This is a genomic window from Mesorhizobium sp. WSM4840 (assembly GCF_055811755.1).
The window spans coordinates 1-57,671 of sequence record NZ_JBVVQD010000038.1 but is presented as its reverse complement, the minus strand read 5'-3'; the positions used below and the strand labels follow the sequence as shown (position 1 = coordinate 57,671).

The 57,671-nt window shown below is 60.1% G+C and carries 50 protein-coding genes and 4 pseudogenes (1 of these 54 running past the window's edge); 40 read left to right on the top strand and 14 right to left on the bottom strand.

Annotated features, from left to right (window positions below):
- Together AC0L3I_RS32150 and AC0L3I_RS32145 are read left to right on the top strand one after the other, a co-directional pair.
- A protein-coding gene (locus AC0L3I_RS32150) for a Ulp1 family isopeptidase (RefSeq protein WP_473529592.1) crosses the window boundary here: on the top strand, positions 1-3,004 show its 3' portion. It extends 1,052 nt beyond the left edge of the window; only the last 3,004 of its 4,056 coding nucleotides appear in the window; the start codon falls outside the window, past its left edge; its stop codon occupies positions 3,002-3,004.
- A gap of 121 nt (positions 3,005-3,125) precedes the next feature.
- Positions 3,126-3,585: pseudogene (locus AC0L3I_RS32145) on the top strand (IS66 family transposase); the annotation flags it as partial.
- Between the two features lie 92 nt (positions 3,586-3,677).
- On the opposite strand, the gene virG reads toward AC0L3I_RS32145, so the two are convergent.
- Positions 3,678-4,403 (bottom strand): two-component system response regulator VirG, encoded by a 726-nt coding sequence (gene virG, locus AC0L3I_RS32140; protein WP_027033428.1) that lies wholly within the window; start codon positions 4,401-4,403, stop codon positions 3,678-3,680.
- Between the two features lie 981 nt (positions 4,404-5,384).
- Here virG and AC0L3I_RS32135 point away from each other — a divergent pair.
- The 12 genes from AC0L3I_RS32135 to virB11 all read left to right on the top strand — a co-directional run bounded on the left by AC0L3I_RS32135 (position 5,385) and on the right by virB11 (position 15,123).
- Positions 5,385-5,600, top strand: a complete 216-nt coding sequence (locus AC0L3I_RS32135; protein WP_473529591.1) for a hypothetical protein — start codon at positions 5,385-5,387, stop codon at positions 5,598-5,600.
- A 107-nt stretch (positions 5,601-5,707) separates the two neighbouring features.
- Positions 5,708-6,490: a type IV secretion system lytic transglycosylase VirB1 gene (locus AC0L3I_RS32130; protein ID WP_473529590.1), complete on the top strand. Its 783-nt coding sequence runs from the start codon at positions 5,708-5,710 to the stop codon at positions 6,488-6,490.
- Between the two features lie 74 nt (positions 6,491-6,564).
- A complete protein-coding gene (gene virB2, locus AC0L3I_RS32125; RefSeq protein WP_473529595.1) occupies positions 6,565-6,870 on the top strand; it encodes a pilin major subunit VirB2 in 306 nt (101 codons plus the stop codon).
- On the top strand, positions 6,870-7,196 hold the full coding sequence (locus AC0L3I_RS32120) for a type IV secretion system protein VirB3 (protein WP_019856520.1): 327 nt from the start codon (positions 6,870-6,872) through the stop codon (positions 7,194-7,196). The genes virB2 and AC0L3I_RS32120 overlap by 1 nt, the downstream gene beginning before the upstream one ends.
- On the top strand, positions 7,196-9,565 hold the full coding sequence (gene virB4 / locus AC0L3I_RS32115) for a type IV secretion/conjugal transfer ATPase VirB4 (RefSeq protein ID WP_473529589.1): 2,370 nt from the start codon (positions 7,196-7,198) through the stop codon (positions 9,563-9,565). Before AC0L3I_RS32120 ends, virB4 begins: the two co-directional genes overlap by 1 nt.
- Before the next feature lie 13 nt (positions 9,566-9,578).
- The gene (locus AC0L3I_RS32110; RefSeq protein WP_473529588.1) at positions 9,579-10,253 is read left to right on the top strand and encodes a TrbJ/VirB5 family protein; all 675 of its coding nucleotides are present in this window, start codon (positions 9,579-9,581) and stop codon (positions 10,251-10,253) included.
- A 51-nt stretch (positions 10,254-10,304) separates the two neighbouring features.
- A complete protein-coding gene (locus AC0L3I_RS32105) occupies positions 10,305-11,192 on the top strand; it encodes a type IV secretion system protein (protein ID WP_473529587.1) in 888 nt (295 codons plus the stop codon).
- 24 nt (positions 11,193-11,216) lie between these two features.
- A complete protein-coding gene (locus AC0L3I_RS32100) occupies positions 11,217-11,375 on the top strand; it encodes a type IV secretion system lipoprotein VirB7 (protein ID WP_436251093.1) in 159 nt (52 codons plus the stop codon).
- Complete coding sequence (locus AC0L3I_RS32095) at positions 11,372-12,085, top strand: type IV secretion system protein VirB8 (RefSeq protein ID WP_473529586.1); 714 nt, start codon at positions 11,372-11,374, stop codon at positions 12,083-12,085. The genes AC0L3I_RS32100 and AC0L3I_RS32095 overlap by 4 nt, the downstream gene beginning before the upstream one ends.
- Positions 12,082-12,963: a TrbG/VirB9 family P-type conjugative transfer protein gene (locus tag AC0L3I_RS32090; RefSeq protein WP_473529585.1), complete on the top strand. Its 882-nt coding sequence runs from the start codon at positions 12,082-12,084 to the stop codon at positions 12,961-12,963. The genes AC0L3I_RS32095 and AC0L3I_RS32090 overlap by 4 nt, the downstream gene beginning before the upstream one ends.
- Positions 12,960-14,099, top strand: a complete 1,140-nt coding sequence (virB10, locus tag AC0L3I_RS32085) for a type IV secretion system protein VirB10 (protein WP_473529584.1) — start codon at positions 12,960-12,962, stop codon at positions 14,097-14,099. The genes AC0L3I_RS32090 and virB10 overlap by 4 nt, the downstream gene beginning before the upstream one ends.
- Complete coding sequence (virB11, locus tag AC0L3I_RS32080) at positions 14,083-15,123, top strand: P-type DNA transfer ATPase VirB11 (protein WP_027056317.1); 1,041 nt, start codon at positions 14,083-14,085, stop codon at positions 15,121-15,123. Before virB10 ends, virB11 begins: the two co-directional genes overlap by 17 nt.
- 122 nt (positions 15,124-15,245) lie before the next feature.
- Here the strand turns inward: virB11 and AC0L3I_RS32075 are convergent, their stop codons facing one another.
- From AC0L3I_RS32075 to AC0L3I_RS32045, 7 genes and pseudogenes are all read right to left on the bottom strand, one after another.
- Complete coding sequence (locus tag AC0L3I_RS32075) at positions 15,246-17,786, bottom strand: two-component system VirA-like sensor kinase (protein ID WP_473529583.1); 2,541 nt, start codon at positions 17,784-17,786, stop codon at positions 15,246-15,248.
- Positions 17,787-18,772: 986 nt separating this feature from the next.
- A pseudogene (locus AC0L3I_RS32070) lies at positions 18,773-19,390 on the bottom strand (ISKra4 family transposase); the annotation flags it as partial.
- Between the two features lie 14 nt (positions 19,391-19,404).
- Positions 19,405-19,532, bottom strand: a pseudogene (locus AC0L3I_RS32065) (IS630 family transposase); the annotation flags it as partial.
- A 111-nt stretch (positions 19,533-19,643) separates the two neighbouring features.
- Complete coding sequence (locus AC0L3I_RS32060; protein WP_473529582.1) at positions 19,644-20,531, bottom strand: dihydrodipicolinate synthase family protein; 888 nt, start codon at positions 20,529-20,531, stop codon at positions 19,644-19,646.
- A gap of 18 nt (positions 20,532-20,549) precedes the next feature.
- The gene (locus AC0L3I_RS32055; protein WP_010914002.1) at positions 20,550-21,188 is read right to left on the bottom strand and encodes a LysE family translocator; all 639 of its coding nucleotides are present in this window, start codon (positions 21,186-21,188) and stop codon (positions 20,550-20,552) included.
- 84 nt (positions 21,189-21,272) lie between these two features.
- The gene (locus tag AC0L3I_RS32050; protein ID WP_097572440.1) at positions 21,273-21,962 is read right to left on the bottom strand and encodes a B3/B4 domain-containing protein; all 690 of its coding nucleotides are present in this window, start codon (positions 21,960-21,962) and stop codon (positions 21,273-21,275) included.
- A gap of 399 nt (positions 21,963-22,361) precedes the next feature.
- Complete coding sequence (locus AC0L3I_RS32045) at positions 22,362-23,114, bottom strand: carbonic anhydrase (RefSeq protein ID WP_027056310.1); 753 nt, start codon at positions 23,112-23,114, stop codon at positions 22,362-22,364.
- 680 nt (positions 23,115-23,794) lie between these two features.
- On the opposite strand from AC0L3I_RS32045, the gene AC0L3I_RS32040 reads away from it, so the two are divergent.
- Positions 23,795-24,439 (top strand): acyl-homoserine-lactone synthase, encoded by a 645-nt coding sequence (locus AC0L3I_RS32040; RefSeq protein WP_473529581.1) that lies wholly within the window; start codon positions 23,795-23,797, stop codon positions 24,437-24,439.
- Positions 24,440-24,865: 426 nt separating this feature from the next.
- Positions 24,866-26,689: a glutamine--fructose-6-phosphate transaminase (isomerizing) gene (gene glmS, locus AC0L3I_RS32035; RefSeq protein ID WP_473529580.1), complete on the top strand. Its 1,824-nt coding sequence runs from the start codon at positions 24,866-24,868 to the stop codon at positions 26,687-26,689.
- A 396-nt stretch (positions 26,690-27,085) separates the two neighbouring features.
- Here glmS and AC0L3I_RS32030 read toward each other — a convergent pair whose 3' ends face one another.
- Positions 27,086-27,349 carry a hypothetical protein gene (locus AC0L3I_RS32030; RefSeq protein ID WP_006329192.1) on the bottom strand — a complete coding sequence of 88 codons (264 nt, stop codon included), beginning with the start codon at positions 27,347-27,349 and terminating at the stop codon, positions 27,086-27,088.
- A 332-nt stretch (positions 27,350-27,681) separates the two neighbouring features.
- Positions 27,682-28,845, bottom strand: coding sequence for a porin (locus AC0L3I_RS32025; RefSeq protein ID WP_473529579.1), 1,164 nt, complete (start codon positions 28,843-28,845; stop codon positions 27,682-27,684).
- 1,294 nt (positions 28,846-30,139) lie between these two features.
- On the opposite strand from AC0L3I_RS32025, the gene hemN reads away from it, so the two are divergent.
- Positions 30,140-31,465 (top strand): oxygen-independent coproporphyrinogen III oxidase, encoded by a 1,326-nt coding sequence (gene hemN / locus AC0L3I_RS32020; RefSeq protein ID WP_473529594.1) that lies wholly within the window; start codon positions 30,140-30,142, stop codon positions 31,463-31,465.
- A gap of 77 nt (positions 31,466-31,542) precedes the next feature.
- Here hemN and AC0L3I_RS32015 read toward each other — a convergent pair whose 3' ends face one another.
- Complete coding sequence (locus tag AC0L3I_RS32015; RefSeq protein ID WP_473529593.1) at positions 31,543-31,623, bottom strand: hypothetical protein; 81 nt, start codon at positions 31,621-31,623, stop codon at positions 31,543-31,545.
- A gap of 955 nt (positions 31,624-32,578) precedes the next feature.
- Here AC0L3I_RS32015 and AC0L3I_RS32010 point away from each other — a divergent pair.
- The 13 genes from AC0L3I_RS32010 (at position 32,579) to AC0L3I_RS31950 (ending at position 45,461) form a co-directional block, all read left to right on the top strand.
- Complete coding sequence (locus AC0L3I_RS32010) at positions 32,579-32,968, top strand: hypothetical protein (RefSeq protein WP_473529578.1); 390 nt, start codon at positions 32,579-32,581, stop codon at positions 32,966-32,968.
- A 588-nt stretch (positions 32,969-33,556) separates the two neighbouring features.
- Positions 33,557-35,587, top strand: coding sequence for a conjugal transfer protein TraG (locus AC0L3I_RS32005; protein ID WP_473529577.1), 2,031 nt, complete (start codon positions 33,557-33,559; stop codon positions 35,585-35,587).
- A 118-nt stretch (positions 35,588-35,705) separates the two neighbouring features.
- Positions 35,706-36,119, top strand: a complete 414-nt coding sequence (locus AC0L3I_RS32000; RefSeq protein WP_473529576.1) for a CopG family transcriptional regulator — start codon at positions 35,706-35,708, stop codon at positions 36,117-36,119.
- Positions 36,116-37,084, top strand: coding sequence for a P-type conjugative transfer ATPase TrbB (trbB, locus tag AC0L3I_RS31995; RefSeq protein WP_473529575.1), 969 nt, complete (start codon positions 36,116-36,118; stop codon positions 37,082-37,084). Before AC0L3I_RS32000 ends, trbB begins: the two co-directional genes overlap by 4 nt.
- 11 nt (positions 37,085-37,095) lie before the next feature.
- Entirely contained in the window at positions 37,096-37,404 is a 309-nt protein-coding gene (locus AC0L3I_RS31990; RefSeq protein ID WP_010914020.1) for a TrbC/VirB2 family type IV secretion system protein, read from the top strand.
- The gene (locus AC0L3I_RS31985) at positions 37,404-37,676 is read left to right on the top strand and encodes a VirB3 family type IV secretion system protein (RefSeq protein WP_006329217.1); all 273 of its coding nucleotides are present in this window, start codon (positions 37,404-37,406) and stop codon (positions 37,674-37,676) included. The genes AC0L3I_RS31990 and AC0L3I_RS31985 overlap by 1 nt, the downstream gene beginning before the upstream one ends.
- On the top strand, positions 37,670-40,120 hold the full coding sequence (gene trbE, locus AC0L3I_RS31980; protein WP_473529574.1) for a conjugal transfer protein TrbE: 2,451 nt from the start codon (positions 37,670-37,672) through the stop codon (positions 40,118-40,120). Before AC0L3I_RS31985 ends, trbE begins: the two co-directional genes overlap by 7 nt.
- Positions 40,117-40,842 carry a P-type conjugative transfer protein TrbJ gene (gene trbJ / locus AC0L3I_RS31975; protein ID WP_473529573.1) on the top strand — a complete coding sequence of 242 codons (726 nt, stop codon included), beginning with the start codon at positions 40,117-40,119 and terminating at the stop codon, positions 40,840-40,842. Before trbE ends, trbJ begins: the two co-directional genes overlap by 4 nt.
- A gap of 33 nt (positions 40,843-40,875) precedes the next feature.
- Positions 40,876-42,198, top strand: a complete 1,323-nt coding sequence (gene trbL, locus AC0L3I_RS31970; RefSeq protein WP_473529572.1) for a P-type conjugative transfer protein TrbL — start codon at positions 40,876-40,878, stop codon at positions 42,196-42,198.
- Complete coding sequence (gene trbF / locus AC0L3I_RS31965) at positions 42,199-42,924, top strand: conjugal transfer protein TrbF (protein ID WP_473529571.1); 726 nt, start codon at positions 42,199-42,201, stop codon at positions 42,922-42,924.
- Entirely contained in the window at positions 42,921-43,949 is a 1,029-nt protein-coding gene (trbG, locus tag AC0L3I_RS31960) for a P-type conjugative transfer protein TrbG (protein WP_473529570.1), read from the top strand. Before trbF ends, trbG begins: the two co-directional genes overlap by 4 nt.
- A gap of 11 nt (positions 43,950-43,960) precedes the next feature.
- The gene (locus AC0L3I_RS31955; RefSeq protein WP_473529569.1) at positions 43,961-45,253 is read left to right on the top strand and encodes a TraB/TrbI/VirB10 family type IV secretion system protein; all 1,293 of its coding nucleotides are present in this window, start codon (positions 43,961-43,963) and stop codon (positions 45,251-45,253) included.
- Positions 45,189-45,461: a DUF2274 domain-containing protein gene (locus AC0L3I_RS31950; RefSeq protein WP_473529568.1), complete on the top strand. Its 273-nt coding sequence runs from the start codon at positions 45,189-45,191 to the stop codon at positions 45,459-45,461. Before AC0L3I_RS31955 ends, AC0L3I_RS31950 begins: the two co-directional genes overlap by 65 nt.
- Positions 45,462-45,735: 274 nt before the next feature.
- Here AC0L3I_RS31950 and AC0L3I_RS31945 read toward each other — a convergent pair.
- Positions 45,736-46,450, bottom strand: a pseudogene (locus tag AC0L3I_RS31945) (radical SAM protein); the annotation flags it as partial.
- Positions 46,451-46,606: 156 nt separating this feature from the next.
- Between AC0L3I_RS31945 and AC0L3I_RS31940 the strand changes: the two are divergent.
- The gene (locus AC0L3I_RS31940) at positions 46,607-47,362 is read left to right on the top strand and encodes a Crp/Fnr family transcriptional regulator (protein WP_473529567.1); all 756 of its coding nucleotides are present in this window, start codon (positions 46,607-46,609) and stop codon (positions 47,360-47,362) included.
- Between the two features lie 3 nt (positions 47,363-47,365).
- On the opposite strand, the gene AC0L3I_RS31935 is transcribed toward AC0L3I_RS31940, so the two are convergent.
- Complete coding sequence (locus AC0L3I_RS31935; RefSeq protein ID WP_473529566.1) at positions 47,366-47,884, bottom strand: hemerythrin domain-containing protein; 519 nt, start codon at positions 47,882-47,884, stop codon at positions 47,366-47,368.
- A gap of 150 nt (positions 47,885-48,034) precedes the next feature.
- Here AC0L3I_RS31935 and ccoN point away from each other — a divergent pair, with 150 nt between their 5' ends.
- From ccoN to AC0L3I_RS31890, 9 genes are all read left to right on the top strand, one after another.
- Entirely contained in the window at positions 48,035-49,645 is a 1,611-nt protein-coding gene (gene ccoN, locus AC0L3I_RS31930) for a cytochrome-c oxidase, cbb3-type subunit I (RefSeq protein WP_473529565.1), read from the top strand.
- A gap of 11 nt (positions 49,646-49,656) precedes the next feature.
- The gene (ccoO, locus tag AC0L3I_RS31925) at positions 49,657-50,388 is read left to right on the top strand and encodes a cytochrome-c oxidase, cbb3-type subunit II (protein ID WP_473529564.1); all 732 of its coding nucleotides are present in this window, start codon (positions 49,657-49,659) and stop codon (positions 50,386-50,388) included.
- An 11-nt stretch (positions 50,389-50,399) separates the two neighbouring features.
- Positions 50,400-50,555: a cbb3-type cytochrome oxidase subunit 3 gene (locus tag AC0L3I_RS31920; protein WP_473529563.1), complete on the top strand. Its 156-nt coding sequence runs from the start codon at positions 50,400-50,402 to the stop codon at positions 50,553-50,555.
- Entirely contained in the window at positions 50,552-51,415 is an 864-nt protein-coding gene (ccoP, locus tag AC0L3I_RS31915) for a cytochrome-c oxidase, cbb3-type subunit III (RefSeq protein WP_473529562.1), read from the top strand. Before AC0L3I_RS31920 ends, ccoP begins: the two co-directional genes overlap by 4 nt.
- Before the next feature lie 203 nt (positions 51,416-51,618).
- Complete coding sequence (gene ccoG, locus AC0L3I_RS31910; RefSeq protein WP_473529561.1) at positions 51,619-53,184, top strand: cytochrome c oxidase accessory protein CcoG; 1,566 nt, start codon at positions 51,619-51,621, stop codon at positions 53,182-53,184.
- Positions 53,181-53,678, top strand: a complete 498-nt coding sequence (locus tag AC0L3I_RS31905) for a FixH family protein (protein WP_473529560.1) — start codon at positions 53,181-53,183, stop codon at positions 53,676-53,678. The genes ccoG and AC0L3I_RS31905 overlap by 4 nt, the downstream gene beginning before the upstream one ends.
- Complete coding sequence (locus AC0L3I_RS31900; protein ID WP_473529559.1) at positions 53,675-55,954, top strand: cation-translocating P-type ATPase; 2,280 nt, start codon at positions 53,675-53,677, stop codon at positions 55,952-55,954. The genes AC0L3I_RS31905 and AC0L3I_RS31900 overlap by 4 nt, the downstream gene beginning before the upstream one ends.
- Positions 55,951-56,106 carry a cbb3-type cytochrome oxidase assembly protein CcoS gene (ccoS, locus tag AC0L3I_RS31895; RefSeq protein ID WP_473529558.1) on the top strand — a complete coding sequence of 52 codons (156 nt, stop codon included), beginning with the start codon at positions 55,951-55,953 and terminating at the stop codon, positions 56,104-56,106. Before AC0L3I_RS31900 ends, ccoS begins: the two co-directional genes overlap by 4 nt.
- A 214-nt stretch (positions 56,107-56,320) precedes the next feature.
- Positions 56,321-56,497, top strand: coding sequence for a DUF3363 domain-containing protein (locus AC0L3I_RS31890; protein ID WP_473529557.1), 177 nt, complete (start codon positions 56,321-56,323; stop codon positions 56,495-56,497).
- A gap of 149 nt (positions 56,498-56,646) precedes the next feature.
- Here AC0L3I_RS31890 and AC0L3I_RS31885 read toward each other — a convergent pair whose 3' ends face one another.
- The gene (locus AC0L3I_RS31885) at positions 56,647-57,423 is read right to left on the bottom strand and encodes a sulfite exporter TauE/SafE family protein (protein ID WP_473529556.1); all 777 of its coding nucleotides are present in this window, start codon (positions 57,421-57,423) and stop codon (positions 56,647-56,649) included.
- Between the last annotated feature and the right edge of the window lie 248 nt (positions 57,424-57,671).

The window sequence follows — 57,671 nt, the reverse complement described above, 5'->3', positions numbered from 1 at the left end:
ATATAGCGAGACCACGGCCCGAAAATACACGTTTGCACTTCGCCGGTTGGCGAATGATCTCAGCGCTCGTGGCCAAGCGACCGATCTAAGAAATCACAAATTCCTGGTCGATCACGTCGGTGCTTTCTTTCCGAAAGACGTGGATATGAAGAGCGCGTTGAAGGCCCTTCGTGCGTATCATGAGCCGGGCTATTCAGCGACTGCTGGCGGCCCTGCTGCCAGCTATCCCCATCTGTCCGCCGAACACCGGGACGTTATTGATAAGGCGATCGACCGCGCTGCGGCTCAGCAAAACCAGAGCGCGGAGACGCTGCGAATATACTCGAATGCGCTTCGCCGATTGGCGAATGATCTCGGCGCTCGTGGCCAAGCGACTGATCTAAAAAATCACCAATCCCTGGTCGATCACCTCGATACTTTCTTTCCGAATGACCAGAACATTAAAACGGCGTTGAACGTCCTACGTGCGTATCATGATCCGGGCTATGCAGCGACTGGCTGGTGGCCAGCGGCGGTGCCGGCAAAGGCAGATGCGCGTATCTTGGAAAAATTAAGCAGTGACAGCGGGTTGGCCTTAAGCACCCGTGTCGTCTATGGTCGTCTTCTTCGCAGATTTTCTGAGGAGCTTGAGAGTCGGGGCCAGACGATCTCTGGGCTGGATCACAATTCGCGGACCGAACTCGCCGAGGCGTTGTTTCCAGGCAACAAGAAACTCCGCTTGGCGCTGCAGCGGGTTCACAATGCGGAGGTTCCCGAGGCCTTGCGGCCGCTGTTCGATAATCGAGCTCACAAGCCGCCAACCAATCCAGAGGAGCTTCTGCGACTGGAACAGGGGTTCCGCGAAGTGCTTCAGCAGCGGCAGGATGATCAAGCCACCTCGTCTTCTTTCAGCGCGGAGGTTCCCGAGGCGCTCCGACCGCTGCTCGATGATCGAGCTCACCAGCCGCCAACCAACCCAGAGGAGCTTCTGCGACTGGAACAGGGGCTCCGCGAAGTGCTTGAGCAGCGGCAGGGTGATCAAGCCACCTCGCCTTCTTTCAGCGCGGAGGTTCCCGAGGCGCTCCGGCCGCTGTTCGATGATCGAGCTCACCAGCCGCCAACCAATGCAGAGGAGCTTCTGCGACTGGAACAGGGGTTCCGCGAAGTGCTTCAGCAGCGGCAGGATGATCAAGCCGCCTCGTCTTCGCTCAGCAACCCAGGGATGCGTGCTGGACCGGAGGACCCCAATAGAAGCGTGTCGGACGCTTTCGCCGCGGCCGGCTCTGGGCACGCCGGAGTTCAGGCCGCCGCCCCGCCAGTCTTGGCTGCCAGCCAACAGCAGATCCGGCCCTCGCCGGATGCGCTTGACCAGGGCAACCACCTGCCACCCCAGGGGGGCATCATCAACAACGAACATTCCACAGCGCTGTTCCGGCCAGCGAAGAGGCAGAGGGCCCTGAATACGCCGCAAGCCGCCGCCATTCAGCAGCAGCCGAGCGAAATCGGCAATTCAGGCGGCCGCGTGCCGATGCAGCCCCCCATCCGGCAATTGGGTGAATTGCCATTGCAAGGGGTACCGGTTCAAGGGACAGGGTCCGAACACATCGGAAGGCTGCATGCGGGGGCCGCGCCCTCAGCAAGGTCCGAGGCGCCCCCGGCTGCGATCGAGGACTCCATAAATGTTTCGTTCGCCGTCCCCAAAGACTTCTCCCATGGGACTCAACGCGTCCCAGAGGCGATGCTCTCTTCCTTGTACCATTATGGCCTCTTGCCGGACGCGGACAAGCCGGAATGGAACTACGAGATTAAAGGCCACGGCTACACCGCCCGGAGGCCAGAGGAGGGCAACGACGTTTGGCTCCTCCATCGCGGAGCGATAAGGGAAGCTGGAGCGGCAGCAGTACCGGCAAGGGCTCCGGGACCCGCCTTGCCAGCGACCGCCAGGCTCTCAGACACCCATCTCGGGGTTCCGTTGGTCGATCTGACCACCTCCTCCGATGCACACATCGAAGCCCTTCCGTCAGGCTCGTCCAATCTCCCCCGGGGGGCGGTGCTCGGGGCCACCCAACTGCTGGGCGACGAACATATCCAGAGGGATTACGAATTCCTCGAGCAGCAGCTGCAGCAGGCCGATCCAGCGCTCGCCGCCCGGACGCGGCTGGTCGATCCGTCGGTCTCCCATCTGCTGCGCCACATGGAGCAGCAAGACGCGCGAGGCACATTGCAGTCGATTTATAATCGAAACGCCGGCCCATCCGACTTCCTGTTCGTGCCAGTGAACGATGGGGTGGGTATTGACCGCGGCACCCATTGGTCGCTGCTCCTCGTAGATCGCCGCGATCCGGAAAGAGCCGTCGCCTATCACTACGACTCCATCCAGCAAAATGAACAGCGATACAACGACGCGCCTGCACGAAAGCTCGCTACAAGACTGGACGCGACCCTGGTAACACCCGACATGGCGCAGCAGAAAAACGCTGTTGACTGCGGCGTCTTCGTGGTGGACGGCACGCGCGAGCTGGTTCGTCGATTGGCGAACGAAGAGCGGCCAGACCAGCAGCTGCCGCTGCACCTCAACTACCTCGTCGCCGATCGGCAGGCGCTGCAAAACCGACTGAGAGAGGGCCGCTTGCCGCACGAGCTTGCCGCAAGCCCCGCGGAAGCTTTTGCAGCAGCCGGGTCGCAGGTGCAACACGCCGCGTTGCAAGAGCAGCAAGCCAGACAGGTCGCGCCAGCGCCGTTTGAACGGCACTTGGGCAAGACGCGCGAGGCCGAGGACAAGCTGACGAGTACACTGGACAGGAGCAACCGCGTGAACAGCGGGGGCGTCATCATCAACACTGAACGTTACACAGCGCCGTTGAGACCGGCGAAAAGGCAGAGGACTGACAATTCGCAAAGCCTCGCCATCGGGCGGCAGCCGAGCGACGCAAACACAACGTCCATCGGCCAAGCCTCCGATCAAGCCCGAGCGGACCTCATGGCTTCCTTCAGGAGCAGAGAGCGCTCCGACTCTGGGCGTTGAGCTCGATGGCTAATCAGAACAGCTCTTTTGGCGAGGGAGAGGCTGATGCGATCTCCGGACCGGTAGCTCTCGCCGCAATTGATCAGGCTGGCACTGTTGGAAGGCGATGTAGGCCTGGAACTCGCCGATCGCCAGCGAGGCGCTGAGACGATCGCCCACCTCAATAAGATCGAGGACGATATCCGCGGCCGATCGGCCGATGAACGCCGTGCGACGCGTCGGGAAAATAGCCGCGCTATTGTCGCCATCTTGAACCTTGGCTGCGTGAAAGCTCGGCCTGATCGGTCAGAAGACCAAGGTCGCCGAGGCAATCCGCTACACGCTCTCACGCTGCGAAGGCCTCTCGCGCTTCGTTGACGACGGTCGCACCGAGATCGACAACAACACCGTCGAGCGCTCAATCCGTCCGCAAGAACGCGCTCTTCGCCGGCTCGAACGACGGTGCCGAACACTGGGCAGTCATTGCGTCGCTGATCGAAAGCTGCAGGCTCGATGGTGTCGGGTCACTCGGTTATCTCGCCGACGTCCTCACCACCAGGATCGTCAACAGCCATCCCAGCCAGATCGACGAGATGCTGCCTCGGGTCCGACATCCAGGCGCCGAGCTAAGGGCCGCCAGAAAACACCGCCACGCTTCATCAGCCTCGTCAGCCAATCTCCAGAATAGCTCCTGTCACGCGGCCAAGGTGCCTCCGTAGCTAACGTCTACGTCAGCGTTGAAGAAATACCCTGCACCACGGCATGTCTTGACTAGCCTTGGATTGGCCGCATCAGCCTCCAGCTTTCGGCGCAAGCGCAAGATTAGGACATCGATACTTCGATCGTAGACCTCTTCTCCACGCACACGGCTCGCGAGCAAAAGCCGTTCTCTGGATAGGACATTGCGGGGGTTCTCCAGGAACGCGATCAGCAGGTTGAACTCACATGCGGTAAGCTTGACTTCGCCACGCTCCGCACAGATCAGTCGCCGCTGCTTGACGCTGAGCTTCCAGGCTCCGAACCGAAATGAGCGATGATCTTTCGTCCGCGGACTGGAAATGCGCTGGCGTAGCCCTACTCGAATGCGGGCCAAGAACTCGCGCAGCCCGAAAGGCTTGGGGATGAAATCGGTTGCGCCGAGCTCCAGCGCAACGACTTTTTCCGCCTCATCAAGCCGGTCGCCGCTGATCACTATGATGGGTAGATCCGATTTTGTCGCCAGGTTGCGGACGATGGCAAGCCCATCCTCCCGGCCTAGGTTGAGGTCAACAACCACGAGATCAACTGGCTCATGCGATAGAACGTAGTTAAACTGCTTGCTATCGTTGACTGCGGTCACCTTCAAGGCATGCATCATGAGATACTGGGAGATGAGGCGTCGCATTGCGGCATCATCGTCAATGACAAGAACATGTTTCAACGGCTCACCTTCAATCTTGAATCCCCTTGTCTAAAGCTGTTGCCGAGCAACCCTTGGGCACCGGCGCAGGACAGCTGCCCCTTGCTACCACTCGCCGGTGCGTGCGGCCAATGTGAGGCCGTTGCTCGGCCTGGTCTTTTCATCCACAGCGAATTGATCGCATCCAGGCAGCCGGTGGCCACCACAGCTGCAAGCGCCGGTATGACCCTGCCGAGTGGTCCTTCGCTTATTCGCGAGCTCCGCCGTTGGTGTAGGCCTGCCAACACCACTTGATTACGACGGCACGGACGCCCGGTCGCTTGCCATGTCCTTGCATCTTCTTCGCGTTTCTGGCGCTTGCGGACCTGGATCACCTCGAAATCCTCCCGCTCGTGCGTGCGGCTCCGACGCGGTGGAGCACCGCGGCGGTTGACTGATCGCAGAGGCGGTTGGCCGAAGAACGGCCGTGATTCGCTATAGTGGCCTTGTGCCAACGGTATGTCTCCTGCCCAAGGCAGGTCATTGGGAGGTGGCCGGCGGCGCCAATCCTGTTCCCGGCGATCGGCAGGTCCGGTTACGGTTACGGTTACCTTGCGAGCTAACATTTCTCAGTTGATGCAATACCTTCCTTTTGAGCCTGTCACTGTACTTGTCGAGAGCGCTGTCGGACTGCGTCAATCCGCCTGCGGTTTCTGCCGATGGGACTGTGCGTGACCCACCAGTTCGCGGCGCGGCCGAACAGCTGAACCAGGTCTCGCACCAGGCCGGCTGCGCCGCCACGTCTTCCCAGTTGACCCTCGTCCCCGCGTATTTTGCGCCTCCGACGAGCTTCGCGGACGAACTCGCGGTTTCAACCAATGCCTGAGTATGCAGGGCGCATGGCTGTCTCTTGCAACAACGGCAGCATGCCGCAACATTGGGCAGCTCGGCGCCCTAGTCGGTTCTCGCGTTCGATCGACCCAAGCTTCCGCAGCCTGAGATGAACCCGCCAAGCTCCCCATTTTGTCCTTCGGCCAGGCGCTGACACAAGATTCCATCACCGCCCATGCCAAGTCGCGGTTGACGCTGCAGGAGCAACGGACGGCCGGGGCGGGCAATCCCGCGCAGGAATGGTCCACCACGATGGTCGAGATGTGCCGGCTGATCGCGCCCGCGCAACCCGTGCATGCGCAAGGTGCCCATGCACCCGGACATGAACAAGCTCTTTGCTTCAGTTGAAACCGAAAAGCTGAACTTGAACATCACGCAGTAACAAACCTGCCCGATAAGCGCGTGCCGGACAGGGCCAGAACCGGTCCGGACGCTTGGAAAGGTAGGGGATAGGAATGTTTATTGCAGCTTGGCCGCTGGCCATCGCCCTGTTGACATCCATGTCATTCCCAGCCGAGCCCGCGCCACTTTCGCCCCGTGAATTCCACCGCCTATCGCGCAAATGCGCTCCCTGGGTTGCGCCGTCCACGCTCGCCGCGATTGCCAAAATTGAAAGTGGCTTTGAAACGCTGGTGGCTCATGACAACACCACAGGTGAGCAGCTTCGCTGGACAGACCACCTGAAAGCGATGCGGGGCATCAAGAACCGCCTCGAAGCACAACATTCTGTCGATGTCGGATTGATGCAGATAAACAGCAAGAACTTTTCCTTCCTCAATCTCACGCCGGAAAAGGCTTTCGAGCCCTGCGCCTCGCTATCGGCCGCCGCCCACTTGCTTGAAAGCCGGTATGCCGGCGGCACGACTGCTCCGGCGCAGCAACTGGCGCTTCGCCGTGCCATCTCGGCCTACAACACGGGCGACGTCACGCGTGGCTTCACCAACGGTTATGTACGCAAGGTCGAGTCGGCCGCAAAGGACATCGCGAGTCATCTCGAGCGAACGCTGGAGCCGACCGCTCCAGATGCGCCACGCCTTGAGGCATCCGGTCGGAAAGCCGTGCCGCCTCTGCTCCAACAGAGCCAACAGGCCAATGGAAAGCAGCCCAACCAAAATTCTTGGGACATCTGGGGCTCGTATGAGTCAAACCGCTCCGGGGCCGATCCCTCCGGTCCGACAGGCAGCCAGGCTGCGGAAGAGCGGGAACCCTCGAACCCGAACAAACTCGTATTCGATTGAACCATGGAGATACAATGATGAAGCCACTCAAAATACTTCGTGCGCTTAAAACGCGTGTTCCTTCGCCTTTTTCCATGCTGCGCACGGCGGCTGAATATGTACCGGCCGCTGCTGCAGGCGCCGCGTGGACGGTCTTCTCCATCGCGCCAGCCTCGGCTCAGGTGACCGGAGGGACGGATCCCGCCAAGATGGTCCAGAATATCTGCACCTTCATACTTGGCCCCTTCGGACAATCACTGGCCGTGCTCGGACTCGTGGCCATCGGCATCTCTTGGATGTTCGGTCGTGCTTCACTTGGCTTGGTTGCGGGTGTCGTTGGAGGGATCGTCATCATGTTCGGCGCCAGCTTCCTGGGCAAGGCGCTCATAGGCGGTGGCTGATGAGCGACCGGTTGGAAGTGAGCACCCTCTATGTGGCGGCGACACGCCCCGCACTGTTTCTGGGGGTGCCGCTGACGCTGGCCGGATTGCTGATGATGTTGGCTGGTCTCGTCATCATTGTCCTTCAAAACCCACTTTATGAAATCGTGCTCGTGCCACTCTGGTTCGGGGCACGGCTGGTGGTTGAGCGTGACTATAACGCCGCAAGCGTCGCGCTCCTCTATTTGCAGACTGCCGGCAGAAGCGTGGACGGGCCGGTCTGGGGTGGCGCGAGCGTCAGCGCCAATCCGATCAGAGTGCCGAAACGCGGAAGAGGAATGGTGTAATGTTTGGCGCCAGTGGCCGGACCGAGAGATCTGGCGAGATCTATCTTCCGTATGTCGGTCATCTCAGCGATCAGGTTGTCCTGCTGGAAGACGGATCGATCATGGCCATGGCACACGTGAACGGCCTGCCCTTTGATTTGGAAGACGCAGAGATGCGCAATTCGCGCTGCCGCGCGTTCAACACTCTCTTGCGCAACATCGCGGATGACAATGTCACGCTATACGCTCATCTTGTGCGCAATAACGATGTGCCGGAGCCGGCATCGCGCCAGTTTCAAAGTGCATTTGCTGGCAGTCTGAGCGAGGCCTATGAGCGCCATGTGCTGTCGGGCAAGCTCTTTCGCAACGATCACTTCCTCACTATCGTCGTGTCCCCCCGCACCGCAATCGGCAAGATAGGCTGGCGCATTGCCAAATCCCCCAGACGGAATGACAACGATCTGGCCACACAAATGCGAAGCCTGGAGGACCTCTGGCAGATCATTGCTGGCTCACTCGGCGGTTACGGTCTGCGCCGGTTGGGTATTCGCGAGAAAGGCAACGTGCTCTTCACGGAAATTGGTGAGGCGCTTCGGTTGATAATGACTTGCCGGTTTCTTCCGGTTCCGATGGTTACCGGCTCGCTTGGCGCCTCGATCTACACTGATCGGGTCATCTGCGGGAAGCGGGCGCTTGAGATTCGAAGACCCGGGGATAGCTCCGTGGGATCATTGTTTTCGTTCCGTGAATATCCGGCGACGACGCGGCCAGGCATGTTAAATCCCTTACTGTCCGCCAACTTCCCGCTTGTCCTGAGCCAGAGCTTTTCCTTCCTCACTCGGCCACAAGCTCATGCGAAGCTTAGCCTTAAATCCAGCCAGATGACGAGCGCCGGCGACAAGGCTCTCACCCAGATCAATGAACTTGCCGAGGCAGAGGACGCACTGGCAAGCAACGAGTTCGTCATGGGTTCGCATCATCTGAGCCTGTGCGTCTATGGCGACAGCCTCAATAGCCTTGCAGATCGCGCAGCAAATGCGCGCGCAAGGCTGGCCGACACAGGCGCCGTTATCGTCCAAGAGGGTATCGGCATGGAGGCCGCGTACTGGTCCCAACTCCCGGGGAACAACAGGTGGCGCACGCGCCCCGGCGCGATCACCTCGTACAATTTTGCCGGGCTTGTCTCATTTGAGAACTTCCCCAGCGGTTCCAGCTCCGGCCACTGGGGCAAAGCTGTTGCGCGCTTTCGCACAAACGGTGGAACGTCTTTCGACTACATCCCCCATGAGAATGACGTCGGCATGACGGCGATATTCGGACCCGTCGGCAAAGGCAAGACGACGCTGATGACCTTTATCCTCGCGATGCTTGAGCAAAGCGTGGTCGATCGCAATGGTGCCATCGTCTTTTTCGATAAAGACCGGGGTGGTGAACTGCTGGTGCGAGCCACGGGAGGGACATACCTTGCGTTGCGCAGAGGCGCTCCGAGCGGCTTGGCCCCTCTGCGCGGACTGGACAACACCTCCGCCTCGTTGGACTTTCTGCGCGAATGGCTGATGGCCCTCATCGAGAGTGACGGCCGTGGTCCGATCTCGCCGGAGGAAAGCCGTCGACTGGAACGTGGCATTCTTCGTCAACTTTCGTTCGAACCCGCCATGCGCTCACTTGCGGGCCTGCGCGAATTCCTGCTGCACAGCCCCTCGGAGGGCGCGGGAGCACGGCTGCAGCGGTGGTGTAGAGGGAATGCGCTTGGATGGGCCTTTGACGGCGATGAGGACGAAGTCAGGCTGGATGCCTCCATTACCGGCTTCGACATGACGCAGCTCCTGGAATTTGAGGAGGTCTGTGCGCCGGCCGCCGCATATCTTCTGCACCGCGTGGGCGCTGTTGTCGATGGCCGTCGGTTCGTCATGAGCTGCGACGAATTTCGCTTCTATCTGCTCAACCCGCAGTTCTCGGCTGTTATCGACAAGTTCCTGCTCACCGTCCGCAAGAACAACGGCATGTTGATACTCGCAACGCAGCAGCCTGAACACGTGCTTGAATCGCCCCTCGGAGCCAGTCTCGTTGCACAATGCATGACCAAGATCTTCTACCCATCACCGACGGCCGACCGGGCCGCGTATGTCGATGGCTTGAAGTGCACCACGCAGGAGTTCGAGGCAATCCGCCAGGGAATGGCAATTGGCAGCCGCAAGTTTTTGCTCAAGCGCGAGAGCGGGAGTGTTGTTTGCGAATTCGATCTTGGCCAGATGCGCGAGTATGTAGCCGTACTCTCGGGGCGGGCCAACACCGTGCGCTTTGTCGACCAGCTTCGTGACCAGCACGGAGATGCCCCAAGTGCGTGGCTCGACAAGTTCATGGCTCGTTACCACGAAATTCAAGACTGACGGAGGAATATTCATGAGATTTCCCACGCTTGCAGCAACGACGCTTGCCGCTTCCTTTCTGCTTAGCGGACAGGCCCGGTCGCAATTTGTCGTCATCGACCCGGCGGTAGTAACACAAGCGGGCTTAACAGCGGTTTCCACTGCGCAGATCCTGATAAAGTCAGCCCAGACGCTCGCTTCCACGATGGAAATGGTGGAGATACTAGGGTCGTCATTCGGTGTCACGGGGCTGCTAAGTTCACTGAACCAAGGAAATCACTACCCGTCGGGCAATCAGCTTGAGAGGCAGATGTTTGAGGGTCAGGCGCCAACTTCGATTAAAGCGCGTGCAATTGCGGACAACCCAAACCGGAAAGTCGACGGCACGGATTCAGAAGCGAAACTGTTACAGGGACAAATCGCTGGTGCCATCAATGCCGCAGCTCTTGCAGCCGACACTCTGGGCGTAATGGACAAGCGCCTTAAGGCCAACGACAACACGCTTGGTCAGCTTTCCCGCTCGGGAAATATTGTGCAGGCCACCGTCACCAACGGTCTGGTCCTCAAGCAGATTCATGATGCGATTATCCAAAATGTCCAGGCCACGAGTCTGCTGACGATGGCCACTGCACAAGCGAGCCTTCACACCGCAGAGGAAGCCGCGATGCAGCGCCGCGAACGCCAGGAGACCGCCAGAATTTTTGAGTAGCGAGCTGAGTTCATCCGACTGCGCTGATCAGGGGCAAATAAGGCTCACGCAATGGTTTTCAAAATTCCTGCGCCATTCACGGCCATACACGCGATCTTTCATGGGGCCTTTACGTTGGGGCTGCACAAAGTGATTGATAGGATCCAAGAGGCGGTCAGTGCGCCTCTGGTTGCGTGTGTCACGCTTTGGATCATAATCCAAGGCTTTCTGGTCATGCGTGGTCAAGTCGACGCGCGCGGAGGTATCTCGCGCGTAATCATGGTATCGATTGTCGTCGCGCTCATCTTAGGGCAGGCCAACTATCAGCAGTACATTGAAGCGGTCTTCGACGACACGATTCCAAAGCTTGCTCACCAGATCAGCGGAAGCAACTTGCCCTTCATCGGTATCCCCCAGAAGCTCGACGTAATGTTTGCTGCAAGTCAGGTTGCCTTTCAGCGGATTGCTTCCGAAATTGGGCCAATGAATCAGCAGGACATACTTGCCTTCCAGGGAGCGCAATGGATTTTGTACGGCGCGCTCTGGACAGCGTTCGAGATCTATGATGCCGTTGGAATTCTGACGAAGGTGCTCCTGGCGATCGGCCCCCTCGTTCTTGTAGGCTATCTTTTTGATCACACTCGAGACATGGCTACCAGATGGATCGGCCAACTGCTCTCGTACGGGCTGCTGCTTCTCCTCCTCAACATCGTTGCAACGATAGTTATCGCGGCCGAAGCAGTCTCGCTGGGAGTCATGCTTGCGGTGATCAGATACACGGGTACGACAGCAGCCAAGATCATCGGGCTTTACGAGCTCGATATGCTTTTCCTAGCTGGTGACGCTCTGATCGTCGCGCTTCCGACGATCGCCAGCAGCATCGCCGGCGGTTCTTGGGCCGGTGCGAACCAATCTCTTAGCAGCTTAAATCGCCGCATTGCCAAAACGGCAGGTGGTTAATCAATCTACAACGCGGTGCCACACATGAAATACTGTCTACTTCTGTCAATACTTGCTTTGGCGGCCTGCAAGACAACCGACAGGCTTGCGACCTGCACCGGTTCGCCATTCCAACTGAACGTGGGACAATGGGAAACCACCCCTGAAGATCTTGAAGTCGAATGTGCGGAAGAGCCCAAGTGAAATTTCCTGAACATGCCCTTCTGGTGGAGAAAGAAACGCTAGCCGCCCACTACAAGAAGGTGGAAGCGTTTCAAACTTCACGAGCAAAGTCTGCGCGGCGCCTGTCAAAGGCCCTTGTGGCCTTTGCGGCAGCGGCAGTCCTAGGAAATGTTGCGCAGGCATTTACCATCGCTACCATGGTCCCGTTGGCCAAGCTCGTACCTGTGTTCCTCTGGGTACGCCCGGATGGAACAGTTGACAGCGAAGTGTCAGTCTCTCGACTGCCGGCAACCCAAGAGCGAGCCGTCATAAATGCTTCGCTGTGGGAATATGTACGCCTGCGCGAGAGCTACACAGCCGATTCCGCCCAATACGGCTATGACATCGTATCCAGTTTCAGCGCACCGGCTGTGCGGCAGCAATATCAAGATTTCTTCAATTATCCGAATCCCACCTCGCCGCAAGTCACAGTCGGCAAGCTCGGCAAGCTCGAAGTCGGGCATATTTCCTCAAACGACATCAGTCCGGACGTTCAACAGATCCGATACAAACGCACCCTTTCCATCGATGGGCAGATGCCGTTGGTGACCACCTGGACAGCAACCATCCGCTACGAGCGCCTGACAGATCTGCCTGCCCAATCAAGGCTCACCAATCCGGGAGGTCTACTCGTCACTTCCTATCAAACCTCGGAAGATAGCGTATCGAACCTGGGTTACGTGCAGCCATGACAAAAAGAGCGTTTCTCGCACTGGCCTGTTCACTACTTTTAACGCTGGAGGCTTCCGCGGAAGACACCCCGCTTGCCGGCAAGCATGATGCGCGGATGCGCTACTTGGCTTACCGTCCCGACGAAGTGGTGCGCCTGTCGACCGCGGTGGGGGCAACGCTGGTCGTCACATTCGCGGCCAACGAGACCGTCGCAGCCGTGGCCGTTTCCAATAGCAAAGACCTGGCTGCGCTCCCTCGCGCCAACTACTTGTTCTTTAAGGCCAGCCGGATCCTCCCGCCGCAGCCGGTCGTCGTTCTGGCCGACAGTGAGTCCGGTACCCGGAGATACGTCTTCAGCATTTCAACGAGAGCGATGCCAAAATTAGATGAGCAGCAACCTGACTTATACTACAGTGTGCAGTTCACCTATCCCGGTGATAAGGCTGCTGCTCTGAGACAGGAAGCAGAAAGGCGCTCGATTCTTGGTCAGGCCCGGGCAAAAGTGCTGCAGGAACAGAGGGTTCAGGATTTGTTGAATCGGCCCGCTGCAACTGCCAGTCCCGACGAAAGCAATTTTCACTACGTCGCAAAGGGCGATCGATCGCTGGCGCCGCTGGAAGTTTTCGACGATGGCTTTACCACCGTATTTGGCTTCGCAAGCAATTCCCGCATACCCTCCCTCTACATTATCAATCCCGACGGCAAGGAAGCCGCTGCCAACTACACAGTCAAAGGGGACTATGTTGAAGTATCCTCAGTCGCCCGGGAATGGCGTCTGAGAGATGGCAATACGGTATTGTCGATTTTCAACAGGGCATATGATCCTGTTGGACGAGCGCCGGGGACCGGTACAGTGAGACCCGACGTGTGGCGCGTTTTGAAAGGCTCGGGCCGATGAATGAAACCGGCCCACAGTCGGGACATGATGTAAATGCATCCGGATCGTTGGTCTCGGAGCCGGCCCGCCGGCATGTTTCGGGATCACAGAAATTGGTCGTCGCCGGTCTTGTTCTCATCTCATCTCTATCGCTCATCTGGCTCGGAGGTCGTCCCAGCACACAAGACGAACCATCTCAGCCAAACCCGCCAATTTCCCCGAACGCCGAGCCGTTCCGCCCCGTGCCTATTGAGCTTGCTCCCGAACCTCCAGCACCTGCAAAGGCGGCGCAGGCGGCAGATCCTGCGCCATCCACGCCGCAACCCGCGGCAGCTGAACCGCCGCCCGAGGAATCACCAATTTTCGCCTACAGCAGCAGCAGTCAAAAGCCCGACGTGGCTCAGCGGAGCGAAGACGACCACAAGGATGCTCCCGCGACCGCGGATGAGATTTCGATCGGTGGCGATCTGTCGGGCCGATTGAAGCCAGACATACAGGAGCCGAGCCGGGCCACACTTTTGCCGCACCCTGATCTCGTGATTACTCAAGGAACGATCATTCCTTGCCTTTTGCAAACGGCAGTCGACACAAATTTACCCGGTTATGTGAAGTGCGTCTTACCTAAAGACGTCCGCGGCGCCACCAACAATGTCGTGCTCTTGGATCGTGGGACGACCGTGATTGGCGAGATCCAGCATGGTCTCGAACAGGGGGATGCGCGTGTCTTCGTGCTGTGGACGCGCATCGAAACACCTGACCATGCCCTCGTTTCGATAGCATCGCCGGGCGCTGACGAGCTCGGCCGCTCCGGAGTGCCTGGCACGGTGGATAATCACTTCCGGGAACGCTTTGGCGGAGCAATGCTGATGAGCGTCCTTCAAGGCGCGTTCCAGGCGGCCGGTCAATACGCGGCGAGCTCTGGCGGAGGAAGCGGCATCAACAGCTTCCAGAGCAATGGCGGACAAGCCGTCGAGACGACACTGAGAGCGACGGTCAACATCCCGCCAACCCTGAAGAAAAACCAGGGAGATGCTGTATCCATCTTTGTGGCTCGCGACCTCGATTTCTCGGATGTATACGGTCTCACGGCAACCGTCGTGGCGCCAGCCCCCCAACATCGCCAACGCCGGAGAGACAACAATGCGATCGGAGGCTGACCCTCAATTGCGTTTGCTTCTCGACCCCGTTCTGAAATGGCTTGAGGAGCCGAGGACCGAAGAGGTCGCTATCAACCGGCCTGGGGAAGCGTTTGTGCGACAAGCCGGCGTCTTCACGAAACATCCGCTACCACTAGGTTATAACGATCTGGAGGACATCGCGATTCTCGCTGGAGCGCTGCGCAAGCAAGATGTCGGACCGCAAAGCCCCCTCTGTGCGACTGAGCTGCCGAACGGAGAGCGGCTGCAGATCTGTTTGCCGCCCGCTGTTCCCTCAGGAACAGTAAGCCTGACGATACGGCGTCCTTCAAGTCGTGTGACCGAACTGAAGGAAGTTTCTTCTCGCTACGAATACTCACGCTGGAATCAATGGCGGTCACGAAAACAGCGCCAAGAGCGGCAGGACCAAACTATTCTTCAGCAATACGACGATGGTGACTTGGAGAAGTTTTTGCAAGCGTGTGTTTCGGGACGGCTCACGATGCTGCTTTGCGGACCTACTGGAAGCGGCAAAACGACAATGAGCAAGACTTTGATCAACGCTATACCCCCGCAAGAGAGACTGATAAGTATCGAGGACACGCTGGAGCTTGTAATCCCGCACGAGAACCATGTCCGGTTACTCTATCCGAAGGACCGAGCCGGCGTAGGTGCGGTGACAGCCGAGCAACTGCTGCAAGCGAGCTTGCGCATGCGCCCTGACCGAATATTGCTCGGCGAGATGCGCGATGATGCTGCATGGGCCTACCTTAGCGAAGTCGTCTCCGGCCATGCGGGATCAATATCAACGATCCATGGGGCTGATCCGGTCCAGGGCTTCAAAAAGCTCTTTTCCCTCGTCAAGAGCAGCCCGCAAGGAGCCGCTGTGGAAGATCGAACGCTTCTTGACATGCTGTCGGCTGCCGTTGACGTCATTGTGCCGTTCCACACCCAAGGTGACCTGTACGAGGTGGGAGAGGTATGGCTCGCCGCCGATGCCCGGCGACGGGGAGAGACAGTAGCCGACCTCCTTAACAAGCACTAAGGCTAGAACAACGTCTCGGGATCGATAAGTCCATTGTGATGCGACGCGTCGTTTTGTTCTGCTTCGATGTCTTTTGCCAGGCCTTCTCACATTACTTGCATAGAATGAGCGAGTCGGCGGCATCACGCCATCATCATTATACGAATCGCATGCTCTATTGTCCTGGACGAGACCGGTCTCGCTAGCCGAAGGACGAAGGCCTGATTGTCAGATGTGACCGGCATGGGGTCGATGTCACCGATGACTATGAAAGGCACCGTCATGATGGCCGGGCATACGGACTCTGCCCGTCCTCGCTCGAGGAAAGCCGTCTTCGCCAAAATCAGCAGGTCAGCTGCCTTCCCGCTCTCGATCCAGCCGCAAAGACTTTCGAAGGTCGCGAAGCCGATCGGCTCATGACCCAGCGCGGCGATATTGTCCTTGTGAATCTCCAACTCTGCTGGATCGGGCTCCACGACTGCAATGATTCCGCCGTTGGCCGGTGATCCGTTGTATGGGCCGAAAGTGACGTCAGCGCTGACTGGCTCCTCCTCGGAGGCTGGCAAGTAGATATCAAAGCGCGTACCTCGGCCAACAACCGAGGTGACGTCTAGGCATCCTGCGAGCGCGCTCACGTGCCTGTCAACCGCAGCAAGACCCAGCCCGGTCCCGCCGACGAGAGAGCGCGTGGTAAAAAAGGGCTCAAAGACATGCGGAAGTATCGAACTTGCGATTCCTGGGCCATCGTCGCTGATGGAGAGGAGAACGTAATCTCCAGGTCTCAAGGTGCCCTGAGCCAGCGGCTTGGTTTGGCACACCTGGGCGCGAGAAACGCTAACCTCGACGCGGCCCTCGTTCAAGACAGCCTCCGACGCGTTCTTGCACAGATTCATGAGGATCTGCTGCATCTCGGTTGGGCTGCCCTCGACCACCGTTTGCCACTCGTTGATCTTGAAGTTCAACTGAACACCCGCACGAACTGTAACCCGCAGCAATGGCGCAAGATCCATGACAATTTCGGAGACGTTGAAAGGCACTGCAACGCGCTTGCGGTTTCGGCTGAGTGACAAGATCTGGTCAACGATCAGCTTGGCGCGGTGTCCAGCTAAGATGATTTGGTCGATGTGGTTCCGTATTCTGGAGGGGCGACGCACCAGACCTTGGGCAATTTCTGAATATCCGATTATTGCGCCTAAAATATTGTTGAACTCATGTGTGGCGCCGCTTGCGATCGTGCCGACGGTCCTCAGCCTTTCCGCCTGCTCCCATCGACTCACCAGAAGGTCGCGTTCGGCATTTACACGTTGCATTTCAAGATGGTTGCTCAAACGCACAATGGCACTGGCAAGAACCCACAGGTCGCCTGCTGAGGGGAGTGAGCGATCTCGTTCAAAAACAAGGATGCAAACCACAGCCTGCTGATCGGAGGCCCTGCAAGCAACAATTTGACAAACACCGGAAGTGTCTAGGGCGGTGCGAACCATTTCCGCCGCCGGAACGACGCGAAACACTGGCCGTCCGGCGCGGACAAGTGAAACGACTTCATCAAGAAGCGCGACGTTCCAGACACGCATGCACGTGTTCGTCACAAAGCACTCGGTATGCCTGCTGAGACTCGGATCCACCTGAGCAAGCGCGCATTGATCCGCGTCGAAAGCGCGTTGAACAAGTCTAAGCGCTGCTTCGGTTGAAAAGCGCGGCGACGCGTTCTTTGCTTTACTTTCGTTGAAGCGAGCTTCGATCTCACGCATTGCCTCTTCAAGCTCCAGCCGCCTTTCCAACCGGTTCGTCCGCACATGCAGCCTGAAGGCCCGAATGATCGCAAACAAGCAGAGGCATATGGACACCGAGCCAAAGAAAAGTCGTGTGCGCTGCGCTTGCGCGCTGGCCAAGCTGTAGTCTTTCAGATATTCGCGCTCCAGTTCGGCGGCCTTGGCGAACGTGTTAAAGGATGCGATCCGATCGGCTGCGCGGTCCACTCTCGACAACGCGGACAGGATAGCGCGGCCGTTGCGGACAACATCGTGGGTGGCTTGGTCCTGGCTCGGAGGAAGTCGGCTGAGAGACTGATCGATCTGTGATGCGAGGCTGAATCCCGGTCTGGCCGAAAACTGAAGGATCAAATTGGAGAGTTCAAGCCTGTTGGACGGCGCCCCCTCAAGGCGATTAACCGAGCGAGCAAACCGTACGAGAGAGCTTTGCAGAAGCTCATTTTGCGCAGCCGCTGCCGAGATGGCAGCCTCTGTGTTCTCGACGGACTTTTTGAGCTGTGCAAGCAACCTGGAGTGCGCTCCGGAGCTCTCATCGGGCGAAATCTCGGCAAGGCGTTGCAAGTTTGTAACGTTCCTTTGCAATGCTTGGAGGGTAGAATCAACGGGGCGGAAGTCCAATACCATGTCGGTTCGAGCGCGGGCGACATCGCGCTGGAGCAATGCGTAGTTGATCTGAATCGTTCGCAGTTCACTTAGGACCGCCTCGTCGACCTGTGGGTCCTGCCTCTGTATCCCGACCAAGAGCGCAAACGAGGCCGCCAGGGCGATTACAAAAACGTTGTCGGTACTGAGCCTTTTTTCACAACGAAACGGCGTTTGATGCGCGGTGCGCGCCTTGCGAAAGTCCGATCTGAATTCTAGCTCCTCATTGCTTCGGTGTGCGGCCGGATGCTGCTGGAACAGGAAAACCATGTGTACCTCTCCCCTCATAAAGACGGCTTAGACACCGTCGCACTTTGCCCCCTTGGCCCCGCTGACCCTCCGTTGGATTTCGCGGCGATTAGACTTCGACCGTTCTGTTCCGAACTCTGGCCACTCGCGAGCTCGACGCGAACGTGGAAACTGAAGGCACGGCGTTACGGCACGTGAGAACGATAACTGGGCTATCCGTGAATGCTGATTTGATAGTTGTTGAGAAGGGAAGGCACCAATGCCAGGCTGACACCGCGTGACGGATTCAATCGAGATTTGCCTGTTTTCGCGCGGCGAGTCGAACCACGCCGATGTTGAAGGTACCGTTGAGTCTCATCATAATGACGGCAGGAACCGAATACTCGTGAGCCTTCGTTGCGTCAGTCCGCTCAAGCCATCACGCACGCGGCAGAGCTAACTTCCGGCAAGAGTTTCATAGCTGGGCCAACAAATTGCGCTCTATGCCTGACCAGAGTAAGCAGGACGTACGTACGATCGGCATGATCCCCGAGGAGCGTTCGCACTTCATCTCTTATCCGGCGAAGGATAGCCCATTGAGCAGCTCACCATCGGTTATGAGATCGAGGCGACACACAAGGCGGGCAACCGGTCGCAGTATTCGGAACTGTCTTCCGAGAGATCATGGAGGGACAGACAAGCCGCACGCTGCAGCAGCCTGGGGATGACACCGGTCGGCCAGCCATTATGCCGCTAACCCGCTTGCGATCTCTGTGCATTGTATCTCCTGCGTGCAGCCCCTGCATTAAGCCAGCGTCGACGACCAGAGCCCATGTTCCACCAAACAAGGGTTAGCTTTCAAGAAGCTGATTGAACAAATTGATTGTTTGGATCGCACGCATCCGAACAATGGATGCAGCTAAATGCAGCGGCGGTTTTCGTTAGATGCGAGCGAGCGTCTCTTGGCAAGAACCACCGCGGGGCGCGGGCGAGGTGAGGTGCTGCACGCCAAGCGCGTCGGGACGGTCATCGAGGATCTGCGCGCGGGTTTGCAGCAGAAGATGTGCGCCGATCCTGCTCCACTGCATCTGCCGTTTGTTGGCGACCCGCTTGGAACGGCGTTGACGGTGGCCTTGACGAGGGCCGAAGAGATGCGATCTCCGGATCGCTAACGCTCGCCGTAATTAATCAGGCTGGCACTGTTGGAGGCGATGTAGGCCTGGTGAACTCGCCGATGGCGGTCAGGAACTTGCGCATGTTCGGCTATCTAGCCTGTTTCGAGACCTTCCGCGTCGAATTGCAGGTCGGCGATTTCGTGACGGGCCCGATAGACGTCAACATGCCAGAGAGACGCCATTTGATCCTGCGCAGAGTTTCGAGCAGGTCCTGTCCGGTCTGCTCGTCCTGGTTTTCGAGCCCTTGCACGAACTGCCGAAGGACCCTGATGCGCACGGTGATATGGAACCAGTCGGCGATTCTTCCCCACCGTCGGTGATGAAGGTGATATCCTGATTGGCGTGGACGGGCTGCTTCTTGAGATGGTCGAGAATGCGCCGTTGCGGCTCGCGATCATAGCCATAGACGAAACCGATGTAGCGCGGAGCACCCTCTTCAGGCAGCGAGCGGCCTACGATCAGCTCGAAATTCTACTTCCGGTCGTTTGGTCGCGGATGAAAGTTCGATGCGGCTGCAGAACGCGTTTGCGATGGCCGCCCATCTTCCCGGCGCTACCGGAGCACGAGAACGTTGCGACCATTTCACCACCGAAGAGACCGCAAAGCCAAAGCGCGACCAACCCGATCCAATTCTGCGCCGCCCAACTTCCATCTCGAACGGTGCGCGGAACGCCCGCGCGCCGGGTGCCTAACTAGCAGTTGCACTGGGCTCCCCTGTGCTCGGCTATTCGAGCTTCTCCAATGCCTGCCTAATGTCATCTCCGGCGTCCTCCGGCAACGGCAAAATAGGGCGCGGTGGCTGGACGTGCGCCAGACCGAGGTAGTCGGCGATGACGAACATAACGCGGAAGCTGCCGTAGTGTTTGAACAAGGTCCAGAGCGGCCCGAAAGCGCGGTTCAACCGAGTGGACTCCACCGCGTCGCCGGACTGCGCTGCACGCGTCAGCGCAAGCGCCGGGACCGCCAGCAGACCTGCCGCAACGCTGTACCAGGTGTCACATCCGGCAAGCAGGGCATCCGCCGCGCCCCAATCGCCGCTGTATCCGATTGTGAACGTGTCAGGCGTCATCGACCGCAAACGTGCCAGTTCCCCCGCGTAATCGTCATTCGCCGCCAGAGGCATTTTCACCGCGACGATGTTGGACACCTCTGACAGCCGGGCGATCAATGCGTCGCTGAATGTGAAGCGCGTGGTGCTTGGATTGTTATATATGCACAAAGGCAATTCCCCCGCCTCGGCCACCGCGACGAAGTGCTGGAAGACTTCGTCCTCGTTCAGGGGAACGTAGGACATCGGTGCCAGGAGCAGGCCGTCAGCGCCAGCGGATTTGGCATCGCGCGCCAGAGCCTGAGCTTCATCGGTACGCAATGCACCCACACCCACGACAAGAGGCGTTTTGCCGCCGATGCATTCCACGGCAGCCTGAACGGCACGCTTGCGTTCTTCCCTGGTGAGGTAAGCATAACCGCCCGTGCTCCCCAGAAGGCCGATGGAGTCCGCTCCGGCGCGTTGAATACGCTCGAGAAAACGAGCCAGACCCTCGGTGTCGACATGCCCTTCCGCATCGGTTGGCGTAAGGGGGAACGCCGACAGGCCGCGAAACAAAGTCATCATCCATTCCTTTCGAAACTACATACGGGAAAGCAGCATACGCAGCCCGGCGAACGCGAAGAACATCGCCAACAGACTTTCGATCCAGCGGCGGCAGCGGCGATACAGAGCCACCATAGGTGGTGTGGAGAAGACAATGGCGTAGCCGCAGAATATCGTGACACTTAGGATGGCGCAGCCACCCAATATCGCCGCGATGCTCTGCCACGATGAATTCGGGCCGATCCCCAGCGTGACGAGCGCGATCCATGCTAGCACGGATTTTGGGTTCGCCAAATGCATCAAGAGGCCCTTCCTATAGAGCTCACCCCGCGAAAGAGCGACTTGGTCGGTCGATGCGCGCACCGCCAGCTTCTCGTTCGACGTAAGCGCCGACCGTCCCGCCCTGAAGGCGAGGAATAGCAGGTAAAGCCCCCCGAAAACCTGCAGAACGAGCAGTGCCTGGGCGTACCTGGCCAACAGGGCGGAGATGCCGGTGGAGGCCATAAAACCCCAAAAGATCGAGCCGCTGACGACGCCGGAGGCGAGCATGAGCGCAGCACCTCTGCCGCGCGCCATCGCAACCCCCATAATGCGCATGTTGCTCGGGCCGGGGCTCCCCGCGGCAATGACATATGCAGCAAAGACGATGAGCAACTGATGGAGATCGACATTCATTCTCTCAGCCCTTGATAATCTCGATCGGATCGATCGCGCCGGATGCCCCGGGCGGCCAGGGATCCGCTCGCTCGACCGGAAACCTCATCCGGCGATGGCAATTTCTTGGCTCGCGATTTTGCAGCCAGGCATCAAGGCATTCAGCCCTCCGACCATGGCATCCGTCGCCTCTGCCAATGCATCGTCCGGCATGGTCTCCAACGCCTCCAGTACGAACCACATCCGGCCTGTTAGGGTCTTCAGGCGGGTTCGAGTGCCCTGTCGCCAGTTCCAGCGTCGGCAGGTGACGCCAATGTCGTCGCGCCAGATGACCTCACCGGGCAAGGGAGGATCGTTGACCGCCTCTCCATTCATCATGGTGTCGAACGTCTCACTCCCGTCAGCGATCGTCAGGTGGGGTCTTCCGACATAGGCGTCAAAATTCTCTCCACCCACCGGGACTGCGTATTTCAGGCTGATGGCGTTGTAGAGATCGACGATCGGGTTGATCGTCGAAAGAGTGCCGTCTTTCAGAACCCGCTTTCTGAGGGCCTGGGCTGAGCACGGCGTACGGTTAGGCTTCGCGCCAAAGACGACGTAGGCGTCGGACCAACTCGCCAGATGAGCTTCTGCCCAAGCCGGGCCATCCGCCAACGCGCAATCGCAGGCTTCACCAAGCAATCGGGGATCGAAACGTCCTTCTCCAGCTGAAGTGGCATCGACGTAGACGCTCACGGCTCTAAATCCCGATGCAATATTCTTAATTCGACCGTCGATGATGGGACCCTCAAACATCCAGGCAACTCCATCAGTTCGAGCGCAAGCAATCCATGACCGGCGCGACCAGTCACGATCGCTTCCCTGACTGCAAGCCAATATTGCAGTTCACTGGTCCAAACTAAACTGCCACTTTTGGAGATTTTAATTGGTCCAGTATAAGGAGGGTTCTCGCAGCACGGGAGCGACGCGTCGAATTTATCAATCCCTGATCAAGCAGATCCAGGCCGGAGTGTACGGGTGTCGGTGACGCCACCCAGTTCTCCGCAAGCAAGCGGCCCACAAGTTCCCCGTGATCCGGTCATGCTGTTGTGAACTCTAGGGCATTATGGTCGATGCCAGCGCCACCAGGGTGGCGTCGTACTGTTCGAAACCCCCCGATTGTTACCGCGGTTTTGCTTGACGCGCGCGATGACCTTAGCTGAGGCCTAGGATGAAGCGCCGATTGGAGGGACGGATCGACCGCGCGTTAGATGCGTAAAGCGTCGTAAACCGCTTGATGTCTGCGGTGTCGACCTCGACCGGTTCCATTGCAACCATCCACTCCACGTTTTCGGTGCAGGGCGGAGTCGTTAATGATCCCTCATAGGTCCAGTAGCCGAGCGAGGCCGGCAAAAGCCCGTTGGGATCGAACTCGTCAACTGCCATCTCCTCGCCGGGCCGGGCCGGAAAGACCTTGGCGAGACCGGCAAAGCTGATATTTGTCGCGCCAGGCGTAAGAAGGGCGCTCAGCACACCCAGAGTATCGCTCTTTGTGTCTTTATGGACAAAATGCGCTTCCATCGGGAAGCTCATGCCCGCCACGTGATGCTCGCTCGGCGCGTGGAAATGCAACTGTGCCAGTTGGTAGACGCGATCCCCGCGGGTCAAGGTGCTGCCTTCCGGCATGTTGATTTGAATGGTGTGGCCGTTGTTCACCATCCTGCCGCCGCCCTTGAGCCAACTGATGTCGATGCGCGGTATATCCGCCTTTACCGTCCCGGCGATGTCGATGGGTGACTGCTGCCTGCCCGCCGAACAGGCGAAATTTCTCGTGTCCAGATCGGCCCAATGCTCCGGCCCGACCGAGCCGCCGTATCCCCAATGGGCGCTGGCCGCACGCGCGGTCTGGGCGCAGATCGGGCACACGCCCAGCGCGATGAATGCTCTAATCAGGTTACGACGATGCATATTGCCTCGCTCCTTGATGCGAACTTATGTCCTTGCTTCCAATTGGTGCAGTCAAGGCACAGCCGCAAGGGCGGGCGTAGGTTGAGCCGCGCCACCAGCGTACACGCCAGCCAGTCCTCGTCGAACTGGTAAACTGGAAGAAGCGTCGCCGCCGGCGATCGTTGGAGGCTACGCTCGCCGGTCCGTGGAAATGGCTGGCGGCGTGGCTCAGATTCACCGTGCCGCCGCTGATCAGGCCAACAACCAGCACAGCCGGCGTCGCCGGTCCGGCTGTTACTCGGCGGTATGTGGCGCGTAACGTTGAAGCGGGAGTGTCGGGCAGGCAGTGCATTGCAAAGGATCCCCTCTTTGGCGAGACGAATTCCTCCATTCCAACTGATTCCCGACCTCTCGGCCACCCATTGTGTAGCCTGCCCGCCACGCTCTCCAAGACCATAAAGGCATGGATAAAACTCGCGAATACGCCTTGGAAAGCAGGTCTCAAAGGCCAAGGGGACCTTCCATCTGGAAAATGCCAAGCAAAGCTCGCGTTCGGACGATCCATGCGGTTGCCAGGCTGGCTGCCTCCGGTCAGGCGAGATCCGGATCCTTCCGCGAGGATAGCTGTAAACGTCTACAGGCTGCATCGCTGTGCGCTTTGCCCTTCGATGGCGGGAACACAACCCGCACGGAGGCGACGAATGATTCAGCTGATCACACCTGGCCTCTACAGCGAATTCGCAGGCGAGCTCAAAGAGATGCACGGGCTCAGATATCGGGTTTTCAAGGAGAGGCTCGATTGGGAAGTTCAGACCGGAGGCGAAATGGAAACAGACACCTTTGACGACTTGAAGCCTGTCTATCTGCTGCTCAAGGGATCCGATTGGCGAATTCGTGGCTGCGTGCGCCTCTTGCCAACCACTGGGCCGACCATGTTGCGCGACACATTCCCGGCGCTGCTGGGTGAGGCTGTGGCGCCCGCGAGTCCCGACATATGGGAAAGCAGCCGTTTCGCGCTCGATTTGCCCCCATCAACGCCCAAGGCGGCAGGCGGCCTTGCCCAAGCAACCTACGAGCTCTTCGCCGGCATGATCGAATTCGGCTTGGCCAACAATCTCACCCGGATCGTGACGGTGACCGATACGCGTATGGAACGGATCCTTCGCCTCGCAACGTGGCCATTGTCGCGCATCGGAAAGCCGCAGCCCGTCGGCAAAACGGAGGCGGTGGCCGGGCTTCTCGAGATCTCTCACGCCAGCCTGTTGCGCATCCGCTGGAGGGGACGTCTGAATGGGCCGGTACTGTGGCAACCGATTCTCGGCCTGCCGCACGGCCCATGCGGATAGCCAAGACGTGGTGCGTGGCCCCAGGGATCGGAAGAGGGTTTGCTTCTCGTCGCCGAAAGGAGTCATTGCGTCCGGCCTGGAGAAGCAAACCGAGGAATGATGCATGAAGCAGCGTCCGCACAATTGAACGGCGAGATCAAAGAGTGCGCTGGGGCTACCCATTCCGGCCGGCTTGCATGCTATTAACGCAGGTGAGGGCGCCGGCCATGATATGCGCAGCCCGTTGAAGGCGGAAGCGTACGCCCCGGTTCACATCACCCGCATTGGACTGAGGTTTAGTTCATCCATGGCGTGGATGATGGCTATCCCAACAATCAATTTTACCGAACTGACTGGATTCCATTAGAAGACTCTAACTGAGCGCACGCCGGGCGGCGTCCCTCGTCTGCGTCGGCTGAGGCTGCCGGGAAGAATTCGGAGAAGAACATGTGCGGAATTGTTGGCATCGTTGGGCAACAGCCGGTGTCGGAACGCCTGGTCGACGCATTGAAGCGTCTGGAATACCGCGGCTATGATTCGGCCGGCATTGCGACGATCACCGAGGGCACCTTGCACCGCCGGCGCGCGGAGGGCAAGCTCGTCAATCTCGAGAGGAGACTCAAGGAAGAGCCGCTGGGTGGTACCATCGGCATCGCCCACACCCGCTGGGCAACCCATGGGCCACCGACGGAACGCAATGCACACCCGCACTTCACGGATGGTGTGGCCGTCGTCCATAACGGCATCATCGAGAATTTCGCCGAACTGAAGGACGAATTGGCGGCGACGGGAGCTGAGTTCCAGACCGACACCGACACTGAGGTCCTTGCGCATCTCTTGGCAAGGCACCGCCGGGAGGGCATGAGGCGTGGTGAGGCGGTGCATGCCATGCTGAAAAGCGTCAGGGGTGCCTACGCGCTTGCCATCCTCTTTGAGGATGATCCGTCGACCATCATTGCGGCGCGCAATGGACCACCGCTGGCGATCGGTCACGGCGACGGCGAGATGTTCCTGGGCTCCGACGCGATCGCGCTTGCTCCATTCACGAATGAAATCACCTATCTCATCGACGGTGACTGGGCCGTTGTCGGCCGGACGGGCGCTGATATCTTTGATTACGACGGCCAACCCGTCGCGCGTCCGCGCCAGACCTCCGTGGCCGTGGCCACTCTGGCCAACAAGGGCAACCATCGCCACTTCATGGAGAAGGAAATCCTCGAGCAGCCCGAGGTCATCGCCGATGCGCTCGGTCATTATATCAATTTCATCGAAAATGGTGCCGATGCGGTTTTTGGCATCGACTTCGCCAAGATCCCGAGCTTGGCGATCTCTGCCTGCGGCACCGCATATCTCGCCGGGCTGATCGGAAAATACTGGTTCGAGCGCTATGCGCGCCTGCCGGTCGAAATAGATGTTGCATCCGAATTCCGCTATCGCGAGATTCCGTTGTCGCCGCAGTCTGCGGCTCTGTTCATTTCCCAGTCGGGCGAAACCGCCGATACGCTGGCATCGCTGAGGTACTGCAAGCAGCTTGGGCTGAAAATTGGCGCTGTCGTCAATGCGCGCGAATCGACCATCGCTCGGGAGGCCGATGTGGTCTTCCCGATCCTTGCCGGCCCAGAGATCGGCGTCGCCTCCACCAAGGCCTTCACCTGCCAGCTAGCCGCTCTTGCCGCACTCGCCATCCACGCAGCCAAGGCCCGCGGAACCGTGACCGAAGATGAGGTGCAGGCGCTCGTCGAGAGCCTCGCCGAAATGCCGCGCCTCATGAGGCAGGTACTGGACAGCATCCAGCCGGAGATTGAGCTTCTGTCGCGCGAACTGTCAAAGTGTCATCATGTCCTTTATCTCGGCCGTGGCACAAATTTCCCACTGGCGATGGAGGGTGCGCTGAAGCTCAAGGAGATTTCCTACATCCACGCCGAAGGCTATGCGGCGGGTGAATTGAAGCACGGTCCTATCGCATTGATAGACGAGAACATGCCAGTGATCGTCATCGCGCCACATGATCGCTTTTTCGACAAGACCCTCTCCAACATGCAGGAAGTGGCCGCCCGCGGAGGGCGCATTATCGTCATCACCGATGGAAAAGGGGCAGCCGCATCGAAACTCGATACGATGCACACGATCGTGCTGCCGGCCACCGACGAGATTATCGCGCCGATGATCTTCTCGCTGCCGATACAGCTTCTTGCGTACCACACGGCGCTCTTCATGGGCACAGATCTCGACCAGCCACGCAACCTGGCAAAATCAGTCACCGTCGAATGATGTGACGCCTTCATTAGTCGCAACGCTCGCCCATTCGGAAAAAACTCCAAGCACTTCAACCGGGGCTCAAGCGCGCCGCTACCGCCTTGCCGTTATTTGCTGGAGCATGCCGTTTAGCGACGATTGGTTATCCCTTTGGCCTCCCCTCACGCTGCTTGGCTGTGCCTACGGGCAAACCCGGTCGAGAAAAGCATCGAATACGCAGCAATAGCGCTAACCACAAAGCGATCCTCCTGCCGCATGCGGATAAAACCCTTCGCTGTCCACTATTTCGTCCTCGCTCGCTGATTGCGGCTCGCCGCGGTCTTCGTCGGTGAGACGGTTGCCCTTTGACTTTGCCAGGCGGCCAGCTGCGATGTGCGGGCTGTAGGAATCCCGTGTAACCTCGTTCTGGATCTAACGCTCACCGATAGGCCCGGCCAGTCGCAAGAGGACCGGGCGATGATCGGACACTTCCAGGAACCGCTCGATGGTTCGGTCGAGCGCGAGGATCATGAAATCGTGGCCGCACGGCACGAGATTGGGCGAGATAAAGACATGGTCGATCAGCGACTTGAAGGGCGCCTTGACGCAGGTGATTTGCTTGTCCGAAGCATCCTGCGCGGCGAGCGCGGTCAGGCCGGCGGCGGTCAGCGCGGTCTCCGGAAGCCAAGGTTGCATTGAGTCGCCGCCGATTCAGTCGTTATCGAAGCTGGGATACTGGGCGAGTTCGGCGATTGCTTCGGCGATCACGCGCCCACCCATCTGCCGGCGGCCTCCACCGTGTCGCCGGACTGCGCCGCACGCGTCAGCGCAAGCGCCGGGACCGCCAGCAAACCTGCCGCAACGCTTTACCAGCTGTCACATCCCGGCAAGCGGGGCATCGGCCGCGCCCTAATCGCAGCTGTATCCGATTGCAAACGTGTCAGGGCTTATCTGCCGCAGGCGTGGCAGGTCCCCCGCATAATCGTCATTCGCCGCCTGAGGCCACCGAGATGAAGCTCTTCCTCCCGTTAGAATGAACGTTCGAAACGGAGGATGCCGCCGACACTGCTCTTTTTGTTGGCATTAGCCCAGCTAATGGAAGGGTCGACCTTGCCGACGGCGAAGTCGCCGTAGCGGTCATAGTCGAGTTCGGCTGTAATTGTGAAATCTGAAAGTAACGCATAGGCGACGTTTGCAGCCACACCAAAGTTCTTGAGCTGATCACCCGAGAGCTGAAGGTTGAACGAAGTTGTCTCATTGAGCTTGTAAGTGGCGCCGGCCCAGAAAGCCCAGTTACCGCCCCAACTTTTGTAGAACCCGCGACCATGAGCGTCGATTGCGTTAGTGACGTCATCGTTGAGCTTGCCGCTGGAGCCGTAGCCGAACATTCCGAATAGCGAGAGTTCGTCGGTAACATCGACGTCGATGCGGACCTTGCCGGCGACCGATTCGTAGTTGCTATCATAAGCGACAACGCCGGTGAACGCGCCCCAGTGTTGTGTGTATTTCACTCCGCCGACTAGGTGCGGAACGTAGCTGTCGATGGTGCCGACCAGGCCCGAGCCTTCTTCGAGTGAAACCACAGCCGAAAAGCCGTTACCGGCGTCAAAGTAGTACTGAACCACATTGGTATCGAAGGCGCCGTACGGGATAAGCATCTGATTGAGCACGTCGCCCGCGTAGCCAATAAACATGTCGAAGGCGGACCAGTCCTTGCCAATTCGGAGGCCACCAAGCTGAACCCAGGCGAAAGTCAACGTGATGCCTTGGCTGAAGGCATAGTATCGAGGACTGTCCGAACCGGAATAGGCGGTGTGTTTGCCGTAGTTCATGCGGGTCTCGATGAAGGTCTGCAATGTACCGAGTTCGGTCTCTTGCCCGGTCCAAGTTTTTAATGTGAAGCGCGTGTGGTTTTGCCATATGCCCTGGGCCTCGCCAGTCTTCACATCCGTGGTTCTAAATTGGTCATACGTTACGACATCGCCGAGGCCGATGTCGTAACGGACATAGCCGCCGATGCGCAGGCAGGTCTCGGTGCCGGGGATGTAGAAGTAACCAGCGCCGTAAACGTCGCAGATCTTGACGTATTCAACGGGCTCAGGCTCGGCCACGACGATGGCGCCGGCGGCTCGGGCACAGGAAACGGCGATCGGGGCCGCAGCTGAGCCGAGCAGGAGGCTCCTGATGTTCATACTTGATCTCCGTTCAAATATTAAAGAAGGGGACGCCAACGAACGAGCCAGCCCCTTCCTGTCCCCACAATCGAAAACGATGCATATCGCGCTGCGCCCATCGCAGTGTGACGCACGGGTCATAATAATGATTCAACAACAGCGGCGATGAAGCTGAATCATACTTTCACGCGATGAGATGTTGTTCTCATATCACCTGCTTGAAATGCCCGGGAAGGAATCAAACACTTCTGAGTCGATCGCCATGATTATCTCCGATAGCTGCGGGCGTACCGTCACAACGGCTTCGAAAATCACCCCGCAAGTGACGTGCCAACCTCACGACCAAGCTACGATTGACACTCAAGTTTGCCGTCGGACCTTGGTTTGCGTTTCCTTTTTTTGCTCCGAGGGTCAAGCTGAGCACGAAAAGCAAATGTTTCGGACATGGTTCGTCTGTTCGCTTCGCGACAGTATCGTTCAATGGCGATAGCTTTTTGTTTGTTTTGAGCCTCGACATTGTTGACGTCACGCGGGGGCACCGCTCGGTACGTCAGCCGAGATGCCCCACTGATGCCGACATGCCTACGCGTAAGCGTCCTCGTTAGGGCGAAGGGCGACACTTCGGCGGAGGTGCACCAGCTTTCCAGTTAGTCCGGACAAAGTGTTCCGAAAGGCGGGGAAGGTCGAAACGAACCGTGCGAATTCGCTCGATTGTCAGTTGCGAGCGATGCTTGAGTTGCGCTTCACTCCGGCGCTTTGCCGCGCCACAGGAGCGCGATTTGTCGGTGATCATGCGCCTGGCGTAGCGCTACTTTCAGAATTGGTTCATCAGGCTTGCAGCCTTGGCATTGCGGCAGACCTGGACGGTCTCCTCAAGCACATTCCCGCCCTGACAGACGGTGCGCCACAGCCAAAGCCTCGTGTCGGCAATTAAACGACGAACTCATCGAGATGCCAGATATCGTTACGTGACGCCGTCTTACGCACCAGCCGGCGAGCAAAAGTCTGGTCCCAACGCCGAATCGACTGGTCGGATGCGGCATGCCGCGTTCCAGCATCTCCTCGCCCCAGGCCGGACGCTGAAGGGAGGGGATAGTAGCCCAAAACGGTGTGCACGATAGTCTCGACGGGAAACCCATGGCGCTTGTCGCTGACCAGCGCGTGCTCATGCCGTCGCTGTCCAGCCAAGGCTGAACGGCGCTTGTCGCTGGGAAAAAATCGGGCCTAAAGCGGAACGGCCTGATATAGCGCAAAGACACAGGAGAGCGCAGCGGTAAGGATGGAAGGCATCAGCATGGGACGGTAACTGTTGTTGCAGACCACAAAATATCGCGAGGCCCGCCTGCCTTGGTACACCATCTATCCGACTGTCTCGGAGTTCTCTGGGGCGGTCGGCGCCGAGGCTTATGAGGAATGGCTCAGGAACCTACCGGCTGACGATCCGGCGTCACTCTACTTGCACGTTCCGTTCTGCCGATCAAAGTGCTGGTTCTGCGGCTTCCCCTCCGCCATCACTCGCCATGATGCGCCGATCCTCAACTATCTGGCGGCGCTACGTGACGAGATAGGTTTGGTCTCGGAGCACGCGCCGCAGGCGCTGCCCGTGAGCGATGTGCATTTCGGCGGCGGAACGCCAACTCTCATGGGGCCAGTTGAGTTCCTCGCCCTGATGGAGTTCCTGCGCCGCCAATTTGCGCTCGCGAAAACAGCTACGATCGCCGTCGAGATCGATCCACGCACGTTCACGGCCGAGATGGCCGAAGCCTTGGAAGCAGCCGGCGTGAACCGCGCGAGCCTCGGCCTGCAGAGCTTCGATCCCATTGTTCAAAAAGCGATCAACCGGGTCCAGAGTGAGGCGCAGACGGCGGCTGCCGTCGAAATGCTGCGTCGGCATGGAGTGAGAAGCATCAACTTCGACCTCATCTTTGGTCTCCCGCATCAAACGGTTCAGTCTTGCGTCGAGACCACGAGGGCGGCGGTCGCCATGCGCCCCAACCGGCTCGCGGTGTTCGGCTACTCGCACATTCCGTCCTTTATTAAGAATCAGCGCCTCATCGAGGAGGCATCTCTTCCAGGCTGCGCTGCCCGCGCCGAACAGGATGCGGCCATTGCCGTGACGCTGATTGCCGCCGGCTACCGAGAGATCGGGCTCGACCATTTCGCCTTGCCGGACGACGATCTCTCGCTGGCACAGAAAACCGGTCGCCTGCGGCGCAACTCGCTGGGTTACTCGGCCGACACCTGCAAAACCCTGATCGGTTTCGGCGCGTCGGCTATCGGGCGTGTCGGCGAGGGTTACGTCCAGAACGAGGTTACACGGGATTCCTACTGCCGGCACATCGCAGCTGGCCGTCTGGCGACGTCAAAGGGCTACCGTCTCACCGACGAAGACCGCGCGCGAGCCGCAATCATCGAGCGACTAATGTGCGATCTCGAGGCCGATGTGCCGGCAATCTGTGCCGCCCACGGATCTGATCCGATCCATTTTCTCGATTCAGCTGAACGCTTGGCGATGCTTGCCAAGGACGGGATTGTGGACATCGAAAAGGGTTTTGTCCGCGTACGGCGGCAGCATCGCTTTGCGATTCGCGCTGTCGCTGCCGCATTCGATGCTTTTCTCGACCGGGTTGCCCGGTGAGTCAGCCAACCAGTGTGAGGAGGCCAAGGCGACGCCGAAGCGAAATTCGACGCCCATGCGGTTTCCCTTCTTGTAGGTCAGGATTTCATAGCCGTCGCAGCGTAGCAGGCCTCAAGCGGCTTCCCGCCCTCGAAGAAGGCCACGGTGTCGCCATCGATCGTGATCCGCTCGACGTTGGTGCGATAGCCGATCTCGTAATAGGTGCGTACTCGTCTGAGCTATGGTCGCCGCTCTCCGCCTTATAAGCCATGACTGGATCGAGTTTCCATCCTTCAGGAAGGGATAGACCAACTGCTAATCCCCGGCCCAATCCGACAGGGCGCGCTGATTGATCTGGTCGTCCTCAAATGTAGATCTGCTGGACCGCGGGATCGTGGCTATGTGCGTGATCTTTCTCAGCTGCTTGATCGTGGATCTTGCCGCTCCCGCCGACGGCCACGATGTTGAAGGGCCTGCCCTCCACGGCTGGTGAACGATCCCGCCGACACGATATAGAGCTTGCCTCCCAGAGGGTCGGTCACGACGATGTTGTCCCCCTGCCGCGGCGATGCACGGCCGTGCCCGTCCATCGAATAGGGGTCGTGAGTTTTAGCGAGTTGGCGATCTTGCCAGCGACGATATCAGTTGGTGGAGCTGCCCGTCCTGCGTAAAAGCATAGGCGTTGATGGTTTTATCTATTTCCAAGACGAAGTGCGCACCGTCAGAACAGCCATTGTCTCAGTCGAGGGCGGCGAGAATATCCACGCGGAACATTCCGCGAACGATGCATAGCCAAGGCGCGAAGCTTGGCGTTTTGGTGGCGCTCAACAAGGCGACAGCCGCAATGGAACGTGCTGCCAGAGAAGCCGAATCCGTAGAGGCGGGCGGCACGCTGCGGCCGCGCGTGCAAATCCGTAGGGTCGAGGAACTATTGAAGGGCAGAAAGCCCACGCTTCGACCTGTCTATGACAATATCTCTGCCGCCGCTGCCGCCCCGGCAGGCGGCCGCCGCGATTGCCAACGCCACAGGAAATACGGGACTCGCCGTCCTTCAGATATTCCATCGCCGGCAGCGGACAGAAAGCCACGAACGATCAGTCGTGAGCCGACACCTGTGAACAAGCCGTGTGCGACATGGCCGTGAATGAACTGGATTTGTTGGTTTTCCAGATGGCAGTGGAAAGCGTCCGCTCACTCTGCTTGAGCTTCAACGACAAAGCGGCGGAAATAGCCGCGAGGAGCCGCGGAATCCTGCTTTTCGACGTGCGGGTCAATGATGACGCCGAGATCCAGCGGGTCGCAGCCATCCGATATCAAGGCGGCCAGATTGGTGTGGTGGCGTTGGACAGACAAGGCCTTATTAGCCGCTACTGCGTTGTCAACGGTACCTTCTCCCGCTTCATTGCACCGTTGGAGAATTGGACCAGCATGCCGGTGTCAATGCAGGCCAAAATCGATGTCACTCACCATGCCGGCCTCTTCCTAGGCGCGTTGCGAAATGCCGGTCATATGCTTGGCAACTAGCGCTTGGCGGAACGCATCTGTGGATTTTTGAATTCGCCTCGGCGTTGATCTGAAAAGAAAGATGCTTGGCTCAGAAATGGTGTCTGGCTAACAAGGAGCACAACGAATTGAGACTGAAACGCAGTCCAGCTGGGAAACCCAGCGCGAAGGCCGGAAGGTCAGGTAACTTACCTGAGATAGAGGCAACGGGAAGGCGCCTTCCACTTATAAGGCATCGCCCAATATGTCCGAGTTCGCCTGAGGAATTCCCATGGCGGGCAGGGCCACTTCGCGATCAGATCTCGATAGGCCTGTTGTACCTCAGACCGGACTCGATGTTCAGGATTTCCTCAGCGGCTTGCCCGCACGCCACCGCCAGCTCCCCGACCCAATATCCGACGTGCTCACGATAAGCACGAACGATATGGGTCCCCTCCGACATAGCAGTCAAGACTCGCTCGGGAATGCGCGAATATTGACACACCTCCAAGGAGAGCAACGGCGCGCCAAACAGCCTCTCATCGCACCAAGTCGTACATAGGGCGCATTCCTGTACCGGCCGCCCCGGGCGATGCTTGATCCACCTCTCCAGAACAGCGGAGCAAGCCAGTGACGCCCACGAAGCTTCTGATTGGGCAGATCGCCATTGTGTTCGCCATCGTTCTCGTCGGCGTGTGGGCTGCCACGCAATGGTGCGCTCATATGCTGGCCTTTCAGGAACAACTCGGCGCGCCATGGTTTGTCGCGGCTGGCTGGCCGATCTACGAGCCGTGGAAACTGTTGGAATGGTGGTTCCAATTCGATGCCTATGCGCCCGAGATATTCGACAAGGCGGGCATGCTTGCGGGCACCAGTGGATTCATGGGCTGTGCCGCTGCGATCGCTGGTTCCCTCTGGCGCGCGCGCCAGCGCGGGTTGGTCACCACCTATGGCTCCTCTCGATGGGCGGCGACGCGGGAGATCGAGAAAGCAGGGCTGTTTCAGCCGGCAGGCGTCATCCTCGGCAAACTGAAGGACCGGTATCTGCGTCATGACGGGCCGGAGCACGTCATGGCCTTTGCGCCGACACGTTCGGGCAAGGGCGTCGGACTGGTTGTCCCAACTCTTCTCTCCTGGTCCGGCTCGGCCGTTATTCACGACATCAAAGGCGAGAACTGGCAGCTGACCTCCGGCTGGCGGTCGAAGTTCTCGCATTGCCTTTTGTTCAATCCGACTGATCCGCGATCGGCCCGCTACAACCCGCTGCTGGAGGTACGCAAAGGTTCGGACGAGATTCGCGATGTCCAAAACATCGCCGACATTCTAGTCGATCCGGAAGGCGCGCTGGAGCGGCGGAATCATTGGGAGAAGACCAGTCATTCACTTCTGGTCGGCGCTATCTTGCACGTGCTCTACGCCGAAGAGGAAAAGACTCTTGCCCGCGTCGCCACCTTTCTGTCGGACCCGCAACGCTCGTTTGCCGCGACTTTGCGGCGAATGATGACGACCAACCATCTCGGCGCGGCCAACAAGCCTCAGGTCCATCCCGTCGTGGCCTCGGCGGCACGAGAGGTGTTGAACAAATCGGAGAACGAACGTTCAGGCGTCCTCTCGACCGCCATGTCTTTTCTCGGGCTCTACCGTGATCCGACCGTGGCGGCGGTAACATCGGACTGCGACTGGCGCATTGCCGATCTGATGGATGCCGAGTGGCCGATGTCGCTCTATCTGGTCGTGCCGCCATCGGACATTTCGCGCACCAAGCCCTTGGTGCGACTGATCCTGAACCAGATCGGCAGGAGGCTGACGGAGCGGCTCGAGGGTGACCCAAAGAAGAGCCGCAAGCATCAACTGCTCATGATGCTGGATGAGTTTCCGGCGCTCGGTCGCCTCGACTTCTTTGAGACCGCGCTCGCGTTTATGGCCGGTTACGGAATTCGTGCCTATCTGATCGCGCAATCCCTGAACCAGATTTCCAAAGCGTATGGCGAGAACAATGCCATTCTGGACAACTGCCATTTGCGAATTGCCTTTTCCTCCAATGATGAGCGCACGGCCAAGCGAATCTCGGACGCGCTTGGCACGGCCACGGAACTCAGATCCATGCGCAACTATGCGGGCCACCGGCTGGCACCTTGGCTCTCGCATGTCATGGTGAGCCGCCAGGAAACCGCCCGCCCGCTGCTGACACCGGGCGAGGTGATGCAATTACCGCCCGCGGACGAACTGGTGCTGGTTTCGGGATTGCCCCCCATCCGGGCCAAAAAGCTGCGATACTATGAGGATCACAATTTCACCGAGCGGGTGCTGCCTTCGCCGGTGTTGCGCGACGGACCCTACGCGGACTGCCCGGTGTCGCGGCCGGACGATTGGACTGGGCAAGTACGCGGCGTCGACCGTCGTCTTGCCTCCGACGACGAAAGCGCTGGCGCCGCGCTTGCGGACGAGGGAGGTGTTCAGCAGCAGCGTCATCCTGGCCTGCCCGAAGAACATACCGCCGTCACCCAGGAACCGGACCAGGACGATCTGTCCAGACCCGCAGACGATGATAGCGAGGCGATGGCCGACAAGCGCGTCATGGACCGGATCTCCACCGTCGCGGGTGCCTATGGCATCAACGAGGGAAGGGGCGATGACAAGGATATCGTCCCCGGCTTCTAAACGCTTTCCGCAGTTAGGGCGTATCTCAGCGTAGATAACGGCCGTAAGCGATTTTGGGCATCTCGACAATGCTTGTTCCGCCGCCTGCGCGCCAGCGCCGGCCAGTTGGAACAAGCGCATGAAGCCCCACCGCATTCGTCACCAGTTTCTGCTCGAACCGGAATTGAGCGAGAAGCTGGACAACCTCAGCCGCGATCCCTCGACCACAAAATCCGCGGTCGTCGCGAAGGCCGTAGAAGCTTTCATTGAGCGGCGTGGCGAGAATGAACTCGATCGGCGCTATGGCATGAGGCTGGACCGTCTTTCCCGCGACCTCAGTCACGTCAGGCGCGATGTCGAGATGACATTGGAAAGCTTGGCGCTCTTCATCCGCTTTTCGATCACGCTTCATGCCCACACGCCGGTCCCGGACAAGGCGATGCAGGCGATTGCCCAGGAGCGTTTCGACAAATTCGTCGAGCAGGTCGGTCGCCAGATCGCTTCTGGGAAACGATCGCTTGGCAAAGACAATAGCGGGGGAGGGGAAGGATGAGCTCTCATCCCGAGGCCGACCATCGCCGCCGCGCGATGCTGCGCACCGCCATGGGCCCGGCGATCACCGAAGCCCTAGCCGATCCATTGGTCATCGAGGTGATGGTTAATCCCGACGGTGCGCTGCGGCTCGACCGACTGGGAGAAGGCCGAGCGGATACCGGCGTGCATATGCATCCTTCCGAGGCGGAACGCATCATCCGCCTGGTCGCTTCCCACGTGCGTGCCGAGGCGCATGCGGACAATCCGATTGTCAGTGCCGAACTGCCATCGGGCGAACGCTTCGAGGGACTGCTGCCGCCTGTCGTGCTGGCGCCTTGCTTTGCCATCCGCAAACCAGCCGCAAAGCTCTACACGCTGGCCAACTATGTTGCGGATCGCATCATGTTGCCGCTGCAGGCGGATGCGTTGATGAAGGCAGTCCGAGAGCGGCGCAACATCCTTGTCGCCGGAGGCACGTCGTCGGGTAAGACGACGCTTGCCAATGCGCTACTGGCCGAAGTCGCCGAATGCGACGAGCGAGTGATCCTCATCGAGGACACCCGCGAACTGCAATGCGCAGCAAAGGACTGCGTTGCCCTGAAAACCAGGCGGGGCTCGGTCACACTCGCCGATCTCGTGCGCTCGACGCTCCGGCTCCGCCCCGACCGCATCATCGTCGGTGAAGTCAGGGGCGCGGAAGCGCTCGACATGCTCAAGGCATGGAACACCGGGCACCCCGGCGGCATCGCCACGGTTCATGCCAATTCGGCGCGCTCTGCCCTCTATCGCATCGAGCAGCTTGCACAGGAAGCTGTCGTCACCGTGCCGCGCCGCCTTATCGCCGATGCCATCGATCTCATCGTCTTCATCGCGGGGCGCGGCTCGTCGCGCCGCATCGATGCGATCGCTGAGGTCACAGGTCTCGACGGCAGTGGCGACTACGCCGTCACCCCACTCACGCCTCCGCAACTCCAGCAACTTTGAAAGGCCCCCTTATGCGCAAGAAGCTCCGCTTTCTTTCGTTTGCCGCGCTCGCGTTTCTTCTCACAGTTCCGGCGCACGCTGCCGGCTCCGGCATGCCTTGGGAACAGCCGCTGCAGCAGATCCTGGAATCGGTTCAGGGACCGGTGGCCAAAATCGTCGCGGTGATCATCATCATCACCACCGGCCTGACCCTTGCCTTCGGCGATACTGCAGGCGGTTTCCGCCGGCTGATTCAGATCGTCTTCGGCCTGTCGATCGCCTTCGCCGCATCGAGCTTCTTCCTCTCGTTCTTCTCCTTCGGCGGCGGGGCGCTCGTCTGATGGCCGCCGGAGTGCAACATATCGAGGGCTTCGAGGTTCCCGTTCACCGGGCATTGACTGAACCGATCCTGCTGGGCGGCGCGCCGCGGGCGGTGGCGATCCTCAACGGCACGGTGGCTGCGGCCATCGGACTAGGCTTGCAGCAATGGATTGCCGGGCTGGTGCTCTGGCTTGGCGGCCACACGCTCGCGGTCTTTGCCGCAAGGCGCGATCCCGACTTTGCCAGCGTGCTTGTCCGTCACCTTCGCCTAAGGGGATGGCTCGCATGCTGAACCTTTCGGAATATCGCGGCAAGGCCGACCGGCTTGCCGACCATCTGCCCTGGGCAGCACTGGTGGCGCCCGGCATCGTGCTCAACAAGGACGGCAGCGTTCAGCGGACTCTTCGGTTTCGCGGGCCCGATCTGGAAAGCTCGACCGAAGCCGAACTCATCGGCATCTGCGCCCGGGCCAACAATGCGCTTAGACGCCTTGGCTCCGGCTGGACATTGTTTTTCGAGGCCGAGCGCATCGAAGCGCTGGGCTATCCGTCCTCGCGTTTCCCGGACGCGGCGTCATGGCTGGTTGATGAAGAACGGCGTGCTGCCTTCGAAGGCAAGGTCGCGCATTTCGAGAGCCGCTATCACCTGACCTTGCTGTCCATGCCGCCACCGGACGCCCAGGCGCGGGCGGAAAGCGCGCTCGTCGACTCGCATCATTCAGAAGGCGAAAGAGACTGGCGCCAGGAGATAGCGCGGTTCCGTGACGAGACCGACCGTGTGCTGGATCTTCTATCGGGCTTCATGCCCGAAGTGCGTCTGCTCGATGACGCCGAGACGCTGACATACCTGCACGACACAATCTCGACTCGCCGCCATCCGGTCGCCGTGCCGGAAACGCCGATGTATCTGGACGGCATCCTGATCGATGTGCCGCTGACCGGTGGCTTGGAGCCGATGCTGGGTGAGCAACATCTTCGCACACTTACCATCCTCGGCTTTCCGAACCTCACCCGGCCCGGAATCCTCGATGCCCTCAACAATCAGGATTTCGCCTATCGCTGGATGACGCGCTTCATTCCGCTCGACAAGACCGAGGCCACGAAGACGCTGACCCGCTTGCGCCGGCAGTGGTTTGCCAAGCGCAAATCGATCGTCGCAATCCTGCGCGAGGTTGTAAGCAACGAACCCGTTCCGCTCGTCGACAGCGACGCCGACAACAAGGCGCTCGATGCCGATGAAGCACTTCAGGCGTTGGGCGGCGATCATGTCGGCTTCGGGTATCTCACTACAACGGTGACGGTATGGGACGAGGATCGCCAAGCCGCCGCTGAGAAACTTCGCGTGGTCGAGCGCATCATCAATGGGCTCGGGTTCACCACCATCCGCGAAAGCGTCAATGCGGTCGAAGCCTGGCTCGGCTCGCTGCCGGGTCATGTCTACGCCAACGTTCGTCAGCCGCTCATTCACACGCTGAACCTTGCCCATCTCATGCCGCTTTCCTCGGTGTGGGCCGGTCCTGCGGCGAACGAGCATCTGGCTGAAGTCACTGGGCGAGAGGCCCCGCCGCTTCTCATCGCCGAAACCAGCGGGTCGACTCCGTTCCGGCTTTCTTCCCATGTCGAAGATGTCGGCCACATGCTGATCGTTGGACCGACCGGCGCCGGAAAATCGGTGCTGCTTGCCCTGATCGCCCTGCAGTTTCGTCGCTATGCCGGCGCGCAGGTCTATGTCTTCGACAAAGGCAATTCGGCGCGCGCGGCAACGCTTGCCATGGGTGGACAGCATCATGCGTTGGGTTCGGACGATGCGCTTGCCTTCCAGCCGCTGCGCAATATCGGTGATCAGGGTACGCGCAGCTGGGCAGCTGATTGGATCGCCGGCCTCGTCGCTCGTGAGAATGTCACCGTCACGCCGGAGGTGAAAGAGGCGATCTGGTCGGCGCTCAACAGCCTCGCCACCGCGCCGGCGCAGGAGCGCACGCTGACCGGTCTGTCGGTCCTGCTTCAGTCCAATGCGCTGAAGTCCGCCTTAATGCCCTACACGCTCGACGGTCCCTTCGGCCGATTGCTCGATGCCGACGACGATCGGCTGGCCTTGTCGGATGTGCAGTGCTTCGAGACCGAGGAGCTGATGCATAGCCAAGGCGCTGTGCTGCCTGTGCTCACCTATCTCTTCCATCGCCTTGAGGAGCGGTTCGACGGGCGACCGACGCTGCTCATGCTCGACGAGGCCTGGGTCTATCTCGACAATCCGCTTTTTGCTGCCCGCATCCGCGAATGGCTGAAGGTGCTGCGAAAGAAGAACGTATCGGTGATCTTCGCCACGCAGTCGCTTGCCGACATCGCCGGCTCTGCAATAGCGCCGGCGATCATCGAGAGCTGCCCACAGCGCATTTTTCTTCCCAATGATCGTGCCGTGGAACCGCAGGCACGGACCGCCTATGAGCGCTTCGGTCTCAACGACCGGCAGATCGAACTGATCGCCCGGGCTACGCCGAAGCGGCACTACTATTTGCAGTCGCGCTGCGGCAACCGTCTCTTCGAGCTCGGGCTCGGTCCCATCGCGCTTGCACTTTGCGGCGCCTCGGATCCAGCCGCGCAAACCCTGATCGACAGGGTCCTGTCCGAGCACGGGCAGAACAGCTTTGTCTTTCGCTTCCTCGGCGTCCGCGGCCTCGATTGGGCCGCCGAGCTTCTCCAGCAATTCCCTCAACCAACCAAGGAGCAACCGTCATGATGCGGCGCCGCTTTCTCTCCGGCCTGATCACCTTTTCGCTGATCGCCAAGCCGATGGCCGACTACGTGCAGCCGGCCTACGCGCTTATCGTGTTCGATCCGTCGAACTACGCACAGAACGTGCTCACGGCGGCGCGCTCGCTGGAGCAGATCAACAACCAGATCCGGTCGCTCCAGAACCAGGCGACCGTGCTGCAGAACATGGCACGCAATCTTCAGAGTCTGGATTTTTCTTCCGTGGGTCAGCTTACCGGCTCGCTCCAACGGATCGACGGTCTGATGGACCAGGCAAGTGGCCTGAGCTTTGATCTCAACAAGCTTCAGGACCAGTGGCGCAATCAATATCCGGAAAGCTACGACACCACGGTCAAGGTCAGCGATGTGGCGAGCGCCGCACGTGACCGCTGGCAACGCGCAATGCAGGCATTCCGTCAGACCATGGGTGTCCAGTCGCAGATCGTCGAGAACGTTCGCGGTGATGGCGACCTGCTTGCCGATCTAGTCAACCGCAGCCAAGGCGCGGCCGGTGCGCTTCAGGCAAGTCAGGCCACCAATCAGCTGATCGCGCTTTCAACCAAGCAGCAGATGCAGATCCAGACGTTACTCGCAACGCAGTTTCGCGCTGAGGCTGAGGATGCGGCACGCAAGGCGCAGTCCGAGGAGGCCGCGCGCGAGACGACAAAGCGCTTCCTCGGCACAGGCATGGCCTATCCCGGCAACTGATCACCAGTTCTTCACGACGAGGAAGGCGGCGACATGAACGACCTCGGGGTTATCGATCGCTTCATGGAGACCTTCATCCGCTACATCGACAGCGGGTTCGGGCTGCTCTCTGGCGATGTCGCCTTCCTCACCACAATCCTGATCGGCATCGACATCACACTTGCTGGCCTCGCCTGGGCACTCGGCGGCGAACCCAACATATTCGGTCGGCTCATCCGCAAAGTGCTCTATGTCGGCATCTTCGCCTTCATCCTGAACAATTTCAAGAACCTCGCCGACATCATCTATCGGTCCTTCGCTGGCCTCGGCATCAATGCGTCCTCAGACAATCTCTCCGCTGACAATCTCCTGCATCCGGGCCGCATTGCCGCAACCGGTTTCGAGGGCGCCTGGCCGCTTCTCGATCAGGCAAGCCAGCTTCTGGGCTTCCCCGAAATCTTCGGCAACGCGCTCACCATCTTCGTGCTGCTCGTGGCCTGGTTCCTGGTCATCATCGCCTTCTTCATCCTCTCCATCCAACTCTTCATCACCATCCTCGAATTCAAACTCACCACTCTGGCCGGGTTCGTTCTTGTGCCCTTCGCGCTTTGGAACCGGTCAGCGTTTCTCGCCGAGCGCGTGCTCGGTAATGTCATCTCGTCGGGCATCAAGATGATGGTGTTGGCCGTCATCGTCGGCATCGGCTCCACGCTTTTTGGCGAGTTCGCTTCCGCGCTGCAAGGCAAGGAGCCGGATCTGGCCGCCGCTATGTCACAGGTCCTGGGCGCCTTGGCGCTCCTTGGTCTCGGCATTTTCGGACCTGGGGTAGCCTCCGGTCTTGTCTCGGGCGCGCCGCAGCTTGGCGCGGGCGCCGCACTTGGGACCACGGCAGCCGCAGCCGGTGCATCGCTCGTTGCCGCAGGCGCAGCATTTGCCGGCGCGCGCATGGCAACCGGTAGCGGTCTCGCCGCACTCCGTGCCGGCACGACCGTGGGGTCGGCGGCTTCCACGGCCTGGCAGATGGGGCGCGCAACATCGCCCGAGTCCGGCCTGTCCGGTGTAGCTGCTGGAATGCATGGTGTGACCAGTGCCGCCGGCGGCGCGGCGATGCGGGCGGCACGATCTGCCGCAGGAGGCTTCGGGCGTAGCTTTGATGCCGGGCGCGAAGCTGCCTGGACCGCGACCGGTGGTGCGCCCATCGCGTCAAAGGCTGGAAGCTCATCCGGTGAGGCCCCGAATGCCACGCCGATGTGGGCAAGGCGCCTGCGTTCCGAACAAACCGCCCGTGCCCACCGTCACGCCGCCATGCAGGCCGTCCGTGAAGGCGACAGGCCGGGAGGCAGCGCCAATCCCTCACTCAATGACAAGGACGACTAAATGCTCATCAAGCGACCCGTTCAACGTTACGGTAAGACGCCCGAACCGGTCACGCCGTATCAGAAGGCCGCCCAGCTATGGGACGAGCGCATCGGCTCATCTCGTGTCCAGGCCCGCAACTGGAGGCTCATGGCTATTGGCTGTCTGGCCATGGCGTCCGGACTTTCCGGCGGACTCGTATGGCAGTCGATGCAAAGCCGCGTCGTGCCTTACGTCGTCGAGGTTGATCGCTTCGGCGAGGCGCGCGCCGTTGCGCCGGCAATCCGGGACTACGAGCCCTCCGATGCCCAGATCGCCTGGCATCTCGGCCGCTTCATCCAGAATGTCCGTTCAATCTCCACGGATCCAGTGCTGGTACGTCAGAACTGGCTGGCGGCTTACGATTTTGCGACCGACCGCGCGGCGCTCTTTCTCAACGAGTACGCTAAGGCGAACGATCCTTTCGGTCAGATCGGCGCACGCAGCGTGTCAGTGCAAGTGACCAGCGTGGTCAGGGCTTCCGGCAGCTCGTTCCAGGTCAAATGGGCCGAGCAGGTTTTTGATCGCGGCAGCCTTGCCAGCACGACGCGCTGGACCGCGATCCTCACCATCGTGATCCGCCCGCCAAGCAATACTGACCAACTGCGCAACAACCCGCTCGGCGTCTTCATCAATGCGATCGACTGGTCGCGTGAGTTCGACAGTGCTGCGCCGACGTCCGTTTCCCCAAAAGGAGTCCCCGAATGAAGAATAGAATGTCATCGGTCCGTGCTGCGCTGATCCTGTCGGCCTCCACAGCGGTCCTCTCCGCCTGCGCATCGAAGCCGGTACCGCCGCCTGAGATTTCCTACGACGCTGCCGACTTCAAACCAGCCGCAATCGAGAAGTCGCCGGAAAAGCCGGTCAAGATAGTCGAGGTACCTAAACCCTTGCCGCTGCCCGGCCAGCTGCTGCCCGAACCAGGCAAGGTCGTCGACGACAAACGCTCTCCTGAAGAGCGTGTCACGGATGCCAACAAGGCGGCAACGCAGCAACCCACCAAGTATGGATATGTCAATGCGGTTCAGATCTACCCCTTCGCCGATGGCGCGCTCTATCAGCTTTATGCTGCGCCCGAGCGGGTCGTAGACATCGCCCTCCAGCCAGGGGAGAAACTGACAGCCGTGTCGGCCGGCGACACGGTGCGTTGGGTGATCGGCGATACCGTCAGCGGCACCGGTGACAATCAGCGCACCCATGTGCTGGTAAAACCCTTCGCGCCGGGGCTTACCACCAATCTGGTGATCACCACGGAACGACGCACCTACCATTTGCAGCTTCAAAGCACCGAGAAGACCGCCATGGCGGCAATCTCCTGGACGTACAGCGAAGACCAGATCATCGCACTCCGCCAGCGCAACGCACAAGCCGAGGCTGCCATGCCAGTCGCGTCGAATGTGGCGCTGGAGAACATCCGCTTCCGCTATTCGATTACCGGCGACACACCGCCCTGGAGACCGAGGCGTGCGTTCGACGATGGCAGCAAGGTCTATATCGAGTTCCCCCGCCGCATCGATCAGGGCGAGGCACCGCCACTCTTCATCGTCGGAGCTGATGGGAACAATCAGCTCGTCAACTACCGCATGCGCGGCAACTATTACATCGTCGATCGCCTCTTTGCTGCCGCCGAACTGCGCCTCGGCGCCAAACAGCAGCAAGTGGTGCGCATCACCAGGACTGACGGCTGGCAACCGCCGCGGCGGATTCCGCTCTTTGCGCGGTCCAGCAGGTGAGGGGAGCGCTCATGACCGATACTTCCCGATCCAATGCGCCGCCGAAACTCGATCCCGAGCAGCTGCAATTGCGAGCCTCACCCCGCCGCGCTGTCCGGTTCAGGCGCGGTGTGATCGTCGCCATCGCTGCAGTCGGATCCGGTGCCATTCTGGGCGTCACGATGATGGCGCTTCAAGGACCGGCATGGCGTATCAAGAACCAGGCAGAGGACCGCTATAACACCGAGCGCAAGCCACCCGCCGAGGGACTAGAAGCGCTTCCCAAGGACTATTCCGGGATCACGCCGAAGGCTCCTGTGCTCGGACCGCCGCTGCCCGGCGACCTCGGTCGCCCCATCCTTGAACGCCAACGTCAGCTCGGCATCGCGCCGGGGCAGGATATCTCCGCCGAGGAGCAGCGCCTTGCCCAGCAAGCAATTGAGGCGCGCGAGTCGCAAGTCTTATTCCGGATCGACAATCGACCCAGACAGACAGATGTCGCCGGCGGCGGGCCGAGTGCGCAGCAGCCGTCTGAGGCGCTTCCGCATTCCGGAGCGACACGCGCGTCAGCTTCCGTTGCCCCGGCCGAGGGTGACCAGAACAACCAACAGCGCAAGCTCGATTTTATCAGTCAGCGGAACACAAGCGGGATCTACAATCGGCACGCGCTGCAGACGCCGGCCTCACCCTACCAACTGATGGCCGGCAGCGTGATCGCGGCCAGTCTCGTCACCGGCATAAATTCCGACTTGCCTGGCCTTGTCGTCGCGCAGGTCACCGAGAATGTGCACGACACAGTCACCGGCAGCATTTTGCTCATTCCGCAAGGCTCACGCCTCATCGGCACGTATGACAGCGTCGTGGCTTTTGGGCAGAGGCGCGCATTGCTGGTCTGGCAGCGAATAATCCTGCCCGACGGTTCCTCGATCGAAATCGACAATCTGCCAGCGACGGATACTGCCGGCTATGCAGGGCTTGAGGACAAGGTCGATTTTCACACCTGGCAGCTGATCAAGGGAGTTGCTCTAGCGACGCTACTGGGCGTTGGTACCGAGTTGAGCTTTGGGGAAAACGAAAGCGACCTGGTTAAGGCGATCCGGGAATCCACTCAGCAAAACATCAGTCAAGCCGGCCAGCGCATCACCGAAAAGAACCTCAATATTCAACCCACCATTATCGTCCGCCCCGGTTGGCCCCTACGCGTGATTGTACACAAGGATCTTGTGCTGCGCCCATACCCCGAGTTGAACAGGAGTAATCATGGTAGATCTGAAACTTGGAAAACTTCCAGACCGGACACCTTCGAAGATGACCATCACCGTTAGCGCGGACCTGAACCAAGCACTCAAGGACTATGCGGCGCTTTACCGCCAGACCTATGGCGAGTCCGAAACGGTAGCGGAACTCATACCTTTCATGCTGGCAGGGTTTCTGGAAGGTGACAGAGCGTTTGCCAAGGCCAGAAAGGAAAGCTTGCCTGCCGCCGGCATGTCAGAGAAATCGCGACGCGTGTCAGGTTCAGGTTCCGAGTAATCGAAGCATAAAGTTGGTCAATGGCGCAAGCCGCCCGATTGCCTAATGCCCCGGCGGTCGCGGCCTACCGATCCGTCATGGTGAGGCCTATGCGCGAACTTCGAGCAGCTGGAGGTCAAGTAAGTACCTGGGCGGCCCGGAAACCGCGAACAGGCGCAGGGCGTGCTAGCCGCACTGATGCATGGTTTCAGAGACGTGGGAACGCCGTGCAGTTGTTACCCAGAACGAGCTCATCTCAAAGGGGGCGTTCAAGAGCCGCAGCGCGGAATAGCGCATGCGCGTAGCCGAACAGCGCCATCCGGTCCGGCTCCAGGGTCAGCGCCTGCGCCACGGTGGAACAGACGCTCTCCCTGGTCTGACGCGGCAGGCCGTAAGCAGATCGAGGTTCACGGACCCTACGCCGCGAGAGCGAATGCCGTCGACAACCGCCTTGGGCTGCAAAAAGCTCTCCTCGCGGTTGATCGCCTTCTGCACTTTCGGATCGAAATCCTGCACGCCGAGGCTCGCCCGCGCCATGCCGATCTCGGCAAGTGTATCAAGGCGGGGCTTCGTCAATGTCGTTGAGTTCGATTTCGACGCTGATCTTGGCGTCCGCAAGAAAATCGAAGCTGTCCCGCAGGACCGTTCCCAGGGTCGTCATATCCTCGGGCTTCAGCATGGTCGGCGAGCCGCCACCGAAATGCACGGCGCGGACATGGGCCTTGCCGCTGACAGGACCGGCGACAGTCGCGATCTCCGCGTGAAGCGAGCCGAGATACGCAGCCACCGGCTCGTAGCGGCTGGTCTGCTTGTATGGCACGCACAGAACAGCAGAGCCGATCGCAGTAGGGGATATGCAGGTAGAGCGAAATCTCGTCCCCGCCTTCAATCGCTTCCAACCAGTCTCGATGGACGGCAGCGTCGACGCCTGCGTGGAAATGCGGCGCGGTCGGGTAACTGGCATAACGCGGGACGTTCTCACCAAGCCTGGCAGCTAATTCCGGTCTCATTTGGTGGTCCGCGTTTCCGCCTCGCCAAAAGTCTGGACGCGTCGAAGAGCGAAAGCCCTGATTTCGGTCAGCCTCCAGCACGGACAAACTGCCGCAAGGATTTCTCTGCCATCGCTTGCTATCCTGCCGAAACTTGGGTTCGGTAGCGCGAGCGTAATGACAGTACGGCAGGACATTCACATTTCCGGCATTCCCGTTCTTTGCCTGTCTTGCGCAGCACGGCATCGCGGCGTCTGCGGTGCGCTCGATCCAAACCATTTGGTTGGGCTCGCCAAGACTTCGTCGCGGCACAAGATCGAGCCGGGGGTCGAACTGATCGCCGACGCCGAGGCCGTCGACAGCTATTCAAACATGCTTTCAGGCGTTGTGAAGCTGACGAAGTGCCTTTCGGACGGCCGCCAGCAGATTGTCGGTCTTCGGTTCGCACCGGATTTTCTGGGCCGGCCCTTCAAGGTGAAAAGCACGATCAATGTGGAAGCGGCAACCTCCGTCTCGCTGTGCTCGTTTCCGAAGGCGGCCGTTGAACGGATAATGAAGGAATCACCGGAACTCGAGCATCGCCTGCTCAAGCAGACGCTGAACGAACTCGACGAGGCACTTGAATGGATGGTGACTCTCGGGCGCAGGACAGCACGGGAGAAGGTGGCGAGCTTTCTCCTCATGATCGCCCAGAATATGGTTTCCAGTATCGACCCGGCGGCTAGGTCGGCATGCTTCGATCTGCCGCTGACACGTGCCGACATCTCTGATTTCCTCGGACTGACGAACGAGACCGTGAGCCGCCAGCTTACGCGATTGCGGGCTGACGGCGTGATCCGGATCGAGAACAAACGCCATGTAACGGTGGACAGCATGAGTCGGCTGGAGCAGCGCTGCGGCGGCCGAGGCGCACGGCAACCGGCCTTTGAATGAGACCTAAGGGTCGGGGCCTACGTCGCTTGTTGCGATCCGCGGCAGGACATGCTCGCGTTCGAAAGCGATGTGTCGCCGCAAGCCTTCGAAGAAGCCGCGTAGCATGAACCCGACAGCTTCCGCGCTCTCTATCGGATCACAATGACCGATCGCTAGGAGCGTTTCAGCCACCTCGCCAGCGAAGCATTGATCCTCAAGGTGCTCGACGCGCAACCGGCTGGTAGAGGCAAGTTTGGCCTCGGCCGGGGTCAAGTGCGCCTCATACGCAGGGAAAATCACCGTCTCCTCAAACCCATGAATGTCACGGAGCAGCGGAACGATGTTCTTGGCCGTTCCAAGACATTTGAGGCGGTCGACGTTTGGCAGGGCATCGGCAATGCTTTCCAGCGAGTCGCAGAGCCTCAGCTTTTCCCGATGGGCAACCTTCATGACCTCGCTCGGGATGACCTCAGTGCCGGCCCGGCGCAAGGAAGCCGCACTTGTCCATGAGCGGGGTGGCCCGTGCTGCGTTTCCTTGTTCAAATCGCCACCTTCTGATCGGACCGAACTCAATGCTGCCCGAAGCAAAATCGTGCGGCTCTGACATGGATCAGGGCGAGCAGGCGGCAACTACGGAATCAATGCACCGCGGATATGGCGTCCGCGCATTGGAATCCTGGTCGGGGACATGTCATGAAATTCGGCACGGAGATCGTCGTTCTAAGCCTGTTTGCTTTTGCGGCCCTGGTGGCTGCCGGCTTCGGCGTAGAAGGACCTTTCCGCCAGCATATGTTAGTTTTGTTCTTCGCCGTGGCTGGCTTTAACGCGATCCTGCTGCGCAATTGGGATTTCAAGCCCGTGGGGCCGATCGACCCCTCCGCCTACATGGATGGTCCGCTCCGCTACGGGGCCATCGCAACGGTGTTTTGGGGTGTCGTCGGCATGCTCGTCGGCGTGGTCATCGCGCTTCAACTCGCCTTCCCCGACCTTAACATCCCACCCTGGTTCAATTTCGGCCGTTTGCGTCCGCTGCACACATCCGGCGTCGTCTTCGCCTTCGGCGGCAACGCTTTGCTTTGCACGTCGCTCTATGTCGTGCAGCGCACCAGCCGCGCCCGGCTGTTCGGCGGCAATCTCGCCTGGTTCGTGTTCTGGGGTTATCAGCTATTCATCGTCATGGCCGCGACCGGCTACCTGCTCGGCATCACCGAGAGCCGCGAATACGCCGAGCCCGAATGGTATGTGGACCTGTGGCTGACCATCGTCTGGGTCGCCTATCTCGCGCTGTTCCTCGGCACCATCCTGAAGCGCAAGGAACCGCATATCTACGTCGCCAACTGGTTCTATCTGTCCTTCATCGTCACCATCGCGATGCTGCATGTCGTCAACAACCTGTCGATGCCCGTCTCTCTCCTGGGCTCGAAGAGCTACTCAGCTTTCTCCGGCGTACAGGACGCCTTGACGCAATGGTGGTACGGTCACAATGCGGTCGGCTTCTTCCTCACAGCCGGCTTCCTCGGCATGATGTATTACTTCGTGCCCAAGCAGGTGAACCGGCCGGTCTATTCCTACCGCCTCTCGATCATCCATTTCTGGGCGCTGATCTTCCTCTACATCTGGGCAGGCCCGCACCACCTCCACTACACCGCCCTGCCCGACTGGGCGCAGACGCTCGGCATGGTGTTTTCGATCATGCTTTGGATGCCATCCTGGGGAGGCATGATCAACGGCCTGATGACGCTGTCGGGCGCCTGGGACAAGCTGCGCACCGATCCGATCGTCCGCATGATGGTGATGGCAATCGCCTTCTACGGCATGTCGACCTTCGAAGGTCCGATGATGTCGATCAAGGCGGTCAATTCGCTGTCACACTACACGGACTGGACCATCGGACATGTCCATTCCGGCGCGCTCGGCTGGGTAGGCATGATCTCGTTCGGCGCGATCTATTACATGGTGCCGAAGCTCTGGAACCGTGAACGTCTCTACTCGCTGCGGCTCGTCACCTGGCACTTCTGGCTGGCGACGCTGGGGATCGTCGTCTACGCCGCGGTGATGTGGGTTTCCGGCATCATGCAGGGCCTGATGTGGCGCGAATACGACGAGCAGGGCTTCCTGGTCTACTCGTTCGCCGAGACCGTGGCCGCCATGCATCCCTACTACGTCATGCGCGCTATGGGTGGCGCGATGTATCTCGCCGGCGCCGTGATCATGGCCTGGAACATCGCCATGACCATCCTCGGCTACCAGCGCGAGGAAGAACCAATGCCGGGTTCCGAGCCCTCCCTCCGGCCTGCCGAATAGGGAGCCAGACAATGGGCTTGATGGACAAACACGCGATCATCGAGAAGAACGCGACGCTTCTTCTCGTTGGTTCCCTCCTGGTGGTGACGGTCGGCGGTATCGTCGAAATCGCACCGCTCTTCTATCTCGACAACACGATCGAGAAGGTCGAAGGCATGCGGCCCTATTCGCCGCTCGAGCTCGCCGGACGCAACATCTATATGCGTGAGGGCTGCTATCTCTGCCACAGCCAGATGATCAGGCCGTTCCGCGACGAGGTCGAGCGCTATGGTCACTACAGCCTGGCCGCCGAGTCGATGTACGATCACCCGTTCCAGTGGGGATCGAAGCGCACGGGGCCGGACCTCGCCAGGGTTGGTGATCGCTACTCGAATGAGTGGCACGTTCAGCACCTTGCCGAGCCGCGCTCGGTGGTGCCGGAATCGATCATGCCGAGCTATGCCTTCCTGAAGGATACGGCGATCGACGTGAAGGACTTCTCGACGCACCTTATCGCAAACCGGCGCGTCGGCGTCCCCTACTCCGATGAGATGATCGCTCGCGCCGGAGATGATCTGATGGCGCAGGCCAATCCCAATGCCGACACATCCGACCTGGAGGGCCGCTACCCGAAGGCCAAGCTCGGCGATTTCGACGGCAACCCGCAACAGGTCACCGAGATGGACGCCCTGGTCGCTTACCTGCAGATGCTCGGCACGCTGGTCGATTTCAAGACCTACGACGAAGCCGCCGGCTACCGCTGAGGAGAAAGATGATGGACTACAATTTCATGAGGGAGTTCGCCGACAGTTGGGCTCTGCTCGCCTTGACCTTCTTCTTCGTCGGCGTCGTCGCCTTCACGCTCCGTCCCGGCGGCAAAACACAGGCCGAGCAAGCCGCCCAGATTCCACTCAAGGGCGACCGATCATGAGCGACGAGCACATCGACGAAGTCTCGGGCATCTCAACGACCGGTCATGAATGGGACGGGATAAGGGAGCTCAACAACCCATTGCCCCGATGGTGGGTGATAACCTTCTACATCACCGTCGGTTGGGCGGTGGCTTATACAATTGCGTATCCGGCTTGGCCCATGCTGTCTTCCGCGACCAAGGGTGTGCTTGGATATTCCAGCCGCAAAGATGTCAAGAATGAGCTGGCGGCGGCGGAAGCGGCGAAAGGCAAATACGCCGCGGTGGTGGAGTCGAAAAGCGTCTCTGAAATCGCCTCGGACTATGCCTTGCGCGAATTCGCGGTCGCGGCCGGCGGCGCCGCATTCAAGGTCAACTGCACGCAGTGCCATGGCTCCGGCGCCCAAGGGTCGAAGGGTTTTCCAAACCTGAACGACGATGACTGGCTGTGGGGCGGCACGACCGAGCAGATCCAGCAAACGATCGCGCACGGCATCCGCTTCGCGTCAGATCCGGACACGCGCCTGTCGGAGATGCCGGCCTTCGGCGACATCATCACCGCCGATCAGATCGCACAGGTGAGCGCCTACGTTGCCAGCCTGTCCGGCAAGGTCCGCGATGCAAGTCTGATTCAACCCGGCGCCCAGGTTTTCGCCGAGAACTGCGTGGCCTGCCATGGCGATAATGCAAAAGGCAACAGGGAATTCGGCGCACCCGACCTGACCGACGCGATCTGGCTCTACGGGTCGGGCGAAACAGCCGTCGCCGTCCAAGTCCGCGCGCCGAGGCACGGTGTCATGCCGGCCTGGATCGGGCGTCTCGGCGAAACCAAGGTTAAGGAACTTGCGGTTTATGTCCATTCGCTTGGCGGCGGAGAATAGGTACGGAAGCCTATTCTCGCCCCCCCCGCCAAGCGACGAGGCCCGGCTTTGCCGGGCCTCGACACCATTCCGGCATGCGGCGATTGACCCTGCTGCAAGGCGGCGCGGCCCCATGCGGCGAAGCGGGCTCACCGCAGACCGGACGTCCGTCGAAGCAGACAAGTTCGTCGCACAACGATGTCATAGGCCGCGCGCAAGTGGAGATGCACGTGCTGGATAAAACGCAGATGGAGCGGCTCGAGGCAAAAGCGGTCAACTCCGCCAAGACCCGTCAGCCCCTTTACGCTGCGCGCAAGAAGATATTTCCCAAGCGGGCTTCGGGCAGTTTTCGCAGCTTCAAATGGCTGGTGATGGCGATCACGCTGGGCATCTATTATCTGACGCCCTGGCTGCGCTGGGATCGAGGTCCGTTTGCTCCCGATCAGGCGGTACTGATCGATCTTGCCAACCGCCGCTTCTATTTCTTCTTCATCGAGATCTGGCCGCAGGAATTCTACTATGTGGCCGGCCTTCTGGTCATGGCCGGCATCGGCCTTTTCCTGATCACGTCCACAATTGGCAGAGCCTGGTGCGGCTATACCTGCCCGCAAACCGTATGGGTCGATCTGTTTCTGGTTGTGGAGCGCGCGATCGAGGGGGATCGTAACGCCCGCATGAAGCTCGACGCCGGACCGTGGACCGCGCGCAAGCTTGCGCTGCGCGTATCGAAGCACGCCATCTGGCTGGTCATAGCGGCTGCCACCGGCGGCGCCTGGATCTTCTATTTCGCTGATGCGCCGACGCTGGCTGGCGAGGTCTTCACCGGCACCGCCGCGCCCGTCGCCTACATCACCATCGCCGTGCTGACGGCGACCACCTACACATTCGGCGGGCTGATGCGCGAGCAGGTCTGCACCTACATGTGCCCATGGCCGCGCATCCAGGCGGCCATGCTCGACGAAAATTCGCTCACCGTGACCTACAACGACTGGCGCGGCGAACCTCGGTCGCGTCATGCCAAGAAGGTCCAGGCTGCGGGGCAACCGGTCGGAGACTGCGTCGATTGCAACGCCTGTGTCGCTGTCTGCCCGATGGGGATCGATATTCGCGACGGCCAGCAACTCGAATGCATCACTTGCGCGCTCTGCATCGATGCCTGCGACAGCGTCATGGACAAACTCGGCAAGGACCGCGGGCTGATCTCCTACGCAACGCTGTCCGATTACAACGCCAACATGGCGGTGGCGACCGCAGGCGGCTCCTGTTCGGTAAACCCGTCGCTCGTCAGGACCGACGGCGGCGCATTCTCCGAAAAATTAGCCCATTTCCATATCCGCAAGATCTTCCGGCCGCGCACCTTCATCTACATGGGCGCGTGGTCGGCGGTCGGCATTGCGCTGCTCTATTCGCTGCTGACGCGCGACCGGCTCGAGGTCAATGTTCTGCACGACCGCAACCCGCAATTCGTCACGCTTTCCGACGGTTCAATCCGCAACGGCTACACCGTAAAGCTGCTCAACATGATCCCCGAGCCAAGGACGATCGTTGTTACGATGCAGGGCCTGCGGGGAGCCGAAATGAGCGTCGTTGGTATCGACCTTCCCGCAGACCGGTCCTTCGCCGTCGCGGTCGAACCCGACCGCCTGAAGATGCTGAAGGTTTTCGTGCGCCAGCCGGCGGACCGGGTCGGAGGCGCAACGCAAACGTTCAAATTCCGCGTCGAGGACAAGGCGAGTTTCGAAACGGACGAATACACCGCCACCTTCAACGCCCCGGAGATCGCCAGATGAGCGCCAAGACGCAAAAAACCCGCGAATTCACCGGCAGGCACATGCTGGCCACCATTCTCGCCTTTTTTGGTGTGGTCATCGCAGTCAATCTGACAATGGCGACATTCGCCAGCACAAGCTGGACCGGTCTTGTCGTCGAAAACACCTATGTGGCCAGCCAGCAATTCAACCGAAAGGCCGAAGAAGGCCGCGCACAGGCGGCGCTCGGCTGGACTGGCAAGTTGACGATCTCTTGGGGTGAAGTCCGCTACAGTCTCAGCGATGCCGCCGGCAAGCCGGTTCCCTTGCGCAGTGTCAAAGTGCTGTTTCGTCATCCCGCCTACGAGGGCGCGGACAAAGCCGTCACTCTCGCCGCTGCCTCGGGCCAGGAATTTGCCGCGCAGCACACGCTAAGGGATGGCGTCTGGATCGTGGAAGTCGACACCGATGCCGGTCTGGCAGAGCCTTATCGCGAAGTTCGCCGGATCATGATTTCCCAGGGAGCACTGCGATGAGCTGCTGTGCGCCGGGCGCTGAAATGGCGCTGGATCTGGACGGAGCGACATCCAGCTTGCCATCGAGCCAAGAGATCAGGTTGGCAAGCCGCTCGCTTGGCAATGACCTTCGCCAGACCGATCTGTCGGTGCCGACGGTTCACTGCGCGGCTTGCATCCAGACGATCGAGACGGCTCTCGGAAAGCTCGACCGCGTCGAGGGCGCTCGTGTCAACCTTTCGACGAAACGGGTATCCGTCCGCTGGCGTGGGGATGAGGTGCCGCCATTCGTCGCCGCGCTTGGACGGCTGGGCTACCCGGCACATCTGTTCGACGCCGAGATCGGCGAGAAGGACAGAACGCTTTCGGAGCTGATCCGGGCCGTGGCGGTCGCCGGCTTTGCGGCAGGCAACATCATGCTGCTTTCGGTCTCGGTCTGGTCCGGCGCTGAAGGTGCGACCCGAGACCTGTTCCATTGGGTCTCGGCGCTGATCGCCATCCCGGCGCTCGCCTTCGCCGGCGGCATCTATTTCCGCTCGGCCTGGAATGCGTTGAGCCACGGCCGTATGAACATGGACGTGCCGATTGCGGTTGGAGTCTCGCTCGCCTACGCGATGAGCCTCTACGAAACCATCAACCATGGCGACCACGCCTATTTCGACGCGTCGGTGTCCCTGCTGTTCTTCCTTTTGATCGGCCGCACACTGGATCACGTGATGCGGGAGCGTGCCCGGACCGCGGTCAACGGCCTGTCACGGCTGGCAGCGCGCGGCGCCATGGTGCTGCGCGACGACGGTTCGCGCGATTATCTGCCGGTTAACGAGATCGAACCAGGCATGCATCTGCTGATCGCGGCCGGCGAAAGGATTCCCGTCGACGGCAAGATCGTTCAAGGCTCTTCGGATCTCGACTGCTCCCTGGTTTCCGGCGAAAGCACGCCTAGAACCGTTGCATCGGGGGAATCGGTGCAGGGCGGCACGCTCAATATCACCGGCCCGCTGACCATCGAAGCCACTGCCGCGGCGCAGGATTCCTTCCTGGCCGAAATGGTTCGGCTCATGGAAGCCGCCGAGGGCGGTCGCGCGCATTATCGCCGGATCGCCGACCGCGTTTCGGCGCTCTACGCTCCGGTCGTCCATCTGACCGCCTTCGCGACGTTCCTTGGCTGGATGGCGGCCACCGGCGACTGGCACCGGGCCATGACGATCGCCATCGCCGTTCTCATCATCACATGCCCATGTGCGCTCGGCCTCGCCGTGCCGATCGTGCAGGTGGTCGCGGCGCGGCGTCTGTTCGAAAGCGGCGTCATGGTCAAGGACGGCTCCGCCATGGAGCGCCTGGCGGCGATCGATACGGCGGTGTTCGACAAGACAGGTACGCTTACGCTCGGACAGCCCCGGCTCGTCAACGCGGCGTCCATCGATCCCGCCATGCTGGCAATCGCGGCTGCGATGGCCGCGCATTCCCGCCACCCGTTTTCAAGGGCCCTAGCCGGCTCTGCCGGCTTTGCCGGTCAGCCGAAACTCGAATCCGTCAGCGAGCACCCGGGTTTCGGGGTCGAGGCCACCGCCGCGGGCAGCATCTGGCGGCTTGGCCGGCGCGGCTGGGCCGGATGGACGGCGCGAACCGATGGCGAAAGTGGACATGGCGGAACAGTCCTGGCGAAAGACGGGATCATTGTCGCAACCTTCGTTTTCGAGGATGCGCTGCGTGCCGATGCCGGGGCCGCCCTGGCGGAGTTGAACGACGCTCAAATGTCGGTGGAAATGCTGTCGGGCGACACCGCGGCCGCCTGTGGCGAGGTCGCGGGAATATTGGGTATCGACCGCTTTGTTCCAGCACTGCTTCCCTCCGGCAAGGTCGAACGCATCGAAGCGCTGGCGCGAGCCGGCCACAAGGTGCTGATGGTTGGCGACGGGCTCAACGATACGCCCGCGCTGGGCGCAGCACATGTCTCGATCGCTCCAGCCACCGCCGCCGACATTGGCCGCAACGCCGCCGATTTCGTGTTCCTGCGCGAAAGCCTTCTGGCAATACCCCTTGCCGTGGACGTCTCGCGCAAGGCCGGACGGCTGATCCGCCAGAACATCGCCATCGCGATCGTCTACAACGCCGTTGCCGTGCCGATCGCTATTCTGGGGCATGTCACGCCGTTGATCGCCGCGATCGCGATGTCCGCCTCGTCGCTGCTGGTCATCGGAAATGCGCTGCGCCTGCAGGGCTTTGCGCTCGCCGCGCTGACGAGCGCTTCTTCGGCAACCCGTTCCGGCATTCGCTCATCAGCGCGGCCGTCATGACGACACTCGTCTACCTCATACCAGTCGCCCTATTTTTTGGCGCACTGGGGCTGTCTGGCTTTCTATGGGCGTTGAGAAGTGGCCAATATGAGGATCTTGATGGAGCCGTTGAGCGCATCCTCATCGACCGGGACGACAAGCCGGGACGCTGAGCCAGATCGCTGTCCCGACGCTGTGCGCATGCCAGCCGTCAGCCGACTCGGAATAACGATTGAGGCTCCGCAATCAGCTAAGCCACGCTTGACGAAGATTTGTGAAAAGCCCCGTCGCTCGAAGGACTGCGTCGCCGTTTCCGCCCCAACATAGACGCGGCCAATGTCGCGGCCGCCCATGGCCGGCGCTGCAACATCGACATTCATTTGAGGCATGACCGGTCCGCCACAGAACGCTTCGCCGAAACCCGTGCGGCGGCTGGAATCGATCCGCCGCGCGACCGGCGGCGTAGCGCGCGAAGCGGACGGCACTTGGACTCATCCGCCGGACCATCTCGACCGTGTCGCCGATTCCGAACGTCGGCGGGCCACGGCCGAGCCTGTCGCGTGATCTGATTGCCAGACGACGAAACAGCGTTTCTTCGCGATATTTGCGAAGCAACTCGTCGAGAAATGTCACGGTGTGGCGAAGCTCCTCAATTTCGACTCACGCCCCCAGCCCCTCCCAGCAGCCTTAGAAGGGCAGTCCGCTTGCTCAGGTCAGACGAATCCCAGTTGTTGCGCGGTCTGGAACAAAGCGAGCAGCATGATCAGGCAGCCGACGAGGCGCAAAAGCGTGCGCTCGGCGATCGCCTTGACCATCCATGCGGCAAGCGGAGCGGCGACTATGCCGCCCACGATCAGCCCCAGCACCGAACTTGCACGTGTCGACAGCGCCCCCGCTTCCTGCCAGTGCCCAGTGAAGAGCGCGACGATGAAGGTAATGGACACCGAAAGCGTGATCAGGAACTCGGCCGCATTGACAGTACCGATCACGTAGCGGGGCGGCGCGCCGGCGCCGAGCATCCCGGTCACGACCATTGGACCCCATCCGCCGCCACCTGCCGCGTCGAGGAAGCCGCCGACGGTGGCCAGCGGCGCCACAAGGCGGGTAGGAACCGGATTGCTGGGGATCTTGCGGAACGACCGGAGGAACAACCAGAGCCCGATCACAGCGAGATAGGTCGTAACATAGGGTTTTACTATGTCGCCGTCGAACGAGGTCAGCACGAAGGCTCCGAGGCATCCGCCGAGAATGCCGAACGGTGCAAGCCGCCAGAACAGCTTCCAGTCGATATTGCGGTGGTAGTGGTGCGCCGTGCCGGAAGCAGCCGTGGTGAATATTTCCGCCGCGTGCACCGCTGCGGAAGCCTGCGCCGGCGGAACACCGAAGGAGAGCAGCACGGTGGAGGAGATCGCGCCATAGGCCATGCCTAATGCGCCGTCAACCGCCTGGGCGAGGAAGCCGACCATGGCGAACAGAATGAAGTCAGTCATTGGTGTCCGCCGTGAAAGTGCCGCCGTATGTAGCCTTGTGGATGGGCGATCGGGCTTGGCTCCGCGTCAGAGAAAAGGGCGGCATCGCTGCCGCCCCTCAAGATTGCTGAGGTGCGTGGACCTTAGAAATCCATACCGCCCATACCCCCCATGCCGCCAGGCATACCGCCCGGCATGCCGCCGCCAGCCGACTCCTTCTTCGGAGCCTCCGCGATCATGGCTTCGGTGGTGACCAGCAGGCCGGCGAC

Coding starts and splice junctions, on each gene's coding strand:
- AC0L3I_RS32050 (WP_097572440.1), bottom strand. CDS start 21,962: ATGTTTGAGGGTCCCATCATCGACGGTCGAATTAAGAATATTGCATCG.
- AC0L3I_RS31950 (WP_473529568.1), top strand. CDS start 45,189: ATGGTAGATCTGAAACTTGGAAAACTTCCAGACCGGACACCTTCGAAG.
- AC0L3I_RS32045 (WP_027056310.1), bottom strand. CDS start 23,114: ATGCATCGTCGTAACCTGATTAGAGCATTCATCGCGCTGGGCGTGTGC.
- AC0L3I_RS31900 (WP_473529559.1), top strand. CDS start 53,675: ATGAGCTGCTGTGCGCCGGGCGCTGAAATGGCGCTGGATCTGGACGGA.
- trbG (WP_473529570.1), top strand. CDS start 42,921: ATGAAGAATAGAATGTCATCGGTCCGTGCTGCGCTGATCCTGTCGGCC.
- AC0L3I_RS32120 (WP_019856520.1), top strand. CDS start 6,870: ATGAGCGACCGGTTGGAAGTGAGCACCCTCTATGTGGCGGCGACACGC.
- trbL (WP_473529572.1), top strand. CDS start 40,876: ATGAACGACCTCGGGGTTATCGATCGCTTCATGGAGACCTTCATCCGC.
- ccoO (WP_473529564.1), top strand. CDS start 49,657: ATGGGCTTGATGGACAAACACGCGATCATCGAGAAGAACGCGACGCTT.
- virB2 (WP_473529595.1), top strand. CDS start 6,565: ATGCTGCGCACGGCGGCTGAATATGTACCGGCCGCTGCTGCAGGCGCC.
- ccoN (WP_473529565.1), top strand. CDS start 48,035: ATGAAATTCGGCACGGAGATCGTCGTTCTAAGCCTGTTTGCTTTTGCG.
- ccoS (WP_473529558.1), top strand. CDS start 55,951: ATGACGACACTCGTCTACCTCATACCAGTCGCCCTATTTTTTGGCGCA.
- AC0L3I_RS31905 (WP_473529560.1), top strand. CDS start 53,181: ATGAGCGCCAAGACGCAAAAAACCCGCGAATTCACCGGCAGGCACATG.
- AC0L3I_RS32130 (WP_473529590.1), top strand. CDS start 5,708: ATGTTTATTGCAGCTTGGCCGCTGGCCATCGCCCTGTTGACATCCATG.
- ccoG (WP_473529561.1), top strand. CDS start 51,619: ATGCACGTGCTGGATAAAACGCAGATGGAGCGGCTCGAGGCAAAAGCG.
- AC0L3I_RS31920 (WP_473529563.1), top strand. CDS start 50,400: ATGGACTACAATTTCATGAGGGAGTTCGCCGACAGTTGGGCTCTGCTC.
- AC0L3I_RS32090 (WP_473529585.1), top strand. CDS start 12,082: ATGACAAAAAGAGCGTTTCTCGCACTGGCCTGTTCACTACTTTTAACG.
- AC0L3I_RS32075 (WP_473529583.1), bottom strand. CDS start 17,786: ATGGTTTTCCTGTTCCAGCAGCATCCGGCCGCACACCGAAGCAATGAG.
- trbB (WP_473529575.1), top strand. CDS start 36,116: ATGAGCTCTCATCCCGAGGCCGACCATCGCCGCCGCGCGATGCTGCGC.
- AC0L3I_RS31955 (WP_473529569.1), top strand. CDS start 43,961: ATGACCGATACTTCCCGATCCAATGCGCCGCCGAAACTCGATCCCGAG.
- AC0L3I_RS32000 (WP_473529576.1), top strand. CDS start 35,706: ATGAAGCCCCACCGCATTCGTCACCAGTTTCTGCTCGAACCGGAATTG.
- virB4 (WP_473529589.1), top strand. CDS start 7,196: ATGTTTGGCGCCAGTGGCCGGACCGAGAGATCTGGCGAGATCTATCTT.
- AC0L3I_RS31885 (WP_473529556.1), bottom strand. CDS start 57,423: ATGACTGACTTCATTCTGTTCGCCATGGTCGGCTTCCTCGCCCAGGCG.
- virB10 (WP_473529584.1), top strand. CDS start 12,960: ATGAATGAAACCGGCCCACAGTCGGGACATGATGTAAATGCATCCGGA.
- AC0L3I_RS32030 (WP_006329192.1), bottom strand. CDS start 27,349: ATGCAACCTTGGCTTCCGGAGACCGCGCTGACCGCCGCCGGCCTGACC.
- virB11 (WP_027056317.1), top strand. CDS start 14,083: ATGCGATCGGAGGCTGACCCTCAATTGCGTTTGCTTCTCGACCCCGTT.
- AC0L3I_RS32040 (WP_473529581.1), top strand. CDS start 23,795: ATGATTCAGCTGATCACACCTGGCCTCTACAGCGAATTCGCAGGCGAG.
- trbJ (WP_473529573.1), top strand. CDS start 40,117: ATGATGCGGCGCCGCTTTCTCTCCGGCCTGATCACCTTTTCGCTGATC.
- AC0L3I_RS32060 (WP_473529582.1), bottom strand. CDS start 20,531: ATGACTTTGTTTCGCGGCCTGTCGGCGTTCCCCCTTACGCCAACCGAT.
- AC0L3I_RS31890 (WP_473529557.1), top strand. CDS start 56,321: ATGACCGGTCCGCCACAGAACGCTTCGCCGAAACCCGTGCGGCGGCTG.
- glmS (WP_473529580.1), top strand. CDS start 24,866: ATGTGCGGAATTGTTGGCATCGTTGGGCAACAGCCGGTGTCGGAACGC.
- trbF (WP_473529571.1), top strand. CDS start 42,199: ATGCTCATCAAGCGACCCGTTCAACGTTACGGTAAGACGCCCGAACCG.
- ccoP (WP_473529562.1), top strand. CDS start 50,552: ATGAGCGACGAGCACATCGACGAAGTCTCGGGCATCTCAACGACCGGT.
- trbE (WP_473529574.1), top strand. CDS start 37,670: ATGCTGAACCTTTCGGAATATCGCGGCAAGGCCGACCGGCTTGCCGAC.
- AC0L3I_RS31940 (WP_473529567.1), top strand. CDS start 46,607: ATGACAGTACGGCAGGACATTCACATTTCCGGCATTCCCGTTCTTTGC.
- AC0L3I_RS32055 (WP_010914002.1), bottom strand. CDS start 21,188: ATGAATGTCGATCTCCATCAGTTGCTCATCGTCTTTGCTGCATATGTC.
- AC0L3I_RS31985 (WP_006329217.1), top strand. CDS start 37,404: ATGGCCGCCGGAGTGCAACATATCGAGGGCTTCGAGGTTCCCGTTCAC.
- AC0L3I_RS32025 (WP_473529579.1), bottom strand. CDS start 28,845: ATGAACATCAGGAGCCTCCTGCTCGGCTCAGCTGCGGCCCCGATCGCC.
- AC0L3I_RS32110 (WP_473529588.1), top strand. CDS start 9,579: ATGAGATTTCCCACGCTTGCAGCAACGACGCTTGCCGCTTCCTTTCTG.
- AC0L3I_RS32100 (WP_436251093.1), top strand. CDS start 11,217: ATGAAATACTGTCTACTTCTGTCAATACTTGCTTTGGCGGCCTGCAAG.
- AC0L3I_RS32105 (WP_473529587.1), top strand. CDS start 10,305: ATGGTTTTCAAAATTCCTGCGCCATTCACGGCCATACACGCGATCTTT.
- AC0L3I_RS32010 (WP_473529578.1), top strand. CDS start 32,579: ATGGCCGTGAATGAACTGGATTTGTTGGTTTTCCAGATGGCAGTGGAA.
- AC0L3I_RS31990 (WP_010914020.1), top strand. CDS start 37,096: ATGCGCAAGAAGCTCCGCTTTCTTTCGTTTGCCGCGCTCGCGTTTCTT.